Genomic DNA, 55,770 nt, shown 5'->3' with positions numbered 1-55,770 from the left:
TACCCGGGCGCCGACGCGCCCGTGCTGACCGGCATCAGCTTCGCGGCGCAGCCGGGTGAGACGGTCGCGATCGTGGGTTCCACGGGTGCGGGCAAGACCACGCTGGTCTCTCTCATCCCGCGTCTGTTCGACGTCTCGAGCGGCTCGGTGCACGTGGGCGGCACCGACGTGCGCGAGGCCGACGTGGAGGCGCTGTGGGACAGCATCGGTCTGGTTCCGCAGCGTCCGTTCCTCTTCACCGGCACCGTCGCGTCGAACCTGCGCTACGGCCGGGAGGACGCGACCGATGAGGAGCTGTGGCACGCGCTCGAGATCGCCCAGGGGCGTGACTTCGTGGAGGAGATGCCCGACGGGCTCGAGTCCCGCATCGCCCAGGGCGGCACGAACGTGTCGGGCGGCCAGCGCCAGCGCCTCGCGATCGCGCGGGCCATCGTGCACCAGCCGAAGGTGCTCGTGTTCGACGACTCCTTCTCGGCGCTCGACCTGACCACGGACGCGCGACTGCGGCAGGCGCTGTGGCGCGAGCTGCCGCACGTCACGAAGATCGTGGTCGCCCAGCGTGTCTCCACCATCACCGACGCCGATCGCATCGTGGTGCTCGAGGGCGGCACGATGGTGGGCGTCGGCACGCACGAGGAGCTGCTGGAGACCAGCGGCACCTATCGAGAGATCGTCGAGTCGCAGCTGGGGGTGGACGCATGAGCGCGCAGGACGACAAGCGCAGCGCCGCACCGAAGCGCGGGCGGGGAAAGGGCCCGGCGCAGACCGAGGAGCGCGAGCTCACGGCGGAAGAGCAGTACGAGGCCGAGCTCGCGGAGCAGGCACGGCAGAACGGCGGCGGCTGGGACAGCGTCGCGCCGGGCAAGGCCGACAACTTCGGGCCGAGCTTCGCCCGCATGATCGGACTGCTCAAGCCCTCGGCCGTGTGGTTCGTGTTCGTGTCGATCCTCGGGGCCCTGGGCGTCGTGCTGACGGTCGCAGCTCCCAAGGTCCTGGCCGAGGCGACCAACATCGTCTACCGCGGCTTCATCTCCATCCAGCTCGGCCAGCCGAACGGCGACTTCCCCGGCTTCCCCGCCGGAACGTCGCAGGACGTGGTGGTCGATGCGCTGCGCGGAGCGGGGCAGGACGACTTCGCCAACCAGGTCGGCGCCCTCGGCGACTTCCGGGTCGGCGACGGCATCGACTTCGATGCTCTGCGCTGGGTCATCGCCGCCGTCCTCGCGATCTACGTGGTGGCCGCGTTCCTGAGCTGGCTGCAGGGATACGTGATCAACGTCATCATGGTGCGCACCATGTGGCGTCTCCGCGAGGCCGTCGAGGCGAAGATCAACCGGCTGCCGCTGTCGTACTTCGACAGGGTGCAGCGCGGCGAGCTGATCTCCCGCGTCACGAACGACATCGACAACATCACCCAGACGATGCAGCAGTCCCTCTCCGGGGCCCTGACCGCCGTGCTCACCGTGGTCGGCGTGCTGGTGATGATGTTCTCGATCTCGTGGCAGCTGGCACTGGTGGCCCTGGTCGCGCTGCCGCTCATGGGCGTGATCTTCGGCGTCATCGGCCCGCGCTCGCAGAAGGCCTTCGGCACCCAGTGGCGCAAGGTCGGCCGCCTCAACGCCCGCGTCGAGGAGGCTTTCTCCGGGCACGCGCTCGTGAAGGTGTTCGGTCGGGAGCAGGACGCGCTCGACAAGTTCAAGGCCGAGAACGAGGAGCTGTTCCAGGCGAGCTTCAAGGCGCAGTTCCTGTCGGGCATCATCATGCCCGCCATGACCTTCGTCGGCAGCCTCACCTACGTCGGCATCGCGGTGCTCGGCGGCCTCATGGTCGCGAACGGTCAGCTGCGCCTCGGCGACGTGCAGGCGTTCATCCAGTACTCGCAGCAGTTCACGCAGCCGCTGTCGGAGCTGGGCGGCATGGCAGCGGTCGTGCAGTCCGGCACGGCGTCGGCCGAGCGGGTGTTCGACCTGCTCGACGCCGACGAGCAGGAGCCCGACGAGGCCGACGCCCCGCGGCTCGGCGACGGCAAGGGCGTGATCGAGTTCGAGAACGTGTCCTTCTCCTACACGCCGGAGCGACCGCTGATCACCGACCTGTCGTTCCGGGTGGAGCCGGGCCAGACGGTCGCGATCGTCGGGCCGACCGGCGCGGGCAAGACCACGCTGGTCAACCTGATCATGCGGTTCTACGAGCTCAGCGGCGGGCGCATCACGCTCGACGGTCAGGACATCTCGCAGATCACGCGCGACGACCTGCGCTCGCGCACCGGCATGGTGCTGCAGGACCCGTGGCTGTTCGCCGGGAGCATCCGCGAGAACATCCGCTACGGTCGCTCCACCGCGACCGACGAGGAAGTGCTCACCGCCGCCAAGGCCACGTACGTCGACCGGTTCGTGCACGCCCTCCCCGAGGGCTACGACACCGTGCTCGACGAGGATGCGTCCAACGTGTCGGCCGGTGAGCGGCAGCTGATCACGATCGCGCGCGCGTTCGTCGCCCAGCCGTCGATCCTCATCCTGGATGAGGCCACCTCGGCCGTCGACACCCGCACCGAGCTGCTGCTGCAGCACGCGATGGCCGCGCTCCGCCAGGGGCGCACGTCGTTCGTGATCGCGCACCGCCTGTCCACCATCCGCGACGCCGACCTCATCCTCGTGATGGAGCACGGCGACATCGTGGAGAAGGGCACGCACGACGAGCTCATCGCCGCGCAGGGCGCCTACTGGCGGCTGTACCAGTCACAGTTCGAGCAGGCCGCGACCGACCTCGACGCGGAGGAGGCCCTCACGGGCTCCACGCCCGTGGTCGTCACGGGGGAGGCCGCCGACGAGACGGCACGGGAGCAGGCCGACGACGCGATCGCCGGAGCCTCGGTCGGAGCGAACGTCCCGGCCGCGGAGGCCGCGGCCGCACGAGCGCTGCTCGATGACGGCGCCGAGGGCGCGGACCCCCGCGCCTGACACCTCGGCGGTCCCGCACCAACGACACGACGCCCCGCTCCGGATCCTCGGAGCGGGGCGTCGTCGTCTGCGCGGCCGGTGAACGGCGGCGCCTGGCTCAGTCGGTGTGGACGGTGATGCCCAGCAGATCGAGCGGGTGCGTCAGGCGCCACCAGGGACTGGGGCCCTCCACGTCTTCGCGCAGCACGAGGGCCGTGTCCTCCGTGTCGAGTGGCCCGGTGGTGGTCAGCGTGCCCACGCGGTCGTCGGCCTCTCGTCGCTCGCCCAGGTCGAACGCGGCGGTCGCGGTCGCGGCGGCACCGTTCCACAGCACGACGTCCGCGTCCTCCGCGGTGACCACTTCCACCTCCTCGCCCCACATCGTGGTGACGCGACCGACCACCGTGCCCGCGGCGACGGCCGGTTCCTCCGTCTGCAGCTCCGCCTCCGCCTGACTGAACAGCGCGCGGGTGGCCGCGAGCCGCGACTCGTCGTCGGCCTGATCCAGCACTGCCGCGAACAGCCGCACGGTCGTGTCGCCCACCTCCACATCCTTCGCGGTGAGGAGGTTCCACCCGACCAGGGTCCCGGTCTTGATGCCGACGACGCCCGGATCGGCCAGCATGCCGTTGGTGTTCACGACCGTCCCCGCGCCCGGAAGCTCGACCGAGGCGGTGCCGACGATCTCCGCGAACACCGGGTTGCGCATGGCCAGCTCGCCCAGCGCGATCAGCGCCTCCGGCGTCGCGACGTTGCGCTCATCGAAACCCGACGGCGTCACCACCGTGATCCCGGTCAGACCACGCTCGCTCAGCCACTCCTCGGCCGCCCTGGCGAACTCGGAGTTCGACCCCCAGATCTCCGAGGCCAGCCGATCGATGTAGTTGTTCGCCGAGCCGAGCAGCGTGCCCTGCAACAGCTGATACTCCGTGAGCACACCGTTGACCGGGACGTCGAGCGCCGACTGATCCTGGCGTCGATAGTCCCAGTAGCGCACGCTGTCGCCGCGGGTGAAACGGAACTCCGGTCCCTGCTCACCCGGCGCGAGCGGCATCCGATCCAGCACCATCAGGCTGCTGACGACCTTCGTGATGCTCGCGATGCTCACCGCATCCGGGATCGACGCCGACGTGGTCATGCCGGCGACCCCCACGGCCGCGCTGCCCTCCGCAGGCCACGTGAGCTCGGCGGCCGTGGCGGGCGTCGTCTCGAACTGCACCGCCTCCACCGCCGGGGGCACCTCGTGCAGCGGCCACAGCAGCGTCGTGCCCGAATAGGCCAGGACGAGCCCGGCCAGCACGCCCAACGGCACGAGCAGGCCGGGGCGCGCGATGGCCGGACGCAGCCGGGCCCCGCGGAACAGGCCCGCGGCGGTCTCTTCCTCGGGCTCGGCATCGAGCGAGACGGCGGGAGCGTGCGCCGCGACATCGGCGGGATCCACCCAGGTCAGCGCGGTCGCCGGGGTCGCGTCATCGGCCCAGTGCGCGGCCGCACCGGACAGGAGGGCGACCGCGGCATCGTCGTCTTCGGCCGGGGGAGCCGGCTCCGACACCCTCGCGCGGAACGGCGGCTTGGTCAGCGGCGGCGTCGCTGCCGTGATCGTAGAGGAGGCGGCGTCCGCGGCGGGCGGGGCCGACGCGACGGACGCGATCGCGGGATCAGCGGAGGGGGAGGCGTCGGCCGCGGGGCGGTCGGTGCTCCCGTCCGCGTCGCCTGCGTCGGCGGCGGCGTCGGTCGAGGAGGCGGAGTCCGCGGCGGGCGGGGCCGACGCGACGGACGCGATCGCGGGATCAGAGGAGGGGGAGGCGTCGGCCGCGGGGCGGTCCGTACTCACGTCCGCGTCGCCTCCGGTCGCGGCGCCGTTCGCGGAGGCATCGGTCGCGGTCGCGGTGCGCGCACGGTCGCCGAACAGCGCGCCGAGACCGGAGGTCGACACGGCGGAGGCGGCGGGAACCCGCGCCGGGGGTCGCGCGTCGTCGTCGCCCGCGTCGTCGCTCCCGGTCGGTGGGGTGGTGGTCGCCCGCGCCCGCGAGCGCAGCGCGGACGTGGGGGCGTCGTCGGAGGGGGCAGCAGTCGGAGCGGGGCCGTTGCCGCCGATGCCCGTCGCCTCGCCGGCGGGATCGGATGCGGTCACCCGCTTACGGTACCGAATCCGGCCGGGAATCGGCCGCGCCGGGGCGGCGACGCGCCAACCGGCGGACCGGGTAGGATCGTCAGCACAACCACGGGAGTCCGGCGAGCCGGGCTGAGAGGGAGCGAATCGCGCTTCGACCGTCGAACCTGATCTGGGTCATGCCAGCGCAGGGAGGAGTTCCTATGAGTACGTCCACGTCCACGTCCGCATCCGCGAAGACCTCGACGGCGGCCGCGCCGCGCAACTACCTGCGCTGGCGCATCGTCGACATCGTCGTCGCCAGTGTCCTCGGTGTCGCCGCCGGCCTGATCTTCCTCGCCTGGAACGTCGGCTACCTCGGCCCCAAGGCCCTCCTCGAACCGCTGCTCCCCGGGCTGCAGGGCCTGCTCGACGGCCCCTGGCTGTTCGCGGGCGTGCTCGGCGGACTCATCATCCGCAAGGCCGGAGCCGCGATCTACGTCGAACTGCTCGCCGCCGTCGTCTCGGCGCTCATCGGCAACCAGTGGGGCGGCTTCCTCACCCTGGAGGCCGGGCTCGTGCAGGGGCTCGGCGCCGAGCTCGTCTTCCTGCTGTTCTTCTACCGTCGCTGGTCGCTGCCCGTCGCGATCCTCGCCGGTGCGGGCGCCGCACTCGCGGGCGGCATCAACAACCTCGTGCTCTGGTACGCCGGATCCGGCCCGGCGTTCACGACGATCTACCTGCTCAGCACCGTCGTCTCCGGCGCGGTGATCGCGGGGGCGCTGTCGTGGGTTCTGGCCAGGGGCATCGCGGCGACCGGCGCGCTCGACCGGTTCGGCTCCGGCCGCGAGGCGCGCGTCCGCGTCTGATGGGGGCCGAGCAGGCCACCCCCGCCGCCGTCGAGGCTCGAGGGTGGGGGTGGCGTCACGCGAGTCGCCTCGCCTGGGCCCTGCGCGACGTGTCGTTCCGCATCGAGCCGGGCGAGCGCGTGCTCGTGCTCGGCGCATCCGGCGCGGGCAAGTCGACGCTGCTCCACGGGCTCGCCGGCGTCCTCGGCGGCGAGGAGGAGGGCGAGAGCGAGGGCCGGCTGCTCGTCGACGGCGCCGCGGCGACCGCCACCCGGGGTCGCGCGGGACTGGTGCTGCAAGACCCCGACTCGCAGGTGATCCTGGCACGCGTGGGCGACGACGTCGCCTTCGGCTGCGAGAACCTGGGCATCCCGCGCGCCGAGATCTGGCCGCGCGTCACCGCGGCCCTGGAGGCCGTGGGGCTCGACGTGCCGCTCGACCACCCCACCAAGGCGCTGTCGGGCGGCCAGAAGCAGCGCCTCGCGCTCGCGGGACTCCTCGCCATGCGCCCCGGACTGCTGCTGCTCGACGAGCCCACCGCGAACCTCGACCCGCACGGGGTGGCGGAGGTGCGCGACGCGGTGTCGCGCCTGCTCGACACCCACCCCGCCACGCTCGTGGTCGTGGAGCACCGGCTCGACGTGTGGCTGCCCCTCATGACCCGCGTGATCGTGATCGGCGAGGGCGGCGTGGTCGCCGACGGCCCTCCGCACGAGGTGCTCGGGGCGCAGGGGCAGCGGCTCGCCGACGACGGGGTGTGGGTCCCCGGGCATCCGCCCGCGTTCCCGCCGCCGCCGCGCACGGCCCCCCGCGAGGTGCTGCTCTCGGCGCGCGGGCTCGCGGTCGCCCGGGTGAAGGGTCGCCCGGTCGCCACGGGCATCGACCTCGACGTGCACGCGGGAGAGGCCGTCGCGGTCACCGGGCCCAACGGCGCCGGCAAGTCGACGCTCGGCCTCACGCTCGCGGGACTCCTTCCGCCCGCGGGGGGAGCAGTGGTCGCCGCGCCCGAGCTCGCGGACGGCGCCGACCCCGCGCCCATCCGGTGGAGCTCGCGCGACCTGCTCACCCGCGTCGGCATGGTGTTCCAGGAGCCGGAGCATCAGCTGCTCGCCACGACCGTGCGCGACGAGCTCGCCGTCGGCCCCCGCGCGCTCGGCCTCCCCGAGGACGAGATCGCCGCGCGCACCGACGAGCTCCTCTCCCGCCTGCGCCTCGACCGTCTCGCGGCCGCGAACCCGTACACGCTGTCCGGCGGGGAGAAGCGGCGCCTCACGGTCGCGGCCGCGATCGCCACACGCCCCCGGGTGCTCGTGCTGGACGAGCCCACGTTCGGGCAGGACGCGCGTACGTGGGCGGAGCTGGTCGCGCTGCTCGCGGCCTTGCGCGACGAGGGGTCGGCCGTGGTCGCGATCACGCACGACCTCGACGTGGCCAGAGCCCTCCACGCCACCCGGTTCGACCTGGGCGGCATGCCGTGACCCTGCTCGACGCGAAGGCCCGCACCGGCGCGGTGGCCCGCATCAACCCGGTCGCCAAGCTCGGCGTGAGCGCGCTGATCGCCGTGCCGCTCATCCTCACGCTCGACCCGGTCTCGGCCGCGGTAGCCCTGGCGCTCGAGTTCGTGCTGTTCCTGTTTGCGGGCATCGGCTGGCGGGAGTTCTGGGTGCGCACGTGGCCGGTGTGGCTCGCGGCGCCGCTCACCGGGCTCACGATCGCGCTGTACGGCGAGACCTCCGGCACCGTGTACGTGGACTGGTTCGTGCTGCGCATCAGCGAGGGCTCGCTCGCCCTCGCCGTGGCGACGATGCTGCGCGTGCTCGCGATCGCCCTGCCGTCCGTGGTGCTGTTCGTGACCGTCGACCCCACCGACCTCGCCGACGGGCTCGGGCAGATCCTCCGCCTCCCCGCCCGGTTCGTGCTGGGTGCGCTCGCGGGCCTGCGCATGGTCGGGCTGTTCCTCGACGACTGGCGGGCGCTCGAGCTGGCGCGGCGCGCACGCGGGGTGGCCGACCGCGGGCGCCTGCGCCGTTTCTTCGGGATGGCGTTCGCGCTGCTGGTGCTGTCGATCCGCCGCGGCGCCAAGCTCGCCACGGCCATGGAAGCGCGAGGGTTCGGAGCGCCGGGGCGCCGCACGTGGGCGCGCGAGTCGCGGTTCGGGGCGGCGGAGTGGCTGCTGCTCGCGGTCGGCGCGGCCATCTCCGGCATCGCGGTCGCGGCGGCCGTGCTCACCGGAGCCTGGAACTTCATCCTCGGTCCCGGCGCCTGAGCCTCACCCCGTTTACGCGAGGGGCGGGAGATACGTCAACGCGCCGTGGCTAGCGTGACGAACGGAGTGAGAAGCCGACTCAGCCGAAAGGACTCCGCACATGAGCACTGCACCCACCGACGGTCAGCCGATCTTCACCCGGCCGGGGGAGGCCACGGTCGCACCGCGACACGTGATCCCCGACGCCGAGTCGCTCCCGTCGACCGCGAAACAGATCGTCGAGGACGAGACCATCCTCGACGGCAACGCCCGTCTGAACCTCGCGACGTTCGTGAGCACCTGGATGGACGACGAGGCCAAGCAGGTGTACATGGCCTCGTTCGACAAGAACATGATCGACAAGGACGAGTACCCGCAGACCGCCGCGATCGAGGACAACTGCTGGCACATGCTCGCGAACCTCTGGCATGCGCCGGATGCCGCCCGCAGCATCGGCACGTCCACCATCGGCTCGTCCGAGGCGTGCATGCTCGGCGGGCTCGCGTTCAAGCGCCGGTGGCAGCAGGCGCGTCGCGCCGCGGGGAAGGACGCCTCCTCGCCGAACCTCGTGATGTCGAGCGCCGTGCAGGTGTGCTGGGAGAAGTTCTGCAACTACTTCGACGTGGAGCCGCGCTTCGTGCCGATCAGCGAGGAGCACAAGACGCTCGACGGGCACGAGCTGGAGAAGTACGTCGACGAGAACACGATCGGGGTCGTGGCGATCATGGGCGTCACCTACACCGGCATGTACGAGCCGGTCGCGCAGATCGCGGCGGCGCTCGACGAGATCCAGAAGAACACGGGGCTCGACATCCCGATCCACGTGGACGGCGCCTCCGGGGCGATGATCGCCCCGTTCCTGCAGCCCGACCTGGAGTGGGACTTCCGCCTGGAGCGGGTGCACTCCATCAGCACCTCCGGCCACAAGTACGGGCTCGTGTACCCCGGACTCGGGTGGGTCGTGTGGCGCGACGCCCAGTGGCTGCCGGAGGACCTCGTGTTCCAGGTCAGCTACCTCGGCGGGGAGATGCCCACGTTCGCACTGAACTTCTCGCGCCCCGGCGCACAGGTGCTGCTGCAGTACTACCTGTTCCTCCGCCTCGGCTTCGAGGGGTACCGGGCGGTGCAGCAGGCGTCGCAGGACGTGGCGAAGTTCCTGTCGGCGGGCATCGCGAAGCTCGACGCGTTCGAGCTGTGGAACGACGGCAGCGACATCCCCGTGTTCGCGTGGCGGTTGAAGCAGGGGCATACCGACAACTGGACCCTGTACGACCTGCAGGATCGGTTGCGCATGCGCGGCTGGCTCGTGCCCGCCTACCCGATGCCCGCCGACCTGGAGGAGCTCACGGTGCAGCGCATCGTGGTGCGCAACGGCCTCAGCATGGACCTGGCCGCCGAACTGCTCGACGCGATCACCGCCGAGGTCGCGCACCTCGACGCCCTCACCGCGCCGATGCCGGGCGACCACCCCGACTCGGCGTTCCACCACTGAGGCGCGGGTCATGTCTGCACACGGTGCCGAACACGCCCCCCGTCCCGCCGTCACCTCGTCGACCCGCGTCTCCCGGCCCGCGGTGGCCGTGCTGGGGGTGGGGCAGCTCGCCCTGCTGACGCTCGTCGTGGTGGCGAGCCTGCGCTCCCTGCCGGCGATGGCGGTCTACGGCCTCGGGAGCATCATGCTCTACCTCATCCCGGCGATCCTGTTCCTGGTGCCCACGGCGCTGGTGGCGGCCGAGCTCGCGACCGGGTGGAAGGGCGGCGTCTACGTCTGGGTGCGCGAAGCCCTCGGCAACCGCTGGGGGTTCACCGCGGTGTGGCTCCAGTGGATCCAGAACGTGGTGTGGTTCCCCACCCAGCTCGCCTTCGTGGCGGGCGCGCTGGCGTTCGTCTTCCTGGATCCGTCGCTGTCGAGCTCGGGCTTCTTCACCGCGGTCGTGATCATCGTCTGCTACTGGGGTGCGACGCTGGTCACCCTCCGCGGCGGCGACCTGTTCGCCAAGCTCGGCTCATGGGGCGGCATCCTCGGCACGCTGCTGCCCGCCGTGCTGCTGATCGTGTTCGGCGCGGTCTGGGTGTTCAGCGGCGAGAAGAGCCAGGTCCCCCTCGAGGCGTCGGCGATGATCCCGCCGTTCACCGGGCTCGCCTCGATCGTGCTGATCGTGTCGAACGTGCTGGCCTACGCCGGTATGGAGGTGAACGCGGTGCACGTGAACCAGATGAAGGACCCCGGCCGCGGCTACCCCCGCTCGGTGTTCCTCGCGGCGGCGCTCATCCTGCTCGTGTTCATCCTGCCGACCCTCGCGATCGCGGTCGCGGTGCCGCCGAAGGAGCTCGGTCTCACGAACGGCATCATGCTCGCGTTCGGGGAGTACTTCGACCACTGGAGCATGGGCTGGGCCACCGCGGTGGTGTCGGCCCTGATCGCCGCGGGCGCCCTCGCCTCGGTCGTGACCTGGGTCGCCGGCCCGTCGAAGGGCGTGCTGGCCGCGGCGGAGACGGGGCTGCTGCCGCCGCTGCTGCAGAAGAGGAACAAGGCGGGCGTGCAGTCGGGCATCCTGATGCTGCAGGGCACGATCGTGACGGTGCTCGCGGCGATCTTCATCATCGTGCCGAACGTGAGCGCGGCCTTCGTCGCGCTGATCGACATGGCCGCCGCGCTGTACCTCGTCATGTACATGCTGATGTTCGCCTCGGCCCTCGTGCTGCGGCGGAAGGCGCCGGACGTGAAGCGCGCGTACCGGGTGAAGGGGCTGCCGCTGGTCGCCGGGGTGGGCTTCGTCGCCTGCCTGGCCGCGTTCCTCCTCGCGTTCATCCCGCCGGACGGCTTCACCGCGTTCCCGCCCGCGGCCTACCCGTGGATCGTGGGGGCGGTGATCGTGGTGCTGGGTGCTCCACCCCTGGTGTTCTACGCGGTGCGCCGTCCGTCGTGGGACCGCCGGCCGGCGGACGGCAGCCTGCCCAGCGACGCCCACCCGGAGGCCTGAGCGCCCGGAACCGACGCCGACCCGCCGCCCGTCACAGGGGTAGCGGGTCGGCGCCGTCTTCGCGGGAGCCGTACCCCCAGCGGAGCGCGATCAGCCCCGGCGCGAACCCCGAGCGCACGGTGGTGGCCGTGCGGTTCGCGGGAGGCAGCGGCACGATCTCCTCCTCGCCGCCGACCATCGTGACCTCTTCGATCCAGGTGGGCGACGGCGACCGCGCGAGGTCCACGTGCAGGAGCAGCTCGGGCGTGCGGTACATGCTCGCGTAGGTCACGAGCCGGTCGCGCGGGTAGGGGAGCGGGTAGTGCAGGGTGAACTCGATGAGCGCGGACTGCCGCTGCTCGGGCGGATCGTCGACGGCGAGGAGCATGCCGAACGCCATGCGCGAGGAGTGCGCGTGGCGCTGCACCACGCGGCACCCGGTCACCGCGGTCAGCTCGGGCCACACGTCGGTCGGCACCCCGGGAAGGTCGATGTACGGGATGAGGCCGGCTCGTCCGCTGGGGGGCCGGAGGATCGCGCGGTAGTGGATGGTGTCGACGAGGCCGTGCGCGTCGGTGGTGCAGACCGCGTGGACGGAGTGGGTGTTGAACGACGCCGCGGGGTCGATGCCGAGCGCGCGGAACGTGTCGAGGATCGGCCCCTCCCTCGTCCAGTCCTCGCAGGGTGCCCGCGGCTTGGGTGGACGTCCGGCGCGGCGGCTGTGTCCGATGCGTCGCTGCAGGGTGCCGCTGTCGAGCAGGAGCAGCGTCTCGAGCTCCTCGACCGCAGCGAGCGAGCAGACCCCCTCGGGTTGCCGCGTGCCGTTCTGCCAGCAGCTGAGGGTGGCGATCGAGACGGGGTTCCCGTGTCGTCGGAGCCGATCGCTCAGCTGCGCGAGGGACGTGCCGCGGGCCGCGATGGCCTCCCGCAGTGTCTCGGCGAACCCGGCGACGGGAGCGGGTGGCGACGGATCGAGGTGCATGAGGCCTCCTGATCGGGGGGTCGTCCCACCCATGACACCAGATCAGACATCAGATGTCGAGAGTTCGTTGCCGCATCCCGACCTGCGCGCCGCCGGCCGGGAGGGTCAGGTGGCGTTCCAGAGGTCGCGGTAGTACGCCATCCGCTCCCGGTCGGGTTCGAGGCCGTACGCCTCGACGAGGGCGTCTTCCCACCCCGGGCCGTAGTTCCACCCGGTGCTCATGGCGGCCACGGCGATGTCGGCCCAGCGGTCGGCGACGCCCAGCTGCGCGAGGTCCACGTGCGCGAGCCACCGGCCGTCCGTGCCGATCAGGGTGTTCGGGCAGCAGGCGTCGCCGTGGCTCACCACCGCGCGGTCGATCGGCGGCGGAGTGCGCAGCGACTCCGGCACCACGATGCCCCGGCGCTCCGCGTTCGCGATGCGCGACGGCACGCTCCACTCCCACGGGCACTCGGCCACGGGCAGCGCGTCGTGCAGCGCCCGCAGCGCCTCACCCACCGCGCGCACGGCGGTCGCGGGCTCGGTCGTCCACCGGGGATCCACGGCGCTCAGGCCGTCGAGGGCCGCCGTCACCAGCCACTCGTGCGTCTCGTCCTCGCCGCTGTCCAGCACGGTCGGCGCGCTGATCCACCGCGCGGCCCAGCGCATTCGCTCGGCCTCGTCGCGCAGCGTGGACTCGAGGTTGCGCGGACCCCACTTGATGTAGAACGGCTCGCCGACGCCGGTCGCGCGGAACGTGAGACCGCCGTCGTCGTTCCGCCAGACGCAGACGAGGTCTGCTCCGCGGGACAGCTCGCGCACCCGGTCGGGGACGACGACGGACTCGGCGGGGATCGTCATGCTCCCATCCTGCCGGACGCGCGGACGCTCAGGGCCGGCCGGTCGCGCGAGGAGCGGACGCCGTCTCCGGACGGGCGGTGTCGTAGGCTCGCCTCGACGCCGTCCCCTCACGCCCGGTCGCACCGGCACCACCGCGGCCCGGGTTCGTCCTGGAACCAGGAACCACCTAGGCTGGGACTGCGTTTCAGGCATGTCGCACGACGTTCGAAGGAGAACCTCACATGCAGATCAGCGGACAGGGCGCCCTCGTCACCGGAGGGGCGTCGGGCCTCGGGCTCGCCACCGCGCGTCGCCTCGCGGCGGCCGGAGCCCACGTCACGATCATCGACCTCCCCTCCTCGGCGGGTGCCGAGATCGCGGAAGAACTGGGCGGGATCTTCGTGCCCGCCGACGTCACGAGCGTCGACGAGGTCGCGGCCGCGGTCGCCGCCGCACAGGCCGCCGCCCCGCTGCGCGTGGTGATCAACTGCGCCGGTATCGCCCCGCCCGCCAAGGTGCTCGATCGCGAGGGCAACCCCGCGGTGCTCGCCGACTTCGAGCGGATCGTGCGCATCAACCTCGTCGGCACCTTCAACGTCATCTCGCAGGCCGCGGCCGTGATCGCGAAGAACGAACTGCACGACGAGGAGCGCGGCGTCATCGTCAACACCGCCAGCGTCGCGGCGTTCGACGGTCAGATCGGGCAGCCCGCGTACTCCGCGTCGAAGGGCGGCGTGCACGCCATGACCCTCCCGATCGCTCGCGAACTCGCCCGACACGGCATCCGCGTGTGCACCATCGCCCCCGGCATCATGGAGACCCCGATGCTGATGGGGCTGCCGCAGGAGGCGCAGGACTCGCTCGGCCAGCAGGTGCCGTTCCCCGCCCGCCTCGGCCGACCGGACGAGTACGCCGCCCTCGCGCAGCAGATCGTCGAGAACGGCTACCTCAACGGCGAGACCATCCGCCTCGACGGCGCCATCCGCATGGCACCGCGCTGACCACCCGCCCCGAAGGAGAACCCATGTCACTCGCCGGCAAGACCATCCTCATGTCGGGCGGCAGCCGCGGCATCGGCCTCGCGATCGCGCTGCGCGCCGCCGCCGACGGCGCCAACATCGCCATGCTCGCCAAGACCGACACCCCGCATCCGAAGCTCGAGGGCACCGTGCACACCGCGGCCGAGCAGATCCGCGCGGCCGGCGGCCAGGCGCTGCCGATCGTCGGCGACGTGCGCGAGGACGACGACATCACCGAAGCGGTCATGAAGACGCAGGGCGAGTTCGGCGGCATCGACATCGTGATCAACAACGCCAGCGTGATCGACCTGTCGCGCTCGCTCGACCTCTCGGCGAAGAAGTACGACCTGATGCAGGACGTCAACGTGCGCGGGACGTTCATGCTGTCGCGGGCGGCCGTGCCGATCCTGAAGGACGCCGAGAACCCGCACATCCTGTCGCTCTCGCCGCCGCTGAACCCCAGCCCGAAGTGGCTCGGGGCGCACACGGGCTACACGCTCGCGAAGTTCGGCATGACCATGGTCACGCTCGGGCTCGCGGCCGAGTTCGCGCGCGACGGCATCGCCGCCAACACGCTGTGGCCCCGCACGACCATCGCGACCGCCGCCGTGCAGAACCTCCTCGGGGGCGACAGGGTGATGGCCGCGAGCCGCACGGCCGACATCTACGCCGACGCCGCCTACGCGGTGCTGTGCCGGCCGGCCGCGACCACCACGGGGCAGTCGCTCATCGTGGAGGACGTGCTGGAGGCCGAGGGCGTGACCGACTTCTCGCGCTACGCCGCCGTGCCCGGCACCCCTGACAGCGCCCTGTTCCCGGACATCTTCCTCGACTGACCCGGTCCGCGCGGGATCAGAAGAGCAGGTAGAGCGCGCCGAGGATCGTGAGCGCGATCACGATGCGGTCGAACACCCGTTGATCGAGCCGTCGTGCCACGCGCAGTCCGAGGAGGGCGCCGAGCACCACCAGCGGCGCGAGCAGCGCGTCCGTCAGCAGCACCGGCGCGGTGAACAGTCCGATGCCGGCGAGGAACGGCACCTTGATCACGTTGATGATCGCGAAGAACCAGGCCGAGGTGCCCAGGAACACCTGGACCGGGGTGCGCGTCGCCAGGAAGTACATCGACATCACGGGTCCGCCGGCGTTGGCGACCATCGTCGTGAAGCCGCCCAGGGTGCCGTAGGCGCCGGCGAGCACGAGTCCGCCGCGGGGCGTGACCGTCGTCTCGACGCGCGACTGCCGCCATCGTCGCCACAGGGTGACGGCGATCATCAGCAGCAGGATCACGCCGATCGCGCGCCGCACCACGTCGTCGCCCGTCAGGGCGAGGAAGGCGAAGCCGAGCAGCAGTCCGGCGATGACGGCGGGGGCGAGTCGCAGCAGTGTCGGCCAGTGGGCGTGCCGACGGTAGGCGAGGAGCGCGAACACGTCGCCCACCATGAGCAGCAGCAGCGTGGCCGCGGTCGAGGTGCGGGCGGGCAGCACCGCGGCGAACAGCGCGATCGCGAGGATGCTGCCGCCGGGCAGTGCGGTCTTGGAGATGCCGATCACGACCGCGGCCAGGCCGAGCGCCGCCCAGGCCCACGCGTCGAGCGCCATCACCGGCGCAGCTCGTCCGCGATGTCTTCGAAGCCGCGGGCGGTCGCGAGGTCGAGCGGGAGCACGCCGTCGCCGTCGCGGATGGTCGGGTCGGCGCCGCCGTCGAGCAGGGCGCGCACCACGGCGACGTAGCGCCCCGAGCCGTCACCGAGCACGATCGCCTCGTGCAGCGCCGTCCACCCCAGGTTGTTCACGTGGTCGGGGTCGACGCCCGCATCGAGCAGGATCTGCACGGTGTCGAGCAGTCCGCGCTCTGACGCGGGGATGAGGGCGGTGCCGCCGAAGCGGTTGGTGCTGGTGAGGTCGGCGCCGTTGTCGAGGGTGAGGCGCAGGATCTCGTCGTGACCGCGGGCACCCGCGTACAGATAGGCCGAGTCCTGGATGTCGTCCTTCGCGTTCACGTCGGCACCCGCGGAGATCAGCGCGCGGGCGGCCTCGACGTGGTTCGCCTTGGTGGCCGCGACCAGTGCGGTCATGCCGCCCTCGCCGCGGGCCTCGATGTCGGCACCGGCGTCGAGCGCAACCCGGACGGCGGCGGCGTCACCGCGGGCGGCGGCGTCGAGCAGGGCGGACGTGGCGTCGCGCGGGGCGGGCGTGGTGTCGGTCATCGGGGCCTCCGTGGTGGGTGCGGCCGGGTGCGTGGCGGTGGTCGCCGTGCACGCCGAGGTGAGCAGGGCGACCCCCGCGAGGGCCGCCCAGAGCACGCCCCGCCGCATCCGCATACCTCTGGTATACCAAACGGCCCGGAGGCGGGGGAGCGTCAGCTCCGCACGGAGGCGAGCGCGGCGGCGAACCGGGCGGCGCGCTGCTCCAGGTCGGCCCAGTCGGACGCCGCGATCGAGGCGCCGTTGGCGAGGTCGCCGCCGGCGCCCACCGCGACCGCGCCCGCGGCGTACCAGTCGGCGAGGTTGTCGGGCTTGACGCCGCCGGTGGGCATGAGCGGGGCGTCGGGGAACGGGCCGCGGAGAGCGCCGAGGTAGGCCGCGCCGCCGAGCGAGGCGGGGAAGATCTTCACGACGTCGACACCGAGCTCGAGCGCGCCCATGACCTCGGTGGGCGTGAGGGCGCCGGTCATCACGACGCGGCCGGTGTCGAGCATCGCGCGGGTGAGGGCCGGGAGCGTGCCGGGGCTCACCAGGAACTCGGCCCCGGCGTCGGCGGCCTGCGCGGCCTGCGCGGGGGTCGTCACGGTTCCGGCGCCGATGTAGGCGGCGTCACCGTGGCGGGCGATCAGCTCGCGGATCACGGCCGGGGCGTCGGGCGTGGAGTAGGTGACCTCGATGCCGGTCACTCCACCCCGGATGATCGCCTCCGAGGCCTCCAGGGCGAGTTCGGGCGAGGGGGCGCGGAGGACGGCGAGGACGCCGGTGGTGCGGGCGCGGGCGAGACGGTCGGACATGGCGCTCCTTGATCGAGGGATGCGTCCATTCTTCCGCACCACAACTTGTCATTACAAGTTGTGCTACTTGGCGACGAGCGTCGTCTCGAAGCTGTAGAGGTCGGGGCGGTAGCAGTGGTGGCCGAACTCGATCGCGGCGCCGGACTGGTCGAACGAGATGCGCTCCATTGTGAGCACGGGGCCGCCCGCCTCGATCTCCAGCAGCTCCGGCTCGTCGTCTTCCGCGCGGCGGGCGCCGATCTTCTGCTTCGCGATGCGGATCGCGACGCCCCGGGCGCGGAGCACCTGATAGAGGCCGCGCGACTCCAGCTGCTCGGTCGAGATGTCGGCCAGCTCGCGAGGGAGGTAGTTCTCGAGCACCGCGACCGCGACGCCGTCGGTGCTTCGTCTGCGGCGCAGATGCAGCACCTCGGTGCCCGGCTCGAGCCCGAGCGCGAGGGCCACCTCGTCGGTCGCGGGGATGATCTCGTGGGTCAGCACCTGCGTGCCCGGCTCGTGGTTCGCGCTCTGCAGGTCTTCGTACAGGCTGGTCAGCTCGACCTGCCGCGTGACCGAGCCCTGCACCACCTGGGTGCCGATGCCGCGGCGGCGCACGAGCAGGCCCTTGTCGACGAGCTCCTGGATGGCGCGGCGGATCGTGGGGCGGGAGAGTCCGAGCTGCTCCGCGATCGAGACCTCGTTCTCCAGGCGGGCGCCCGCGGGGATCGCGCCGGACTGGATCGCGCTCTGGAGTCGTGTGGACACCTGGAAGTAGAGCGGGACGGGCCCCGTGCGGTCGATGTCCGCGAAGAGCTCGTGGGGCCAGGGGGTGACGACATCGGCCATGGATGCTCCGCTCTGGGTTGGGGAGTCACATTGTAGCGACAATCATACGAGCGACTCCAGACGGCGTCGAGGCGCAGTATTCCGCGGATCCCGGCCGCGCCCGCGCACGACGGCGCCGCGGGTGAGCTCCGAGATGCTTAAAGTGCTATTGTGCTGACATGACGGGAGCAGCGTGAGCTTCGGGTGGGATCCCCACCTGCTCGTCGAGCTCGGGCTCCTCGGGCTGGCGTTCGTGCTCTCGCTGGCCGTGGGCGTCGAGCGCTCCCGCAAGCAGAAGAACGCCGGGCTGCGCACGCACGTGCTGGTGGGCCTGGGCTCGGCCATCTTCACCCTCATCTCGGCCTACGGCTTCGAGGGCGTGCTCGGGCCGGAGGTGGCCGTCGATCCCTCGCGCATCGCGGCGCAGGTGGTGTCGGGGATCGGGTTCCTCGGCGCCGGCGTGATCTTCGTGCGCAACAACGCCGTGTCCGGGCTCACCTCGGCCGCGACCATCTGGGTGGTCGCGGCGATCGGCATGGCCTGCGGGGCGAACATGCCCCTGCTCGCGATCGCGGGCACGGGTCTTCATCTCCTCACGGTCGGCCCGCTGTCGCGGCTGCGCGACCGCGTGCGCCCCGAGCCCGAGCGCCTGCGCGTGACCCTGCAGTACGAGGCCGACCGCGGCGCGCTGCGCGAGGTGCTGGCGGCGGCCGAGCGGCGGGGGCTGCCAGCCACACTGCTCGGTGCTGCGCGCATCCACGGTGAGGCGGACATGCGGGCGACGCTCGAGTTCGCGGAGGCCGAGCCGGGGTCGCGCTCCGAGCTGATCGACGCGATCGCCCGCCTCGACGGGGTGCGCTCGGTCGTGGTGCAGGGCTTCTCCGAGGACGATTGATGCATATGTCATGACCTGCTAACATTCGAGACGAACCCAGGGTTCGACCATTCAATGGAGAAAGGACAACGCGTGATCCGCATCGCGAACGCGCCGGTGAGCTACGGAGTCTTCGAACTCGCTCGACCGGACCTCGTGGCCCTCCCCGACGGGGAGCAGCTCGCCCGCTGGATCAGCGAAGCCGGATACCAGGGCATCGACCTGGGCCCCGTCGGTCTCCTCGGCCAGGGCGCCGAGCTCGACGAGCGCCTCTCCCGCCACGGCCTCGACCTCGCCGGCGGCTGGGTCGACCTGCCGTTCGCGGGCGAGGACGAGGAGTTCGCCGCCGCGCTGGCCGGCCTCGACCGCACGCTCGACGTGTTCGTCACCGCCGCCGACCGCGGCCAGGACCTCGCACCGCTGCCCACCCTCGCCGACTCCGGCAGCCCCGCCCGCAAGGCCCGCCCGGGCGGCGCCCCCGAGCTCACGCTCCGCGGTGCCGCGTGGGACCGGTTCGCCGACCGGGTGAACCGCGCCGCCGCGCGCGTGCGCGACCGGGGCCTCGAGCCCACCTTCCACCACCACGCGTGCACGCACGTCGAGACGCCGGAGGAGATCGACGCGCTGCTCGCCTCCACCGACGTCGACCTCACGTTCGACTCCGGTCACCTGCTGATCGGCGGCGGCGACCCCCTGCCCGACTACCGGCGCTGGCGCGAGCGGATCAACCACCTGCACCTGAAGGACGCCCGCACCGCCCTGCTGCACGACGCCCTGGCCGCCGACGACCCCATGCGCTCGGTGTGGGAGAAGCGCGTGTTCGTACCCCTCGGGGAGGGCGACCTCGCCGTCGACGCCCTGCTCGACGAGATCGTCGCGAGCGGGTACTCCGGATGGCTGATCGTCGAGCAGGACGTGGTGCCGCGCTCGACCGCCGACGTGGAGCGCGCCGTGGCCGAGCAGGCCGCCAACCGCGAGGCCCTGCGGCGGTGGTTCGCATGAGCGCCGCCGTCACCCGCGTCGCCGTGATCGGACTCGGCGCGATCAGCCAGAGCGTGCACCTGCCGCTGCTGCGCCGCAACGCCGAGGCCTTCGCGATCGCCGCGCTCGTCGACCTGTCCGCCGCGCGCACCGCCGACATGGGCGCCCGCTACGGCGTGCCGTCCGCCCGGCGGTTCACCTCGGTCGACGAGCTCGTGGCCGCGACGGCCGCCGGCGACCTCGACGTGGACGCCGCCATCCTCGCCACCACCGGCTCGCACGCGGGAGACACCCTGCGGCTCGTGCGGGCGGGCATCCGGGTGCTCGCCGAGAAGCCGCTCGCCTACTCGCTCGCCGAGCTGGACGAGCTCACGGCGTACGGGCGCGAGGCCGGCCTCGACCTGCGCGACTGGGTGCGCGTCGGCTACATGAAGGAGTACGACACCGCGTCGCTGCGCGCGAAGGAACTGCTCGCCGACGTGACCCTGCGCGCGATCGACGTGCAGGTCATGCACCCGCTCGACGGCTCGCAGCTCGCCTACGCGCGGCTCGCCGCTCCCACGGGCGACGTGCCCCGCGACACCATCGAGCCCCTGCTCGCCGCCACAGCCGCCATCGTCGACGGTGCCGTCGGGTCAGACCTCCCCGTCGACCTCCGCACGCTGTACACCAACGTCGTGCTCGGCTCGATCGTGCACGACGTGGGGCTGCTCCGGTCGCTCGTCGGTGGTCTCGGCGAGGTCGCGTTCGCGCAGCACTGGGGCCCGAAGATGCCGGGCTCCGTGCACGTGCGCGGCACCCTCGCCCGCGACGAGACGCCGTGGACCGTCGACTGGCACTACATCGACGGCTACCCCGACTACCAGGAGACCGTCGCGTTCCACCACGAGGCCGGATCGATCGAGCTCGTGTTCGGCGTGCCCTACGTGACGAACCTCCCCACCATCCTCCGCGTGACCGAGAGTCACCCGGAGCTCGGCATCCGCGTGAGCGAATCGCGGTGGATGCAACAGGAAGCATTCGAGAACGAGCTGTACGCGCTCGCGGCCCTGGTCCGCGGCGAACGCCCCGACGGGGCGAGCGTCGAGGAGTCGGTCGCCGACGTGCGCGTCGGGCAGCGGATCATCCGCGCGCTCGCGGTCTCGAAGGGCCACGCGCTCGACCCGAGCGCCGAAGCCGCGCAGTAGCCATCCCGCAACACCCGAATCCGAGCGCCACCGCTCGGCGATCAACGACAAGAAAGGTCGGAAATGGTCACGCAAGGAAAGCGCCGCCTGCTCGCGGCGTTCGCCCTCACCACCGTCGGTGCGGTCGTGCTGGCCGGCTGCTCCGGAGGATCGGAGCCCGAGGCCGAGGAGTCGACGGGGCCCGTCACCCTGACGCTCACCACCAACTCCATCACGGGAGGCAAGAACGCCGCCGAGGCCGACTGGATCGCGGACTGGGTCGTCCCCGAGTTCGAGAAGGCCATGGAGGAGGACGGCAAGGACGTCACCGTCGAGTTCCAGCCGCAGGGCGTCGACGACGAGGACTACAAGACGAAGATCGCCCTCGACCTGCAGTCCGGCAAGGGCGCCGACATCATCGGCATGGACGGCATCTGGGTCGGCGAGTTCGCCGAGGCCGGCTACATCAAGCCGCTCGCCGAGGTCGGCGGCGACGCCGTGGACGACTGGGACGGCTGGGGACAGATCCCCGACGCCGTGCAGAGCGCGCTGTCGTTCGACGGCGACCGCTACGGGGTGCCCCAGGGCGCGGACGGCCGGGTGCTCTACTACAACAAGGACCTGTTCGCGCAGGCCGGCCTCGACGAGGACTGGGCGCCGGAGAGCTGGGACGACATCCTCGATGCCGCGAAGGACCTCAAGAAGATCGACGGCGTGACCCCGATCCAGCTCAACGCCGGTACCGCGATGGGCGAGGCCACGACCATGCAGGGCCTGCTCCCGATGCTCGTCGGCACCGGCGAGCAGGTGTACGAGGACGGCAAGTGGATCGGCGCCACCGACGGCATGCAGGAGGTGCTCGACCTCTACAAGACGATCTACGTCGATGAGGGCCTGGGCGACCCCGTGCTGCAGCAGGAGGCCTCCGGCCGCGACACGTCGTTCCAGCTGTTCGCCGAGGGCAAGATCGGCATCCTCCTGGAGGGCGACTACTTCTGGCGCTCCGTGATCAACCCCGCGGAGGGTGTGGGCACCGCGCCCATGGCCAACCGCGACGAGGTCGTCGGCTACGCCAAGATCCCCGCGGTCGAGCCCGGCGAGGGCATCAAGGGCCAGGACTTCGTGTCGATGTCGGGCGGCACCGGCCGCGTGCTCAACCCGAACTCGAAGCACGCCGAGCTGGCGTGGGAGCTGCTCGCGTTCATGAACTCGCCCGAGGCGTACGAGGCCCGTGCCGCCGGCACGCTCGCGATCTCGCCGCGTGACGACGTGAACGAGAAGCTGCTGTCGTCCGACCCGATGCTGACGTTCGTGAGCCAGGAGGTGCTGCCGATCACGGCGTACCGCCCCGGTCTCGCCGCGTACCCGCAGGTGTCGGTGCTGCTGCAGCAGGCCACGCTCGACGTCGCCACCGGAACCTCGGTCGACGATGCGCTGAAGACCTACGTCCGTGGTCTCGAAGGCGTCGTGGGACCGGACGCGATCTCCGAGTGACCATGACGAATGCAACGATGCCGGCGGGGAGCGTCCGCGCTCCCCGCCGGCGCCGCGCGGAGGACGTCGCCGGTCTGGGGCGCGCCAGGGCGACGCTGTTCGCGGCCCCCGGGCTCCTCCTGATCGGCCTGTTCCTCCTCTTCCCCGCGATCTGGACCGTCTACCTGGGGATGACGAACTACCGGCTCACCGGCTTCGCGGCCGCCAACCCGCAGTTCGTCGGCCTGGACAACTTCTCCACCGCGCTGAACGACCCGCGGTTCTGGAACTCCCTGTGGCTCACGCTCGTGTTCGTGCTCGTCTCGGGCATCATCGGGCAGACCGTGCTCGGATTCGCGCTGGCGTGGATGCTGCGCAACGTCCGTCCCGGCGTCAAGACCTTCATCGAGACGCTCGTGCTCGCGGCCTGGGTCATCCCGGCCTCGGTCGCCTCGTTCCTGTGGCTCGCCCTGCTCGACCGCCGCACCGGCACGCTCAACGCCCTGCTCGGCACCGAGGGTGCCGCCTGGCTGATCGAGCATCCGATGGAGTGCATCATCATCTTCAACATCTGGGTCGGGACCGCGTTCTCGATGCAGCTGTTCTCGTCCGCCATCAGCGCCGTGCCGCCGTCGCAGCTGGAGAGCGCCCGCATGGTCGGCGCCAACACGTGGCAGCAGCTGCGCGACGTGATCCTGCCCAACATCAAGGGGCACCTGCTCACCAACACGCTGCTGATCACGCTGTGGACGTTCAACACGTTCACGCCGTACCTGCTGACCGCGGGCGGCCCCAACGGGCAGACCGACATCCTCTCGGTGTACATCTACCAGACCGCGATCCCGGGCGGACAGCTCGGCCTCGGTGCGGCGATCTCGCTCATCATGCTCCTGATCAACCTCGTGATCGCGCTGATGTACACGCGCGTCTCCCGGGGTGCGAATCCGAAGAAGAAGAAGGTGCGCTCATGATGTCGACCATCAAGACCGTCGCGCGCGACCGGTCCGTGACCCACTTCGTCTCGCGGATCCTGTTCACGCTCGTGCTCGTGATCGTGTCGCTGTTCTTCGCGCTGCCGATGGTCTGGCTGATCCTCGCACCGTTCGACGCGACCCCGTCGCTGACGGTGTCATGGCCGGACTGGACGCTCGACAACTTCGCGCGCCTGGCGGAGAACCCCTACGCGCTGAAGTCGATCCTGAACTCGCTGATCCTCGGCGTGGGCACGATGGCGCTGGTGATCGTGCTGGGCGCGCTGGCCTCGTACGCCATGAGCCGCATCAACATCCCCGGCCGCGACGGCATCCTCTACGGGCTGCTGCTGCTGTCGTCGATCGTGACAGGGACCGCGGCCATGGTGCCCACGTTCCAGCTCATCAACCAGCTGCAGCTCATCAACACGCACGTCGGGGTGATCCTCGTGCTCGCCGGCGGCATTCTGCCCACCGTGATCTTCATCCTCAAGGACTTCATGGACTCGATCCCGAAGTCGTACGAGGAATCGGCGCGACTGTACGGCGCAGGGCCCTTCCGCATCTTGAAGGACGTGGTCGTGCCGATCGCCCGGCCCGGGCTCGCGTTCATCGCGATCTGGACCATCGTGCAGGTGTGGGGCAACTTCCTCGTCCCGTTCCTGCTGCTGCGCACGCCCGACATGCAGCCGGCCGCCGTGCTCATGTACACGTTCTACACCGAGAGCGGCCAGGCCGACCTGCGGCTCATCTCCGCGTTCTCGCTGGTCTTCTCGGTGCCCGTCCTCCTCATCTACTTCTTTGTCAACCGCCGCTACGGCTTCCGCTTCCACGGAGGGATCAAGTCCTGATGGCCGCCATCACTGCAACCCAACTCGTCAAGGAGTACCCCGGCGGGGTGCGCGGCGTCGACAGCGTCGACGTCGAGATCGCCGACGGCGAGTTCTTCGCCCTCCTCGGTCCCTCCGGCTGCGGCAAGACCACGCTGCTCCGCTCGATCGCCGGCCTGGAGAGCATCACGTCCGGCCGCCTCACGATCGGCGACAAGGACGTCACGAACGCCGAGCCGGGTGAGCGCGGCGTGGCCATGGTGTTCCAGGACTACGCGCTGTTCCCGCACATGGACGTGGCCGACAACATCGCCTACCCGCTGCGCATCCGCCGCGTCGCGAAGAACGAGCGCCGCACCACGGCCGAGTCGGTCGCGAACGGCCTGTCGCTGAACGGCCTCATCGAGCGTCGCCCCGGCCAGCTCTCGGGCGGGCAGCAGCAGCGCGTGGCCCTCGCCCGAGCGGTCGCCACGCGGCCCGACGTGCTGCTCCTGGACGAGCCGCTGTCGAACCTCGACGCCCGGCTGCGGCTCGAGGCGCGCACGTTCCTCAAGGAGCTGCAGCGCGACCTCGGCGTGACCACCGTGTTCGTCACGCACGACCAGGCCGAGGCGCTCGCGCTCGCCGACCGGATCGCGGTCATGAAGGCCGGGAAGCTGCAGCAGATCGGCTCGCCGCGGGAGATCTTCCACCGCCCCAACAACACGTTCGTCGCGGGGTTCATCGGCTCCGTGCCCATGAACCTGCTGGAGACCACGGTCACCGGCGGCCACGTGCGCATCGGCGACACCGACGTGCCCGTGCCCGCCGAGGCTGCCGCGGACGTGCGCGACGGGCAGGCCGTGAGCTGGGGCATCCGCCCGGAGTACGTGCGCTGGTCGACCGAGCCCGTCGCCGACGGCATCGCCGCAGAGGTCGTGGTGACCGAGACCCTCGGTGCGACCAGCCTCGTGCTGGTGAGCTCCGGCGACCACAAGCTGCAGGTCGTCGTGCCCGAGGAGCTCGAGCCGCAGCCGGGCGACCGCGGCTGGATCGTGCCGCAGCGCAACCGCGCCCTGCTGTTCGACACCGAGACCACGGAGCGGATCGGCTGATGGCCGCGATCCGCACCACCCTGCGCCTCACGCACGAGATCCAGAACGCGGACCGCTACGTGCGCGTGCCGTTCGAGGTGCCGCCCGGCACGGACTCGCTCGAGGTGCGCCTGTCGTACGACACCGAGGCGGCCGTGATCGACCTCGGCTGCGAGGGTGCGGCGGGGTGGCGCGGATGGTCGGGCGGCTCGCGGCAGGACTTCGTGATCCGCACCGACGACGCCACGCCCGGCTACCTCCCCGGTCGCCCGGAGGAGGGGGAGTGGCACGTGATCCTCGGCGTGCACCGGCTCCCCGCGGGCGGGACCGACGCGACCGTCGAGGTGCTGCTCCCCGCGGAGTCGGGCATCGACCACGGCCCGGTGCCCGCGCGGATCGACGGGGTGCCCCGGGGGAGCAGCCGCGAGCTGCCCGCGGACGCCGGACTGCGGTGGTACGCGGGTGACTTCCACGCGCACACCCTGCACTCCGACGGGCACGAGAGCATCGCGGGGCTCGCGTCGCTCGGGGTGCGGGCGGGCCTGGACTTCCTGTCCGTGACCGACCACAACACCACCAGCCACCACGCGCACCTCCCGGTCGTGGGTGCGCAGCAGGGCATCACGCTTCTGCCCGGCCAGGAGGTCACGACCCACCGCGGTCACGCGAACGCGTTCGGCGACATCGGCTGGATCGACTTCCGCCGTCCGGCCCAGGAGTGGGTCGACGAGGTCGAGCGCCGGGGCGGTGTCCTCAGCGTGAACCACCCGATCTCGGGCGACTGCTCGTGGCTGCACCCGCTGGAGCGCACGCCCCGGGCGATCGAGCTGTGGCACTCCACCTGGTACCGCGAGCTGATCGCCACCTCGCCCCTCGCGTTCCACGAGCGCTGGGACAAGGGGGCCGTGCTGCTGGGAGGCGCCGACTTCCACATGCGGAGTCAGGGTGTCGGCCCGGGCACGCCCACCACGTGGGTCGCGGCGGAGGACGACTCGGCCGAGGCGATCCTCGCCGGGGTCGCCGCCGGCCGCACCGCGATCATGGGCGGCGTCGCCGTGCGCGACGGCCTCACCGTGCCCGAGCTGTTCACCGCGCCCGTGCTGCTGCGCGTGGACGGCGACCTGCTCGCGATCGACGCCGACGGGCTCATCCTCGTCGACGGCGCGGGCGAGCGTCGTGCCGTGCACGGCGACCGCGCCTCCTTCTCCGGCGATCCCGCCGCCGGCCCGTACTACCTGCTGCACCCCGACCGCAGCATCGCCGCCCTGTGCGCCTGAGCGCCGCCCGAACCCCCCGAGATACAGGAGTCCCCGCCCGTGAGCAGTGAGATCGTCGTCGTCCCCCACACCCACTGGGACCGCGAGTGGTACGAGCCGCACGACGTGTTCCGCCTGCGGCTCGTGCACATGCTCGACCGCCTGATCGGCATCCTCGAGGCGGAGCCGTCGTACCGGTTCACGCTCGACGGGCAGGCCGCGGCCATCGAGGACTACCTGGAGATGCGCCCGGACATGCGCGACCGCGTGGTGGCACTCGTCGAGAGCGGGCAGCTGAGCATCGGCCCCTTCCTGATCCTGCTCGACGAGTTCGGCTGCGACGGCGAGACCATCGTGCGCAACCTGGAGCTGGGCCGCGCCGCGAGCGCCCGCCTCGGCCGCACCATGCCCGTCGGCTACCTGCCCGACATGTTCGGCCACGCGGCGCAGATGCCGCAGATCCTGGCGGGCTTCGGCATCCGGCACAGCGCCCTGTGGCGCGGCGTGCCCGGTGACGTGCAGGAGCACGCGTTCTCCTGGGTCGCGCCCAACGGCGACGCGGTGCGCTGCGAGTACCTGTTCGACGGCTACGGCAACGGCCTCGACATGTTCGCCCTGCCCGGTCAGCTCCCCGCGCTCGCCCCCGACTACGCCGCCCGCACCGCGTCGTGGTACGGCGACGACCCCGTGCTGGCGATGCTCGGCACCGACCACTCCGCGCCCCCGGAGGACCTGGCCGAGGTGATCCGCGACTACGACGCGATAGGCGGTGAGCCCCGCCTGTCGATCGCGACGCTCGACGAGCACCTCGCGCGCTACGCGACCGATGCGGACGCGCTCGCCGCGCTGCCCCAGGTGCGCGGGGAGATGCGCTCGCACGCCCGCGGCAACCTGCTGCCCGGCGTCTTCTCGATCCGCACGAACCTCAAGCGCGAGATGGCCCGCTCGGAGCAGGCGCTCGCCGCGGCCGAACGGCTCGACCTGCTGTACGGCACGCGCGACCACCGCTCGTTCTTCGACACGGCGTGGTACCGCCTCGTGGAGAGCACCGCGCACGACTCGGTCACCGGCTGCGGCGTCGACAGCACCGCGGAGCAGGTGGGCACCCGCATCCACACGGCCGGGCACATCGCCCGCGGCGTGATCGACAGCGTGCTGCGCGACCTCGCGGTGTCGGTGAGCCCCGCGCAGCACCTGGTGTTCAACCCGTCCGGCTTCGCCCGGCGCGCGCAGGTGGAGGTCACGCTGCACGGTGTGGATCCCGCCGCCCTCGCCCCCGGGGTGCAGGTGCTCGACCCGCTGCCCACGGTGCTGGGCGACGAGCAGTTGCGCACGGCCGACCTGCCCAAGCTCCTGCGCCGCATCCACGGGCGCGAGCTGTTCGGGCAGCAGATCAACGGCTACGCGTGGGGCGAGCGGTCGCTGCGTTTCGAGGTGGCCGAAAGCCCCCGCGGGGTGTGGGATCTGGCCGCGTTCACGGTCGAGCTGGAGGAGCGCGTGGCCGCCGATGCCGCGGGCGACGACCTGTGGCACGTGGAGACCATCGCGGATCCGCGGCACCGGGCGCTGCTCGCGGTCGACCTCGACGGTGTCGCGCTCGCGGCCGTGTCGGAGACCTCGGCCCCCGCGCCCCTCGACCCCGTGCGGGTGACCGCGACCTCGCTGTCGAACGCGGCGCTGACCGCGACCGTGAACCCCGACGGCACGGTGCGCATCGACGGCGCGGACGGCTCCGCGATCGACGGCGCCCTGGCCCTGGTCGACGAGGGCGACTGCGGTGACTCGTACAATTACGGGCCGGTCGACCCCGCCTCCGCCGTGACCGCCCCGGCATCGGTCGAGGTGACGGTGGTCGAGGAGGGGCCGCTGCGCGGGCGACTGCGCATCCGCCGCGTGTACGACCTGCCGGAGCGCCTGGACGCCGACCGTCGTCGCGGCGCCGCGACCGTGCCGCTGGTGACCGAGACCACGGTCGAGCTGCGCGAGGGCGAGGGCTTCCTCCGGGTGGGCATCGACTACGTCAACACCGCGTCCGACCACCGGCTGCGGGTGCTCGTGCCCACCGGGGCCGCGGGGCTGGAGTCGTCGCGCAGCGCTGGTCAGTACGGGCTCACGGTGCGCGGGCGCGAGGCCGAGGGCGGCTGGGGCGAGTTCCCGCTGCCGACCTACCCCGCGTACCGGTTCGCCGCGGCGGGCTCGACGGCGGTGCTGGTGCAGAAGCTGTCGGAGTACGAGCTCGTCTCGACCGCGGGGGAGCAGGACGCCCTCGCGGTGACGCTGTCGCGCTCGGTGGGCATGATGAGCGTGAACCTGCACCCGCTGCGCGATGAGCCGGCCGGCTCCGAGATCCCGGTGCCGGGCGCGCAGTACCTCGGGGTGCCGGTGCACACCGAGCTGGCGATCCTGGTCGGTGCCGACGATGCGACGGCGGTGCGGGCGTCCGACCTGTTCCGGCACGAGCCGCTCGTGGTGCGGGGCACCGGAGAGACGGACGGGCCGCTGCCGGAGCCCGCGTTCCGTGCGGAGCTGTCGGGTGACGTGGTGCTCGAGTCGGCGCGACGCGTGGACGACGAGGCCGAGCTGCGCTTCGTGAACTACCTCGACGGCGAGCGCGACCTGGCGTTCGCGGCCGAGGGTGCGTGGGCGCGTACCGATCTGCGCGGTGAGGTGCAGGAGGACGCGCTGGACACCCGCGGTGCGCGAGTGGCGGGCGGCGGCGTGGTCAGCCTGCGGCGCGCGATCCGGTGACGGCCGCACGGGTGGGAGCGCAATAGTGCTAATGTTAGGACAAATGCAGCGAGAGGAGGCGGGGCGATGAGCGAGCGACCACGGGCGACCGAGATCCTCAGCATCGGACGCCTCGGCGTCGACCTGTACCCGCTGCAGGACGGCGTGGGGCTCAGCGAGGTCACGAGCTTCGGCAAGTACCTCGGCGGCAGCGCCGCCAACGTCGCGGTCGCCGCCGCCCGGTACGGCCACGACACCGCGCTGTTCTCCCGCGTGGGCGACGACCCGTTCGGGCAGTACCTGCGCGACGAGCTGGAGCGCCTCGGGGTGTCGAGCCGGTTCGTCGCCACCGACCCCGACTACAAGACCCCGATCACGTTCTGCGAGATCTTCCCGCCCGACGACTTCCCACTCTACTTCTACCGCGAGCCGTCGGCGCCCGACCTCCAGCTCCGGCCGGACGACGTCGACGCCGACACCGTGCGCGACACGGCCCTGGTGTGGTTCACCGCGACCGGCCTCAGCGAGGACCCCAGCCGCACGACCCACCTGGAGCTGCTGGAACAGCGCGGCCGCCGGGCGCACACCGTGTTCGACCTCGACTACCGCCCGATGTTCTGGGAGTCGGCCGAGGCCGCACGCCCGTGGGTCCAGCGGGCGCTGGGCTTCGCCACGGTCGCCGTCGGCAACCGCGAGGAGTGCGAGGTCGCGGTCGGCGAGACCGATCCCGAGCGTGCCGCCGACGCCCTGCTCGACCGCGGCGTGGAGCTCGCGATCGTGAAGCAGGGCCCCCGCGGCGTGCTCGCCAAGACCGCCACGGAGCGCGTCGAGATCCCGGCGCGACAGGTCGCCGTGGTGAACGGCCTCGGGGCGGGCGACGCGTTCGGCGGTGCGCTGTGCCACGGGCTGCTCGCCGGATGGCCGCTGGAGAAGACCCTGACGTGGGCCAACGTGGCGGGCGGCATCGTCGCCGGCCGCCGCGAGTGCTCCACGGCGATGCCGACCGAGCGCGAGATCGCGGAGGTCGTGAACGGAGATGCGTGACATGACAGCACTGACGCAAGAGGACTTCGAGCGACTGCGCACCGTGCGGGCCGAGTCCCCCCGGGCGATCCGCGAGCTGCTGGCCGCGCGCCGCCGCCGCGACATCATCCGCGGCGACGGACGGCTGTTCATCATCGCGGCCGACCATCCCGCACGCGGAGCCCTCGCGGTGGGCGCGGAGCCCTACGCCATGGCCGACCGCTACGAGCTGCTCGACCGCCTCGCGATCGCGCTGCGCCACCCGGGCGTCGACGGGGTGCTCGGCACGCCCGACATCATCGACGACCTGGCCGTGCTCGGCCTGCTCGACGACAAGATCGTGGTCGGCTCGATGAACCGCGGCGGGCTGCGGGGTGCGAGCTTCGAGATGGACGACCGCTACACCGGGTACGACGTGCCGGCGATGGTGGACTCGGGCATCGACTTCGCCAAGGCGCTGCTGCGCGTGAACCTCGACGACGACGGCACGGCGCCGACCCTGGCCTCCACGGCCGACGCGGTGACCGCGGCGGCCCGCGCCGACCTGCCGATCATGCTCGAGCCGTTCCTCAGCCGCCGCGTCGACGGCCGTATCGTCAACGACCTCAGCCCCGACGCCGTGATGCTGTCCATCGCGATCGCGAGCGGCCTGGGCGCCAGCAGCGCGAGCACGTGGCTCAAGCTGCCCGTGGTCGACGACATGGAGCGCGTGCTCGCCGCGACCACCCTGCCCGTGCTGCTGCTCGGCGGCGACGCGGGTGCCGACCCCGACGACACGTTCTCCTCGTGGGAGGACGCCCTGTCGCTCCCCGGCGTGCGCGGCCTCACGGTCGGCCGCACGTTGCTGTACTCCGCCGACATCGACGTGGCCGCGGCCATCGACGTCGCCGCCTCCCTCGTCCACCCCGGCCTATCGGCCTGATCCCGAAGGACCCGCATGAGCTCCGACACCCCCGTCATCGGCCACTGGATCGACGGTGCCCCGCACGCCTCGACCAGCGGGCGGACCGCCCCCGTGTTCAACCCCGCCACGGGCGCCGAGACCGCCAGGGTCGCGCTCGCCGACGAGGCCGAGATCGCCGCGGCCCTCGCGTCCGCGGAGCGCGGTTTCGCGGAGTGGAGCACGTGGTCGATCGCGAAGCGGCAGGGCGTGCTGTTCGCGTTCCGGGAGCTGCTGAACGCCCGCAGGGGCGAGCTCGCCGCGATCATCACCGCCGAGCACGGCAAGGTGCTCTCCGACGCGATGGGCGAGATCCTGCGCGGCCAGGAGGTCGTGGAGCTGGCGACCGGGTTCCCGCACCTGATCAAGGGCGCCTACTCGGAGAACGCCTCGACCGGGATCGACGTGTACTCGCTCAAGCAGCCGCTGGGTGTCGTGGGCATCATCTCGCCGTTCAACTTCCCGGCGATGGTGCCGATGTGGTTCTTCCCCGTGGCGATCGCGGCGGGCAACGCGGTGGTCCTCAAGCCGAGCGAGAAGGACCCGTCCGCCGCGCTGTGGCTGGCCGAGCTGTGGGCCGAGGCGGGGCTGCCCGCCGGGGTGTTCACGGTCCTGCAGGGCGACAAGCAGGCGGTCGACGGGCTGCTGCACAGCGACATCGTGCAGTCGATCTCGTTCGTGGGATCGACGCCCATCGCGCAGTACATCTACGAGACGGCGTCGCGCACCGGCAAGCGCGTGCAGGCCCTCGGCGGTGCGAAGAACCACATGCTGGTGCTGCCGGACGCCGACCTCGACCTGGTCGCGGATCAGGCCGTGAACGCGGGCTTCGGTGCCGCGGGCGAGCGCTGCATGGCCGTGTCGGTCGTGCTGGCGGTGGAGCCCGTCGCGGACGAGCTCATCGCGAAGATCACCGAGCGGATCGCGACGCTGCGGGTGGGCGACGGCGCGGGCGACGGCACCGGCGAGCCCGACATGGGCCCGCTGATCAGCGCGGAGCACCGGGCGAAGGTCTCCGGTTACGTCGACATCGCGGAGGCCGACGGCGCCCGCATCGTGGTGGACGGCCGTGGCCTGACGGTGGACGGACGCGAGGACGGCTTCTTCTTCGGCCCCACCCTGATCGACGACATCCCCACCGACTCCCGCGCCTACACGGAGGAGATCTTCGGCCCGGTGCTCTCGGTCGTGCGGGTCGAGACGTTCCAGGAGGGCGTCGACCTGATCAACTCCGGGCGCTTCGGCAACGGCACCGCGATCTTCACGAACGACGGGGGAGCGGCCCGCCGCTTCCAGCACGAGGTGCAGGTGGGCATGATCGGCATCAACGTGCCCATCCCGGTACCCGTCGCCTACCACTCGTTCGGCGGGTGGAAGGCGTCGCTGTTCGGCGACGCCAAGGCGTACGGTGTGCACGGGTTCGACTTCTTCACCCGCGAGAAGGCCGTCACCAGCCGCTGGCTCGACCCCGCCACCCACGGCGGCATCGACCTCGGCTTCCCGCAGAACCGCTGACGACACCGACCATCCGATCGACACCGACAGGAGGCGCCATGACCGCGAACGATCCGTGGTTCCACCCGCGCGGTGCCCTCGGCCGCGACGGCTGGGAGAGCGTGGTCGACGAGGCGCTGCCGGGGTGGGCGCACACGGGCCTGCGCGTGGGCGTGCTCGCGGACGGGGAGAGCCTCGCGCTCGCCGAGTCCGGGGTCGAGCGCATCGTCGTCCCGCTCGCGGGCTCCTTCACGGTGACGCACACCGAGGGCGGCGCGACGACGGAGACGACCCTCGCCGGACGGACCTCCGTGTTCCAGGGTCCCACCGACGTGCTGTACCTCTCGTGCGCCGCGACCGCGGTGATCCGCGGGACCGGACGGGTCGCGGTGGCCTCCGCCCCGACGACGGTCGTGCATCCCACCCGGCACCTCCGCGCCGATGAGACCCCGGTCGAGCTGCGCGGGGCGGGGCGGTCGAGCCGGCAGGTGCACAACTTCGGCACCCCGGCGACCCTCGACGCGGAGCGCCTGATCGTGTGCGAGGTGCTCACTCCCGCGGAGAACTGGTCGTCGTACCCGCCGCACAAGCACGACGCCCACGTGCCGGGGCGGGAGTCGCGCCTGGAGGAGATCTACTACTTCGAGGCCGCGCCCACGCGTGACGGCGGGCGGGCGGCGTCGGCCGACGCGGCGTTCGGGATGTTCGCCACCTACTCCTCGGACGCGGGCGACATCGACGTCTCGGCGATGGTGCGCACGGGCGATGTCGCGCTCGTGCCCTACGGCTATCACGGGCCAGCGGTCGCCGCCCCCGGCTACGACCTCTACTACCTGAACGTGATGGCGGGCCCCGACCCGGAGCGCTCGTGGCTCATCACCGACGACCCCGCGCACGCGTGGGTGCGCGACAGCTGGAGCGGGCAGGACATCGACCCGCGGCTTCCCTATCGAGCAGAAGGAGCGCAGTGATGCGGACGAGGCGGATGACGGTCGGCCAGGCGCTGGTGGAGTTCCTGGCGCAGCAGTGGACGGTCGACGGCGAGCACCGCGAGCGCACGATCCCCGGCATGTTCGGCATCTTCGGGCACGGCAACGTCGCCGGTCTCGGGCAGGCGCTGCAGCAGTACCACCTCGAGCAGCCGGAGCTGATGCCGTACCACCAGGCGCGCAACGAGCAGGCGATGGTGCACCAGGCCGTCGGGTTCGCACGGATGCACCGCCGCCGCGCGACGTTCGCCAGCACGGCCTCGGTGGGCCCCGGCGCCACGAACATGCTCACCGGTGCGGCCCTGGCGACCACCAACCGCCTGCCCGCGCTGCTGCTCCCCAGCGACACCTTCGCCACGCGCGTCGCCGACCCGGTGCTGCAGCAGCTGGAGCGACCGCACGACATCGGGCTCACCGTCAACGACGCCTTCCGCCCGGTGTCGGTGTTCTTCGACAGGGTGCAGCGGCCGGAGCAGCTGTTCTCCGTGGCGCTCGCCGCGCTGCGGGTGCTCACGGATCCGGCCGAGACCGGGGCCGTGACGATCGCGCTGCCGGAAGACGTGCAGGCCGAGGCGCTGGACGTGCCGGTCGAGTTCCTGCAGGAGCGGGAGTGGCACGTGCGCCGGCCGCTCCCCGAGCGCGGACCCCTGGCCAGGGCGGTCGCCGCGATCCGCGGGGCCCGGCGACCGTTCCTCATCGCGGGCGGCGGTGTGCTGTACTCCGAGGCGGAGGGCGCGCTGCGCGACTTCGTCGAGGCGACCGGCATCCCCGTCGGCACGACCCAGGCGGGCGGCGGCGTGCTGCCGTGGGATCACCCGCAGTACCTGGGCGGGGTCGGCGCCACCGGCTCCACGGCCGCGAACCGGCTCGCGGCCCAGGCCGACGTGATCATCGGCGTCGGAACGCGGTACAGCGACTTCACGACGGCGTCGAGGTCGGCCTTCCAGCACCCCGACGCGGTGTTCGTGAACGTGAACGTCGCCCCGTTCGACGCCTACAAGCACGGCACGCAGCTGCCGGTGATCGCCGACGCCCGGGAGGCGCTGGAGGCGCTGACCGCCGAGCTGCGCGGCACCCGCGTGCGCACGGAGCTCGCCGACGAGGCCGCCGCGCAGAAGCGGGAGTGGGACGCGACGGTCGACGCCGCCCTCGCCCCGACCGGCCGCGACCTGCCGGGGCAGCCCGAGATCATCGGGGCGGTGCGGGCCGAGGTCGCGGACCGTGACGTGATCGTGCAGGCCGCGGGTTCGCTGCCCGGCGACCTGCACAAGCTGTGGCGCGTCAGCGACCCGCTCGGCTACCACGTGGAGTACGCCTTCTCCACGATGGGCTACGAGATCGCGGGCGGGCTGGGCGTCAAGCGCGGGCTGGAGGCGGCGGGCGACGACCGGGACGTGGTGGTGATGGTCGGCGACGGCTCCTACCTCATGCTCAGCTCCGAGCTCGCGACGGCGGTGGCGGAGGGCATCAAGCTCATCGTGGTGCTCATCCAGAACCAGGGCTTCGCGTCGATCGGGCACCTGTCCGAGACGGTCGGGTCGGAGCGCTTCGGCACGAAATACCGCCGGTACGACGCGCAGGCCCGCAGCTTCCAGCACGGCGACGTGCTGCCGGTCGACCTCGCCATGAACGCGCGCAGCTACGGCGTCGACGTGATCGAGGTCGCCCCCGGTCCCTCCGCGATCGAGGACCTGCGGGCGGCGGTGCGCGCGGCGAAGGCGGCGGAGCGCACCACCGTGATCCACGTGGAGAGCGACCCCACGGTCTACGCGCCGGACGGCGAGGGCTGGTGGGACGTGCCGGTCGCCGAGGTCGCGTCGACCGACAGCGCCCGGCGGGCCCGCGCGGAGTACGAGCAGCAGCGCACGGCGCAGCGCCCGCTGCTCGGCTGATCCGGCCCAGCCGCCTCCCACCCGGCCCCCGGTATCCTGGAAGGATGACTGAGAACCCCCGCACGCGCGAGACGCGCCCCCAGGCAGCGCCCGCGTCGTCCCGCTCGGGGGCGATCCGTGAGACCCGTGCCCCCCAGGTGCGCCCGGCGACCGAGGGCTGGACGCAGAAGAAAGACGCCGAGGGTCGTCCGCTGCTGCAGTTCGCGAGCCCCAAGCGCGGCAAGCCGCCGGTGCACCTGGCCGACCTCACCCCGGCCGAGCGCATCTCGAAGGTGAAGGAGCTCGGGCTGCCCGGCTTCCGCGCCAAGCAGCTCGCCACCCACTACTTCCGCCACTACACGTCCGACCCGGCCGAGATGACCGACCTCCCCGCCGGGATCCGCGACGAGCTGGTCGCGGGCATGCTCCCGCCGTTGATGACCGAGGTGCGCCGGCTGGAGACCGACCGTGGCGACACGATCAAGTTCCTGTGGCGCCTGCACGACGGCGCGCTCGTCGAGTCGGTGCTCATGCGCTACCCCGGCCGCATCACCCTGTGCGTGTCGAGCCAGGCCGGCTGCGGCATGAACTGCCCGTTCTGCGCGACCGGCCAGGCCGGGCTGACCCGCAACATGTCGACCGCCGAGATCATCGAGCAGATCGTGCGGGCCAACCGGGCGATCGCGAACGGCGAGCTGGGCGGCAAGAAGCGCGACGACCACTCGATGGAGCGCGTGTCGAACATCGTCTTCATGGGCATGGGCGAGCCTCTCGCGAACTACAAGCGCGTGATGGATGCGGTGCGCATCATGGTCGCGCCGCAGCCCGACGGCCTGGGCATGAGCGCCCGCGGCATCACGGTCTCCACGGTCGGCCTCGTGCCCGCGATCAGGAAGCTCGCCGACGAGAACATCCCGGTCACCTTCGCGCTGTCGCTGCACGCGCCCGACGACCACCTGCGCGATGAGCTCATCCCGGTGAACTCGCGGTGGAAGGTCGACGAGGCCCTCGACGCCGCCTACGACTACTACGCCAAGACCGGCCGTCGCGTGTCGATCGAGTACGCGCTCATCAAGGACATGAACGACCACGCCTGGCGTGCCGACCTGCTGGCCGAGAAGCTCAACCAGCGCGGTCGCGGCTGGGTGCACGTCAACCCGATCCCGCTGAACCCGACGCCCGGGTCGATCTGGACCTCGTCCGAGCGTGACGTGACCGACGAGTTCGTGCGCCGCCTCAACGACGCCGGCATCCCGACCACCCTCCGCGACACCCGCGGCAAGGAGATCGACGGGGCGTGCGGTCAGCTCGTCGCCACCACCGAGGACGAGGCCGCCGCCGCCGCGATGGCCTGATCAGGGCTTTCCTGAGAGCGACTCCAAGGCGGGCTTCGTACCCTGTCCGGATGCCCTATTCCGCCCATCGCCCGGGTCGCTTCGACTCGCAGGGTCGGATCATCCTCGACGGCGACCCGAACGCCGAGACGGATGACCTCGACTTCCTGCGCGAGTTCGAGCCGACGGGACCCGACCCCGACCCCTTCGTCGACGCTCCGGAGCGTGCCGAGTCCGCGCGGACGACGGAGGACGCCGACGCCGATGCCGCAACCGAGGAGCAGCCGGCCCGCGCGCGTCGCGTCCGCCCGCCCCGTCGTCGCCGCACGGCCGCCGAGCGACTCCGCGCCCTCGCGATCCTCGGCGGCGCGGAGGGCGAGATCCTCGACCGCGTGCCCGGCGAGACGCCCCGCTTCGTGCAGATGTTCTTCGTGCTCGCCGGCACCGCACTGGTGTCCGCGATCTCGATGCTGTTCGCGCTGACCACGGGTGTGCAGGCCGCGATCTGGCTCGCGGTGCCGCTCGCGGTGGTGTGGGCGCTCATCATCTTCAACCTCGACCGGTTCCTCACCTCGACCATGACGTCGACCAGGAACGTGTGGAAGCTCATCGGGCTGGCGATCCCGCGGGTGATCATGGCGGCCATCATCGGCTTCGTCGTGGCGGAGCCGCTCGTGCTGCAGATCTTCCACAACGACATCTCTCGCGAGGTCGCCGCGACCAACATCGTCCAGGCGCAGTCCGATCAGGAGGCGCTCGAATCGGGCCCGGAGCGCAAGGCCCTCGATGCCGCCTCCGAGCGGGTCTCGGAGCTGGAGAACCAGGCGGCGACCGGGATCGTCGCGGGCACCGACTCGTCGTCCGCCAGCGAGTCGGCCGCGCAGGCCACGGTCGACGACCTCACCGCGAAGATGACCGCGCAGCAGGCCGTGATCGACCAGGCGCGCGTGCTCTACCAGTGCGAGCTGACGGGCGAGGGCGCTGGCACCGTCCCCGGGTGCACCGGGGTGAACGGCGAGGGCGCGAGCTCGCAGGCCGCGCAGGCCCAGCTCGCCGAGGCGCAGCAGACCTACGACGCGCTGGCCGCCCAGCTGCGCACGGCCAACGACGAGCTCGCGGCCGCCGGCACCGCCGCCAAGGAGAACACCTCGACCTCCGAGACGCAGAACCGCCAGCAGGCGAAGGACGAGCTTCCGGCCGCGCGCGAGACGTATGACCAGGCGCTCGCCGCGTACAACGCCCGCGCGGATGCGGTCGCGCAGGGCAACGCGGGTGCGGTGGGGCTGCTCAGCCAGATCAGCGGACTCAACCGGCTCAGCGAGAAGGAGCCGGCCATCCTGTGGGCGCACATCCTGATCGCCGCGCTGTTCTTCATGATCGAGCTGCTGCCGGTGCTGGTGAAGGTGCTCACGAGCTACGGCGACCCGAGCCTGTACGAGAAGGCCGTCGCGATCCGCAAGCAGGTGGCGCTCGACCGGGTGACGGCCGAGGGCTTCCGCGACCGCGCCGACATCGTCACGACCCCGGGCGCTCAGGCCACCTGACGCTCGCGCCCGCTCGCGCGCCCCGCGGTGGCTGAGGGATCCGCGTCCCGCACGGGGGTCCGTGCGCCGGCGGGGGAGCCCGGTGCCGTGAACGGCCCCGCGGTGCCCGGGTCCGCGGCAGCGGCGGGGCGATGCGCAGGGGCGTCGTGCGGGGCCCGGGCGTCGCGCGGCACCCCGGCACCCCGCGCGCGGGCGGACGTGAGCACGTCGTGCAGGGTCCGCGCGCGGAGGGCCGGCGTCGCGGCGACGGCGAGGACCAGGGAGCGGACGAGCACGATCGCGGCGAGCGGCCGCCCGCCGTCGCTCCCCGTGATCGCGGCGTCGAGGCGGCGCAGGGGGCCGACCAGCGCGGGGTCGTCGAGCGCACGGTCGTCGGCGAGGTGAGCGAGCAACCGGTCGATGGTCCAATCCGCGGGGATTGGCCCCAGATCCGGCGTGAGAGTAGTGGTGGAGGTGTCCATTGGTCCAGAATCGGGTCACATGGACACGGACGACAGGGCCAATGCGGCGCCGATGGACCACGGATCGGCCCGGGATCGCGCGACTCCGCTGGTGCGAGCGGGCGAGGTGTCGACCGAGGGGCTGGCCGCTCGGCTCGGCCGCTGGACCCACGGCGACGGAACGCTGGCGACCCGGCTCGCGCGCGGCATCTCGGCGCTGATCGCGGGTGGCGAGCTCCGCGCGGGCGACCGGCTGCCGGCCGAGCGCTCCCTGGCGTCCGCGGTGTCGGTGTCGCGCGGCACGGTCGTCTCCGCCTACGCCGTGCTCGCGGAGCAGGAGCTCGTGGAGCGGCGGCAGGGGAGCGGCACCCGCGTGGCGGGGACCGGTGCCCCCACCGCCCCTGCGCGTCCCGGTCGCGGCGAGGCCCTGTTCTCCGCGGTGCCGAACACGATCGACCTGCTGCGCACGGTGCCGCAGATCCCGGAGCTCGGCGTGCAGCTGATCCGCGACCATCAGCCGCGTCTCGACCTCGCGCTGCTGCCCGAGACCGACCCCGCAGGGCTCCCGGTGCTGCGCGAGCTGATCGCCGAGATGTACCGCGCGGAGGGCACGCCCACCACGCCCGAGCAGATCCTGGTGACGCACGGCGCGCAGCAAGCGATCAGCCTCGTGGTGAACGCGCTCGTCGAGCCGGGCGACATCGTGCTCGCGGAGGAGATCACCTGGCCCGGGGTGACCGACAGCGTGGGGCTGCGCGGCGGCACCGTGCAGGGGGTGCCGATGGGCGCGGACGGCCTCGACGTGGTCGCGCTGGAGCAGGCGATGGCCCGGCTGCGCCCCGTGCTGGTGGCGCTCAACCCCCACCACCAGAACCCCACGGGCACGCGCCTGCCCGCCGCGGCCCGGCACCGCGTGGCCGAGCTCGCCGCGCAGTACGGTGTGCCGGTGATCGAGGACCGCGTCGTCGCGGGGATCTCGTTCGACGGCGTCGTGCCGCCCACGCTCGCCTCGGAGCGACCGGACGCCCCCGTGATGGTCGTCGAGTCGGTGTCGAAGTGGGCGTGGGCGGGGCTGCGGATCGGGTGGCTGCGTGCCGACCCGGTGCTGGTGCGGCGTCTGCGCGGCGCCCGGCAGCTCGCCGACCAGTCCACGAGCGTGCCCGGTCAGCTGCTCGCGCTCGACCTCATCGCGCACGCCGACGAGCTGCGGCGGGCCAACAGCCGCGTGCACCGGGAGCGGCTGCGGCTGCTGGAGCACCTGATGGCCGAGCACCTGCCCGACTGGACGTACGTGGCGCCGCGGGGCGGACTGGCGCTGTGGGCCGCGCTGCCCCGGGGGTCCGCGTCGGCTCTCGCCCGCGTCGCGGCGACCCACGGCGTCTCGATCGCCGGCACCGCCGCCTTCGCCGCGTCCCCCACGGCCCCCGACGACCACGTGCGCCTGCCCTTCACGGCGCCCGATGACGTGCTCACGGAAGGGGTGCGCCGCCTGGGCGCGGCGTGGGGCGAGTATCGGGAATCCCTCGGCCGACCGGCCTGAGCGTCCGCCGCCGGGACTAGCGTTGATCCATGGTCAACTATCGCTATCTCGGCAACAGTGGTCTCAAGGTCTCGGAGATCACCTACGGCAACTGGGTCACGCACGCCTCGCAGGTCGAAGACGACGCGGCCGTCAAGACCGTCCATGCGGCGCTCGACGCCGGCATCACCACGTTCGACACCGCCGACACCTACGCCAACACGGCGGCCGAGGTCGTGCTCGGCAAGGCGCTCGAGGGCCAGCGCCGCGAAGGGCTCGAGATCTTCACGAAGGTCTACTTCCCGACCGGCCCGAAGGGCCCGAACGACACCGGCCTGAGCCGCAAGCACATCATGGAGTCGATCAACGGCTCGCTGAAGCGCCTCGGCACCGACTACGTCGACCTGTACCAGGCGCACCGCTTCGACTACGAGACCCCGCTGGAGGAGACGTTCCAGGCGTTCGCCGACGTCGTGCGGCAGGGCAAGGCGCTCTACATCGGCGTCTCGGAGTGGACGGCCGAGCAGCTGCGCGAGGGTCACGCGCTGGCGACGCAGCTCGGCATCCAGCTCATCTCGAACCAGCCGCAGTACTCGATGCTGTGGCGCGTGATCGAGGGCAAGGTCGTGCCCGCGTCGGAGGAGCTGGGCATCTCGCAGATCGTGTGGTCGCCGATGGCGCAGGGCGTGCTCAGCGGCAAGTACCTGCCCGGGCAGCCGGTGCCGGAGGGCTCGCGCGCGACCGACCAGAACTCCGGGGCCGGGTTCATCCAGAGCTTCCTGCAGGACGACATCCTCACCGCGGTGCAGCGTCTCAAGCCGATCGCCGAGCAGGCGGGGCTCACGATGCCGCAGCTCGCGATCGCGTGGGTGCTGCAGAACCCCAACGTGGCGGCGGCCCTGGTGGGCGCCTCCCGGCCCGAGCAGCTCGCCGACACCGTCAAGGCCTCGGGCGTGACGCTCGACGCCGACACGCTGTCCGCGATCGACGAGGCCCTGGGCGACACGGTGAACCGCGACGCCGAGCACACGTACTCCGTGTCCCCGAAGAGCCGCCTGGTCTGACCGGGGCAGGCGAAGGCCCCCTCCCGCGATCAGCGAGAGGGGGCCTTCGTCCGCGCGCGGGCTACTCCTTCACGGCACCGGCCGTGAGGCCCTGCACGATCCAGCGGCTGGCGAGGGCGAACATCACCATGGTCGGCAGGATCGTCAGCACGGCCGCGGCCGACATGGAGCCCCAGTCGATGTTGAACGTGGAGATGAAGCCGTTCAGCGCCGAGGGCACGGTGCGGTTCGCGTCGGTGTTCATCAGCACGACCGACAGGAACAGCTCGTTCCAGCAGTTGACGAAGTTGAAGATGAACGCCGCGATGATGCCGGGCGTCATGACCGGCACCAGCACCCGGAACAGGGCTCCCAGGCGCGAGCAGCCGTCGATCATCGCCGCCTCCTCCAGCGCGTCGGGCACGTTCTCGAAGAAGCCGCGCAGCATCACGGTGGAGAACGGGATGCAGATCGCGATGTAGACGAGGATGAGTCCGGGCTTGGTGTCGACGAGGCCCAGGTCGGTCATCATCGAGTACAGCGGGCCGAGGGCGATGAACGCGGGGATCATCTGCGTCAGCAGGAACGCGATGAGGATCGCCCCCTTGCCGCGGAACTCGAAGCGCGCGAGCACGTAGGCGCTGAGCAGGGCGATGAGCGTCGCGACGGCTCCGGCCGACACCGCCACGATCGCCGAGTTGGCCAGGAAGACCCCGAACGAGCTCTTCTCGAACAGGCTCGTGAAGTTGTCGAACGAGGGCTCGCTCGGCCAGTACTCGATCGGGAAGCGGTTGATGGTCCCCGGCGACTTGAACGCGGTGAGCGTGATCCAGTACAGCGGGAACAGCGTGATCAGGAGCCACAGGGCCAGCCCGACCACGCGCACGACACCGCCGACGGTCACCCGCGGCCTCGGTCGCGGAGCGGCCTTCGGGTCGGGCACCGTGATCCGACGGGTCTCGGTGATCGAGGAACCGGTCCGGGTGGTCGAGGTGATGGTCATCGCTGCACCCTCCGCATCGCCATCAGATAGAAGGCGCAGAACACCATGAGGAACGCCACGACGATGAGCCCGATGGCGCTCGCGATGCCGTAGTTGCCCTGCTGCGTGTAGTTGATCATCCACGTCGTGATGATGTGGGTCTGGTTGGCCGGGCCGCCGTTCGTCATCGCGTAGATGATGTCGGGGAAGTTGAAGATCCAGATCACGCGCAGCAGGATCGTCAGCAGCAGCGTCATCGAGATGTACGGGATGATGATCGAGAACAGCTGCCGCACCTTGCCGGCGCCGTCGAGGCTCGCCGCCTCCAGCATCTCGTCGGGCACCGACTGGAGTGCCGCGAGGATCATGATCGCGAAGAACGTCACGCCGTACCAGATGTTCGCGACGATGACGGCGAACATCGCCAGCTTCGGGTCGGCCAGCCAGGGCAGCGGGGCGTCGATGAGGCCGGCCTTCATGAGCAGGTCGTTGACCACGCCGAACTCGGCGTTGAACATCCAGCGGAACAGCATGCCGATGAGGAAGCCCGACACCGCCCACGGGAAGAACACCAGCGCCTGGTAGAGCCCGCGGAAGCGGAACCGCTTGCGCAGGGCCAGCGCGATGAGGAAGCCGATGACGAGCTGGGGCACGAGCGAGCCGACCACCCACAGCACGGAGTTCCACGCCACGGTCGGGAACGCCGGGTCGCGGAACACGGCGAAGAAGTTGTCGAAGCCGACGAACGGGGTCGACGTGAGGTCCCACAGGTTCCAGTCGTGGAACGCCATGCGGGCGCCCTGCAGCATGGGCCAGTAGGTGAACCAGCAGACGAACACGATCGCCGGGGCGAGGAACGCCAGCAGCGTCAGGGCGTGACGGCCGCGGAACGGCCGACGCCGTCCGCGTGCCGGGGAGGCCCCGCCGGCAGTGCCGACGGAGCCCCCTTCACGGATGGTGCGGGCCACGGGTCAGCCCTTCTCCGCGGCGTACTTCTCGGTCCAGAACGCATCCCACGAGGCGAGCAGGTCCTTCGTCGACATGGTGCCGAGCAGCACGCTCTGCACGTCCTGGTCGGACTTCTGGATCCACTCGGTCCACCAGCTCACGCCGCGCGGCTGGCGCACGTTGACGTACGTGTCCGGGTCTTCGGTCATGGTGACGTAGCTGGTCCAGGGGCCCGTGGAGTAGAACTCGTCGTCGGCCGCGGCGGCGATGATCGGCACGAGGCTGTTGGCCTGGGCGAACTCGGTCGCGGGCTCGGCCGACGACAGGAACTCGACCAGCTTCACGGCCGCCTCGGTGTGCTCGCTGTTCTTCGCGACACCCCAGCCGGCGACGGCGAGCGGCTGCGCGGCCTTGCCCGAGGGGCCGACGAGCAGCGGAGCGGTGTCCCACTGGTCTTCGGTGAGGGAGGAGTCCTGCACGGTCGCGATCACCTCGGGGTCCTGCAGCAGGAAGGCCGTGGTGCCGTTCGTGAAGCCGGCGACCATCTCGGGGTAGCCCCAGGAGACGGCGGACGGCGGCGACGCCTCCTTGAAGAGGTCGAAGTAGTCGTCGACCGCATCCTGCGCCTCGGGAGCGGCGAAGATCGTCGAGCCGTCCTCCATGAGGAACGCATCTTCCGTGTCGAGCCCGTCGATCGTGTAGGCCTCGATCGCGGCCACCACGTTGCTGTTGGCGTTCTGGCCGCCGCGGAACGCGTAGCCGTAGATGTTGTTCGACGGATCCTGGATCGCGGACGCCTGCTCCAGCAGGTCCTTCCAGCTGTGCGGGGGACCGTCGAAGCCCGCCTCCTCCACGAGGTCGGTGCGGTAGAACAGCGACAGGCCGTAGAAGCCGTACGGGACGAAGTAGCTCTTGCCGTCCTCGGCGACGCCGGCGGACTTGGCGTTGTCGGTCAGCGCGTCCCAGCCGTCCCACTTCTTCAGGTCGGGGCCGAGGTCGTACAGCCAGCCGTTGTTGGCGAACGGACCGACCGTGATGTCGCGCACCTCGAGCACGTCGACGCCCTTGCCGGACTGGAGCATCTGCTGGATCTTCTGATCGGCCTGCTCGGTGGGCGGCGAGACCAGGTTCACCGTGATGTCGGGGTTCTCCTTCTCGAACTCGTCGAGGAGCCCGCGGATGAGCTCGGTGCGCGCCGGGTTCGTCAGGCTCTCGACCATCTGGAGGGTGACGTCTCCGTCGCCGCCGGACGAGCCGGAGCCTCCGGAGCAGCCGGTGAGTGCGAGGACGGCGACGGTGCCGACTCCCGCTGCGGTCGTCAAGATCTTGTTCTTCACGATGTGCCTCTCGGTGGGGGATGGGTGGGTGTGTTTCGGGTGGGTCGGGTCGTGCGGGTGGTCAGGGGAGGATGAGGGCGTCGGCGGGGCGGATGCCGGCGCGGCGCAGGATCGCGGGGATGCAGCGCTCGACGAACGCCTCGACGTCGGAGGCCTCGGTGTAGAGGTGCGCGGAGAGGCGGAAGTAGCCGACCCCGCGGAAGCTCGTGAAGGCGGTCTCCACGCCGACCTCGTCGAGCAGGTCCATGCGCAGCGCGTCGGCCTCCTCGCGCGTCGCGCCGAGCCCGAGCGGCAGGCGGATCAGGCGCATGGACGGCACGGGGGAGGGCAGCGGGGTGAGCGGATCCTCGTCGCCGTACGGGCGCAGCGCCTCGGCGATCAGCTCGGCTCCGGCGTCGGCGCGCTCGGCCATCGCGGCGCGGGCGTGCTCCCACCCGAACTCGGTCTCGATGAACTCGATCGCGGTGGGGGTGGCCAGGTACGTCGTGGCGTCGATCGTGCCCTGGGTGTCGAAGCGCCCGGGGTAGGGCTCGCGGGCGGCCCACGAGTCGATCAGCGGCCACAGCTCGTCGCGGTCGGGTGCTGCCGTGACGAGCAGGGCCGAGCCGCGGGGGGCGCAGGGCCACTTGTGCAGGTTGCCGAACCACCAGTCGCCGCCCGCGACCGCGGCGGCGTCGGCGATCAGGCCGGGGGCGTGGGCGCCGTCGACGAGGGTGCGCACGCCGCGCTCGGCCGCGAGGTCGGCGATGCGGCGCGTGGGCAGCAGGCGGGCGGTGGGCGAGGTGATCTGGTCGACGACGATCAGCCGGGTGCGCGGGGTGAGGGCGTCGGCGAACAGCTGCACGATCTCGTCGTCGGGCGCGAGCAGCGGGAGGGCGACGGTGCGGACGGTCGCCCCGAAGCGGCGGGCGAGGCGTTCCGCCCCCATGGTGATCGCGCCGTAGCCCTGATCCGTCACCAGGATCTCGTCGCCGTGCTCGAGTCGCAGCGCGTTGTACACGACGGTCGCCGCGGCGGAGGCGTTGGGCACGAAGACGCTGTCGTCCGCCCGGGCGCCGACGAACGGGGCGGTGCGCTCCCTGGCGTCCTGCACGCGCTCGGCGATGCGGGGGAACCACTCGACCGGGCTGAGGTCGGCGCGGCGACGCAGGGCGTCCTGGTGCGCGACCACGACCGACGGCACCGCGCCGAACGACCCGTGGTTGAGGTGCACGACCGCGGGGTCGAGAGGCCAGGCGTCGCGCGCTCGCAGGCCGGAGTTCAGCGTGAGCGGAGCGGGGAACAGCGGAGCGGGCATCGGACCTCATCGATGAGTGGGGGCGAGTTGTTGCACAACTTTGCCACAAGGCCCCGATTTTGGCTACGAATCCGCGAAGATGAAACATAGTTGTCATACGAGTTTGTCGCGTGGAGCGGTTCCGACAGACTGCACGAGGGGCGGGGGTGTCAGGGAGGATGACGATGAGCGCACTCGACACGGCGTTGCACGGCCTGCGGGCGCTGATCGCCGACGGTGCGCTGCGCCCCGGCGACCGCCTGCCCAGCGAGGGGGAGCTGTGCGAACGGCTCGGCGTCTCCCGCGGATCGCTGCGCGAGGCCATCCGCACGCTCGCGGCGCTGGGCGTGCTGGAGACGCGCCACGGCTCGGGCAGCTACGTCAGCGAGCTGCGCGCGGCCGACCTCATCGGCAGTCTGTCCCTCACCGTCGGGCTGCTGCCCATGGCGGGAGTGCTGGAGCTGACGGAGCTGCGCCGGGTGCTCGAACCCCATGCCGCCGCACTCGCGGCCGCCCGCATCGACGCAGACACCGTGGCGGCGCTCGCCGCGGTGCTGGACGAGATCGAGGCCACGACCGACTTCGAGGCGCAGTCACGCCTCGACCACGAGTTCCACATGCGCATCTCCGCGGTCGCGGGCAACGAGGCCCTCACGAGCCTGATCGACGTGCTGCGCTCCCGCTCCCGGGCGTACCGCATCTCGGAGCCCGACGACGCCGCGGAGCTCAAGGTGCACTCCGACGCCGGGCACCGCGCGATCCTGCGGGGCCTCGCCGCCGCCGATCCCGTCGCCGCGTCGGCCGCGGCATCCGCGCACGTCGCGTACACCGAGTACTGGGTGCGGCGGTACTCCGGGCTCGACGACGTCCCGACCGCGGAGACGCCGTCCGCCTGAGTGCGCGCCGGCGGGGTCCGCTCAGCCGAGGGTGATGTCGACCTGGATCTCGGTCGCGAGTCGCTCCAGGTCGGCCCGCAGTGCGTCGAGGTCGACCGTCGGCGGCACCTTCGCGATCACCGACGCCTCGAACAGCCGTCCGCCCGCCATCGCCGCATCGCGGGTCTCGGTCGCGAGCTCCTCGATGCTCAGCGCGTGCGCGTTCAGCGCGGCCGACACCTCCCGCACGATCCCGGGATGGTCGTTGCCGAGCACCTGCATCACCAGCAGCCGCTCCTCGTCCTCCTCCGCCACGCCGCGGGTCCCGGTGAGCACCGACAGCGTCAGGAGCCCCTGACCCTGGATCGCCCGGAGTGCGGTCTCCAGGTCGCCCGCGCGGTCGGTCGGCACCGACACCTCGATCACGCCCGCGAACGTTCCCGCGAGCTCGGCCAGCGAGCTGTTCTCCCAGTTGCCGCCGTGGGCGTCGACGACGTCGGCGACCGCCGCGACGAGTCCCGGCCGGTCGGCACCCGCGACAGTGAGGATGAGTGTGGTCATGGCCTCAGCGTAGGGGGCGTTCGGCGTTCGGGACATGCCCCTTGACGCGGGCGTCGTGCGCTCCGCTCAGCTGAAGTCGAGCGTGCCGCGCACGATGGAGTTCCCCGAGTGGGCCGGGTCGCCGTCGACGGGTTCGAACGAGATGTCGACGAGGTCGTACTCGTCGAGGTCGACGTTCGCGGGGATGGCGAATGCGCCGGTCGCGGCGTCGAGCACGCCGAGGCTGATGAGCGCCTTCCCGTCGTTGCGGATGAGCCAGACCTCCCGGTAGTCCTCCGAGCCGACCTCGCCGTCGAGCGACACCGTGAGGGTGCGCGCGCCGTCGCGGTCCTCGTCCACCTCTGCCGTGCCGATCGCATCGGGGTGGTCGGGGAACGGGTCGAGCGTCGCCGTGGCGACCGTGACCGGCCGGAGTGCGGCCGAGATCGCCGTCCACGTGCTCACGCCCACGGTGACGACGAGGACCGTGACGGCGGCGAGCACCCACCAGCGGGCGGCGATTCTGCGCTGCGGGCGTGGGGCGGAGGGCGGCTCGCCCGCTGTCGGTTCCGCCGGGCGGAGAGGGTCGGCCCGGAGCCGCTCCGGCAGGCCCAGCTCGTCGTGCATGCGCGCCCACACGTCGGCGGGCGGCGACTCCAGCTCCGCGTCGGCGACGGTCGACCGCGCGACACCCGCCGCGTGGGCGAGGTCGGCGATCTCGGCGGCGCACGCCCGGCACTGGTCGAGGTGCGCGCGCTCGCGCTCGGAGGCGACCGGCTCGCCGAGCGCGAGCAGGGCGAGCTGCTCGGGGTCAAGGTGCGACACGGTTGACCTCCAATCGGTCGCGCATACGGGAGAGGCTCCGGCGGATGTGGCTCTTCACGGTACCCAGAGGCATGTCCAGCCGTCGGGCGATCTCCTCGTGCGTCAGGTCGTCGAAGAACGCCAGCCGCATGACCTCGCGCGCCTCGGGTCGCAGCTGCCGCATCTCGTTCGCGATCAGGATGGACTGCGACAGGTCGACCGGTGCGCTGACGAGATCGTCGGGAGAGGTGACGCGCATCATCTCCTCCTGCAGCCGCTGGATGCGGGCCCGCGACTCGTGCATGTCGGCGATGCGGCGCCGGGCGATGGTCACCAGCCACGTGCTCAGACGGGCCTTCGACGGGTCGTACCCCGTTCTCGACGTCCAGGCCGACACGAACGTGCGCTGCGTCACGTCGGCGGCGTCGGCGCGATCACCGAGGGAGCGCAACGCGAGCGTGAACACCACCGGCGACCACCGCCGATACAGCTCGGCGAGGGCATCCTCGTCGCCCCGGACGAAGCGCTCGTTGAGCTGCGTCTCGTCGTCGGGGTCGTCCGCGGAGGTCATGCGCGCCTCCCTTCCGTTCGGGGCGTCGGGTGCGGGTGCTCAGGCGGGCCGTGCGATGGCGACGACATTATCGCGGTAGTGACCGGTCGTGCTGTCGAAGGGTCCTCCGCACGTGATGAGGACCAGGCCGGGCGGGCCCTCCCTGGCGAACAGCTCCCCGGTGGGGAGAGCCGCCTTCTCGTAGAAGGCCAGCGACTCCACCGCGTAGGTCCGGGGCACGCCGTTCGCGTCGGTCACCTCGACGGTCGCTCCGGCACCGAGCTCGCGCAACCGGGAGAGCGGGCCGATGGGGTATCCGACGGCGTCCACGTGCGCGGCCAGCACGACGAGTCCGGCCGTGCTGGCGGCATCGGCGCCGTACCGGTACCACCCCGCCACCGCCGGGTCCTCCGGGAGCTGCATCTGCCCTGTCGGCTCCACTCCCACGTCGACCACGGTCATGTCGACGCCGAGGTCGGGGATCCGCAGCCGGGTCGGAGGGGTCGTGGGCTGCGGTGCGGGCAGTTCGGCGGAGTGCGTCTCCGGGCGCAGCGTCGAGGTGGGGGCGGGCGACGTCGAGCGTGGGGGGTCGGAGGGGGGATCCGACGTCATCACCTCGCCCGCCCCCACGGGGGTGCAGGCGATCAGGAGCGCCGCGCACGCGGCACCGCATCCGGCGAGGAGTCCTCGCCGGATGCGGCGGCGCAGCGCCCCCGGTCTCATCGGCGCGCGATCCGCTGACGACGCACGGCGACGGTCGCACCCGCAGCCGCGATCATCGCCAGGCCGATCAGTGCCGTCGCCAGGACGATGACGGTGTCGGCGTCCCGCTGCGCCGCGTAGCCCGCGGTGCCGGAGGGCACGCCGCCGGGGTTGGTGTGCAGTCCCGAGACCGTCTGTGCGGCGATGGCGAGGGTGCCCTCCTCGGCGCTGCCCCACGCGTACAGGATCGTGAGCACGCCGTCCTGCACCGCCACGTCCTGCGGGCCGAGCACGGGGTCGGTGGTGCCGGCGAGGGCGACGGCGGCCGAGACGTTCCCGGCGGGCAGGTTCAGCGTCGCCTCGTTCGGGTTGGTCAGGTCCTCGACCACCGGTGAGCCGCCGGCGAGGATGTCGACGGCGGGCGCGGCCGCGACGTGACGGACCGTGAGCCGCCCCTGGCCGGGTGCGGTGGGGGACGTGTCGTTCGTGAAGAGGTTCAGCCCGGGGTCGCCCGCCTCGGTGAGGTGCGCGACGGCGGTGTAGTTGGCACCGGCCGTGAGGGTCAGCGTCGCCGGGCCGAGCACGGGCGCACTCGCGTCGGCCGCGTCCGGCGCGGTCAGCGCGACCTCGTAGCTGCCGGCGGGGAGTTCCAGCGGACCGGCCAGTGAGCCGGGCTGGAAGTCGTCGATGGTGCGCTCGCCGTTGACGTACACGTCGACCGGGGTGTTCGGGATGGCGTGCAGCACCGAGAGCTGGGCGCTGCCGGTGGTCGCGGCGGTCGCGGGCGTGGCCAGGGCCGCTGCGGCCAGTAGTCCGACGACGAGGCCGGCTGTGGTGATTCTTCGCACGATGCTCCTCCTTGAACAGGGGCGGCGGTCGCCACCCATTGCCCCCTTATTCCGGGCGAGGGCGGTCGGCGGATGCACCCGAACCCGATCTTGTCGGCACTCTCCGGTCCCGGTGGTGCTTTTTTAGACGGTGCCCAGAAACTGATGGACATCGATCGGGACCGCGCGCATAATCGCATCCACACACCCGGACCCGGCAAAGGAGCACGCCATGAGCGACACGAACCACCCCGCCGAACTGTTCTCGTCTTCCACCGGCCCGACCGGCGCCTCCATCACCGACTGGACCGATCTCGGCCGGGAGATGTGGGCGTACCTGACCGGCCGAGGAGCGGCGGTGAACTACACCTTCGAGGACATGACCGTCGAGGTGCCGCGCGACATCGGCCCCGACGCGCCCCGCGCCACCTGGAAGTTCAACGGCACCCTGCGGGTGACCACGAGCGACCGCGCCACCGACGGACCGCACGCCGCCTGAGCGGATACGACCATGATCCGCCTCGACATCGACCTGGAGGTCGAGCACCGCGGGCCGGACGACGACACCCCCACGCGGTTCACCGTGCACGCGGCGGGACGCGAGGTCGTCGTCACGATCGCGGACACGTCCACCCTCGGCGGCATGGGTCGCCGCGACCTCGCGCAGCTCGCCCCCGTCGCGGACGGCCTCGCGCGCCGCGGCATCCGGGTGCGGGTGGAGGGACCGCGCGGCACCCTGGTGGAGTTCGGCGACGTGCGGTCGGGACCCGTGGGTCGCGCGGTCGCGGGATCACCGCACATCCGGCTCGGCCACCTCACCACGTTGCTGACGGAACTGCAGCGCCGCGACCGCGACCGCGGCGGCGGCTCGCTGCTCTCCATCCCGCCCGGCACGCTGTTCCCGCTCGTGCCCACCGTGGTGCGCCACGTCCGCCGCCGCGTGACCACGACGCACTACCTGCCCGGCTCGGGACGCCCGCGCCTGATCTTCTCGGTCGGCTCGGGCGACTGGGACCGCAGCCGTCCGCGCGAGTTCGATCTGCTGCCCGACCGGACCGTGATCGGCTCGAGTCCCGACGCCGATCTGCGGCTCGACGGACTCGAAGCGGTGCACGCCGAGATCCGGCACAACGAGGACGACGAGTACGTGCTGTACCCGCACGCCCCCACCGGCGGCGGGTGGCCGAACCTGCCGCACAGCTCGGACGGCGCGCGCATCCTCCGCACGGGCTCGCGGATCGAGCTGGGCACCTGGCGCCTCGCCTACTACCGGGAGGAGTTCGCCGACCACGGTCGTCCGTTCGGCGGGCGTCAGGGCGGGGAATACGAGTTCCAGAAGCAGCAGCCGGTGCGACCCTACGGCTCCGGCGAGCTCGGCTGACCCGGCACCGCGAGCATCAGTCCGCCCAGACCCCGGTCGCGAGGAAGTGCTCCAGGCGGGCGCGGTGCGGGGCGAGGTCCCACCCCTGCTGCGCGACCCACTCGTCGGAGTAGTAGGTGTTGGCGTAGCGCACGCCGCTGTCGCAGATGAGGGTCACGACGCTGCCGGTCTCACCCGCGGCTCGCATGCGAGCGATGAGCTGGAACGCACCGGAGAGGTTGGTGCCGGTGGAGCCGCCCGCCCAGTGCAGCGTGCGCTCGCGCAGCAGGCGGATCGCGGCGATCGAGCCCGCGTCGGGCACCTGGATCATCTCGTCGATCACGGTCGGGACGAAGGATGCCTCCACGCGGGGGCGGCCGATGCCCTCGATGCGGCTCGGGCGCCCGGCGGGCGGGTCGACGGTCCCGGCCCAGCCGTCGTAGAAGGCGGAGCCCTCGGGGTCGACCACCGCGATCCGGGTGTCGTGCCGGCGGTAGCGCACGTAGCGGCCGAAGGTCGCGCTCGTGCCGCCGGTGCCCGCACCCATGACGATCCACCGCGGGATCGGATGCCGCTCCTGGGCGAGCTGGCTGAACACGCTCTCGGCGATGTTGTTGTTGCCGCGCCAGTCCGTCGCGCGCTCCGCGAACGTGAACTGGTCGAGGTAGTGGCCGCCGCACACCGACGCCAGGCGCTGGGCCTCCGGCGACATGTCCTCCGCGCGGTCCACGAAGTGACAGGTCCCGCCGTAGAACTCGATCAGGTCGATCTTCTCCTGCACGGTCGACCGGGGTACCACGGTGATGAACGGCAGACCGAGCATCCGCGCGAAGTACGCCTCGGACACGGCGGTCGACCCGCTCGACGACTCCACCAGCGTCGTGTCCTCGCGGATGCGCCCGTTCACCAGCCCGTACAGCAGCAGCGACCGCGCCAGCCGGTGCTTGAGCGAGCCCGTCGGGTGCACCGACTCGTCCTTCAGGTACAGGTCGATGCCCCACTCGGCCGGCAGCGGGAACAGGTGCAGGTGCGTGTCGGCGCTGCGATTCGCGTCGGCTTCCAGCAGGGCGATCGCGGTGCTGGTCCAGTCGCTCATGTCTTCGAGCGTAGTGGGGCTGCCCTCAGCCGACGGTACCCGCGGGCGAGGCCCCGCCGTCGCCGTCGACGTGCAGCAGCGACGCCTGCGACTGCTCCTGCTGCAACTGGAACTCGAAGCGCGAACGGTCGCCGCGGTGGTAGGCGATGAAGTACTCGATGGGCGTGCCGTCCTCGCTGCGGCTGACGCTGCGCAGCCGGAGCAGGGCCGAGCCGGCGCTGACGCCCAGGTGCTGCGCCTGCTCGTGCGTGGCGACGGTCGCCTCCGCGGAGCGCACGCCGTGCGTCGCCACGATGCCGTGCATCGCCAGCAGCCGGTACAGCGACCCCTCGGTCAGGTCGGCGCCGAGCGTGACCCCGCCGACGGCCTCGGGCATCCACGTGGTCGACAGCGACCAGGGCTCCCCGTCGACGTGCCGCAGCCGCTCGAGCGCCACCACGGGCGACCCGACCGGCACTTCCAGCGCCAGCGCGACCTCCTCGTCGGCCACGGTCTGCTCGTGCCGCAGCACGTCGCTGTGCACGTGCCCGCCGCGACGCTCCACGTCGTCGTACAGGCCGACGAGGGTGTGCACCAGGCTCTCGCTCGTGCGCGGGCGGGAGACGAACGTGCCCTTGCCCTTCACCCGCTCGACCAGCCCCTCGTGCTCGAGCTGCGCGAGCGCCTGGCGCACGACCGTGCGCGAGATGCCGTAGCGCTCGCACAGGCGGTGCTCGCCGGGCAGCGGGTCGCCGGGCTGCAGGCCGTCGCGGGCGATGCCGTCGATGATCAGCTGCCGCAGCTGGTCGTACATGGGGGCGGCGGAGTGGCGGTCGATCGCGTCCTCGACGGTGGTCATCAGTACGCCACCCCCGCGTGCAGGATCACGTTCGCATACGGGGTGAACTCGCCGGAGCGCACGAACGCCCGTGCCGTGCGGGTGCGCTGCTTGAACTCGACGTGCGGCACCAGCTCGATCTCGAAGCCCATCCCGGCGAAGCGCTCGCGCAGGGCGTCCAGCACCTCGGGGCTCTTCTCCGCGACCTCCGCGGATACCGTGGCGCCCTCCACCACGAGCTCGGCGAGCACGGTGTCGAGCACGTCGAGGAAGGCGGGGGCGCCCGGGCGGTAGGCCAGGTCGATGCGCTCCGACCCCGGGGGGATGGGAAGGCCGGCGTCGGTCACGACGATCGTGTCGGTGTGGCCGGTCTCGCTGATCACCCGGGACAGGGCGGGGTTGATCGTGGTGGACGTCTTGCGCATCGGTGCTCCTGGCTGGTCAGTTCGCGACGGGGGCGGTCTCGCGCTCGGTGAGGAACGCGTCGACCTCGGCGCGGTGCGGAAGGCTCGGCGACGCGCCCTGCTTCGTGACGGCGAGGGCGCCGGCGGCGGTCGCCAGGCGCACGGCGTCGGTGAGGGTGCTGCCGCTCGCGAGGGCGGCACCGAGGTAGCCCGCGTAGGCGTCGCCCGCGGCCGTGGTGTCGACGGCCTCGACGGGGAACGGCGGGACGACCGTCGCGCCCTCCGCGGTGACCACGCACGACCCCTGTCCGGCGAGCGTGACGACCGCGGCGCCCACGCCCTGGGCGAGGAACCAGCGGCCCGCGCGCTCGGCCGACGCCGCGTCGGTCACCTCGATGCCGCTGATGAGCGACGCCTCGGTCTCGTTGGGCGTGACGATGTCGATGCTGCGCCAGAGGGCGGGCGGGAGCTCCGCGGCGGGGGCGGGGTCGAGGATCACGGTCATGCCGTGCTCCCGGCCGCGCGCCGTGATGTGGGCGGTCAGCGCCGACGGCGTCTCCAGCTGGGTCAGCAGGACGGAGGTGGTGGGGGCGAGGGCGGTGAGCGCCTCGTCGATCTGCGGGGTGCTGAGCGCGGCGTTCGCGAGCGGCACCATCACGATGTCGTTCTGCGCCGACGCGTCGACGCGGATGTGCGCGATGCCCGTGGGGCCGGGGACCGTGCGCAGGTGGGTGAGGTCGACGCCGGCGGCCGTGAGCCCGTCCACCACGAGGTCGTGGAACAGGTCGTCTCCCACGCAGCCGACGAAGCTCGTGCGTGCACCGGAGCGTCCGGCCGCGACCGCCTGGTTCGCCCCCTTGCCGCCGAGCATGAGCGTGAACTCGTCGCCCAGGATGGTCTCGCCGCGGGCCGGCAGCCGACCGGAGAAGGTGGTGACGTCGGCCGTGACGCTGCCGACGATGACGACGCCGGTGCGGTCGCCGGGGTGTGCGGGTGTCATCTCGCTCCTGATCCTCCTCGACAGCGCGGGCGCTCCGGTGGCGTTGACTAGGCTCGGAGCTGTCATTACATTAGCCGAAACCGAACCTGTAACGACAGGTTCCCGCGAGGAGACCCCGATGACCCCGATCGCGCCCCGCCTGTACGTCGACAGCGCCGACGTCGACCGCGTCTCCCGGCTGCTCGCCGCGGGCGTGGTCTACGGGGTCACCACCAACCCCACGATCCTCGAACGGGGCGGCCGCACCGCCGCGGAGATCCCCGACCTCTACGCCCGATGGGTCGAGGAGGGTGCCCGCGAGGTGTTCTTCCAGACCTGGGGTGGCGACACCGCCTCCTTCCTGCGCAACGCCGAGGGCATCCGGGCGCTGGGCGACCGGGTCGCGGTGAAGGTCCCCGCCACGCCCGACGGCTTCGCGGCCGCGTCCGCCCTCGTGCGCGACGGGGCGACCGTGCTCGTCACGGCCGTGTACTCCGTGGCGCAGGCCCTCGCGGGCGCCGCGATCGGCGCCCGGTACCTCGCGCCCTACCTCGGCCGGATGCGCGACGCGGGCGTCGACGGCGAGGTCGTGATCGCGCGGATGCAGGAGATGTGCGCGGGGACCGACTCGAACGTGCTCGCCGCGTCGCTGCGGTCGGCGGAGGATCTGGTCGGCCTCCGACGCGCCGGCGTGCCCTACTTCACCGCCGCCCCCGACGTGCTCGACCAGGTGCTGTTCAACCCGGTCAGCGACGCCTCCGCCGCCGAGTTCGACGCGGCCATGGTGCGCCTGGGAGCCTGACCCGCCCCGCTCGCTCCGTCGCGGTGCGGCTCAGGCGGTCGCGGCCTGCCGCAGCCAGCGCTCCACGCCCGCGATGTGGGCCGTGGCGAGTGACGTGGCGAGAGCGGAGTCGCGCTGGGCGATGGCGTCGGCGATCGCGCGGTGCTCCGACAGCGTGCGCTCGACCGCGCCGCCCTCGGTGAGCCCTCGCCACACGCGAGCCCGCACGGTCTGG

General features: G+C 71.9%; 53 protein-coding genes and 1 riboswitch (2 of these 54 only partly in view). Of the genes, 31 read left to right on the top strand and 22 right to left on the bottom strand.

Annotated features, from left to right (window positions below; translation table 11 throughout):
• On the top strand, positions 1-702 hold the final stretch of the coding sequence (locus tag KZC56_RS03365; RefSeq protein WP_136030718.1) for an ABC transporter ATP-binding protein. It extends 1,026 nt beyond the left edge of the window; only the last 702 of its 1,728 coding nucleotides appear in the window; its start codon lies beyond the left edge, outside the window; its stop codon occupies positions 700-702.
• On the top strand, positions 699-2,960 hold the full coding sequence (locus tag KZC56_RS03360) for an ABC transporter ATP-binding protein (RefSeq protein WP_247637866.1): 2,262 nt from the start codon (positions 699-701) through the stop codon (positions 2,958-2,960). The genes KZC56_RS03365 and KZC56_RS03360 overlap by 4 nt, the downstream gene beginning before the upstream one ends.
• A gap of 97 nt (positions 2,961-3,057) precedes the next feature.
• Here the strand turns inward: KZC56_RS03360 and KZC56_RS17765 are convergent, their stop codons facing one another.
• Positions 3,058-5,073, bottom strand: a complete 2,016-nt coding sequence (locus KZC56_RS17765) for a D-alanyl-D-alanine carboxypeptidase family protein (RefSeq protein WP_247637865.1) — start codon at positions 5,071-5,073, stop codon at positions 3,058-3,060.
• An 80-nt stretch (positions 5,074-5,153) separates the two neighbouring features.
• A riboswitch (TPP riboswitch) is annotated at positions 5,154-5,265 on the top strand.
• On the opposite strand from KZC56_RS17765, the gene KZC56_RS03350 reads away from it, so the two are divergent.
• From KZC56_RS03350 to gadC, 5 genes are all read left to right on the top strand, one after another.
• The gene (locus KZC56_RS03350) at positions 5,256-5,900 is read left to right on the top strand and encodes an ECF transporter S component (protein ID WP_247637864.1); all 645 of its coding nucleotides are present in this window, start codon (positions 5,256-5,258) and stop codon (positions 5,898-5,900) included. (Overlaps the previous riboswitch by 10 nt.)
• Positions 5,900-7,357, top strand: a complete 1,458-nt coding sequence (locus tag KZC56_RS03345; RefSeq protein WP_206253498.1) for an ABC transporter ATP-binding protein — start codon at positions 5,900-5,902, stop codon at positions 7,355-7,357. Before KZC56_RS03350 ends, KZC56_RS03345 begins: the two co-directional genes overlap by 1 nt.
• Positions 7,354-8,145 (top strand): energy-coupling factor transporter transmembrane component T family protein, encoded by a 792-nt coding sequence (locus KZC56_RS03340; protein WP_206252502.1) that lies wholly within the window; start codon positions 7,354-7,356, stop codon positions 8,143-8,145. The genes KZC56_RS03345 and KZC56_RS03340 overlap by 4 nt, the downstream gene beginning before the upstream one ends.
• A gap of 100 nt (positions 8,146-8,245) precedes the next feature.
• Positions 8,246-9,616, top strand: coding sequence for a glutamate decarboxylase (gene gad, locus KZC56_RS03335; RefSeq protein ID WP_136033349.1), 1,371 nt, complete (start codon positions 8,246-8,248; stop codon positions 9,614-9,616).
• Between the two features lie 10 nt (positions 9,617-9,626).
• Entirely contained in the window at positions 9,627-11,108 is a 1,482-nt protein-coding gene (gene gadC, locus KZC56_RS03330) for a glutamate/gamma-aminobutyrate antiporter GadC (RefSeq protein ID WP_247637863.1), read from the top strand.
• A 31-nt stretch (positions 11,109-11,139) separates the two neighbouring features.
• On the opposite strand, the gene KZC56_RS03325 is transcribed toward gadC, so the two are convergent.
• Positions 11,140-12,069: a helix-turn-helix domain-containing protein gene (locus tag KZC56_RS03325; protein ID WP_247637862.1), complete on the bottom strand. Its 930-nt coding sequence runs from the start codon at positions 12,067-12,069 to the stop codon at positions 11,140-11,142.
• Positions 12,070-12,174: 105 nt separating this feature from the next.
• Positions 12,175-12,909 carry an aminoglycoside 3'-phosphotransferase gene (locus KZC56_RS03320; RefSeq protein WP_247637861.1) on the bottom strand — a complete coding sequence of 245 codons (735 nt, stop codon included), beginning with the start codon at positions 12,907-12,909 and terminating at the stop codon, positions 12,175-12,177.
• Positions 12,910-13,130: 221 nt separating this feature from the next.
• Between KZC56_RS03320 and KZC56_RS03315 the strand changes: the two genes are divergently transcribed.
• Entirely contained in the window at positions 13,131-13,889 is a 759-nt protein-coding gene (locus KZC56_RS03315) for an SDR family NAD(P)-dependent oxidoreductase (protein WP_136033355.1), read from the top strand.
• Between the two features lie 23 nt (positions 13,890-13,912).
• Positions 13,913-14,743 (top strand): SDR family oxidoreductase, encoded by an 831-nt coding sequence (locus KZC56_RS03310; RefSeq protein WP_136033357.1) that lies wholly within the window; start codon positions 13,913-13,915, stop codon positions 14,741-14,743.
• A gap of 16 nt (positions 14,744-14,759) precedes the next feature.
• Here the strand turns inward: KZC56_RS03310 and KZC56_RS03305 are convergent, their stop codons facing one another.
• The 4 genes from KZC56_RS03305 to KZC56_RS03290 all read right to left on the bottom strand — a co-directional run bounded on the left by KZC56_RS03305 (position 14,760) and on the right by KZC56_RS03290 (position 17,730).
• Positions 14,760-15,509, bottom strand: a complete 750-nt coding sequence (locus KZC56_RS03305; protein WP_372490548.1) for a sulfite exporter TauE/SafE family protein — start codon at positions 15,507-15,509, stop codon at positions 14,760-14,762.
• On the bottom strand, positions 15,506-16,228 hold the full coding sequence (locus KZC56_RS03300) for an ankyrin repeat domain-containing protein (RefSeq protein WP_240744631.1): 723 nt from the start codon (positions 16,226-16,228) through the stop codon (positions 15,506-15,508). The genes KZC56_RS03305 and KZC56_RS03300 overlap by 4 nt, the downstream gene beginning before the upstream one ends.
• A gap of 38 nt (positions 16,229-16,266) precedes the next feature.
• Positions 16,267-16,905 (bottom strand): bifunctional 4-hydroxy-2-oxoglutarate aldolase/2-dehydro-3-deoxy-phosphogluconate aldolase, encoded by a 639-nt coding sequence (locus KZC56_RS03295; RefSeq protein ID WP_247637860.1) that lies wholly within the window; start codon positions 16,903-16,905, stop codon positions 16,267-16,269.
• Between the two features lie 63 nt (positions 16,906-16,968).
• Entirely contained in the window at positions 16,969-17,730 is a 762-nt protein-coding gene (locus KZC56_RS03290; RefSeq protein WP_136033361.1) for a GntR family transcriptional regulator, read from the bottom strand.
• Between the two features lie 172 nt (positions 17,731-17,902).
• Here KZC56_RS03290 and KZC56_RS03285 point away from each other — a divergent pair, with 172 nt between their 5' ends.
• The 16 genes from KZC56_RS03285 (at position 17,903) to KZC56_RS03210 (ending at position 38,255) form a co-directional block, all read left to right on the top strand.
• Positions 17,903-18,604: an MgtC/SapB family protein gene (locus tag KZC56_RS03285; RefSeq protein ID WP_136033363.1), complete on the top strand. Its 702-nt coding sequence runs from the start codon at positions 17,903-17,905 to the stop codon at positions 18,602-18,604.
• Between the two features lie 72 nt (positions 18,605-18,676).
• Positions 18,677-19,585 (top strand): sugar phosphate isomerase/epimerase family protein, encoded by a 909-nt coding sequence (locus KZC56_RS03280; protein ID WP_247637859.1) that lies wholly within the window; start codon positions 18,677-18,679, stop codon positions 19,583-19,585.
• Complete coding sequence (locus KZC56_RS03275) at positions 19,582-20,751, top strand: Gfo/Idh/MocA family protein (RefSeq protein ID WP_247637858.1); 1,170 nt, start codon at positions 19,582-19,584, stop codon at positions 20,749-20,751. The genes KZC56_RS03280 and KZC56_RS03275 overlap by 4 nt, the downstream gene beginning before the upstream one ends.
• A 63-nt stretch (positions 20,752-20,814) precedes the next feature.
• Positions 20,815-22,224, top strand: a complete 1,410-nt coding sequence (locus KZC56_RS03270; protein ID WP_136036190.1) for an extracellular solute-binding protein — start codon at positions 20,815-20,817, stop codon at positions 22,222-22,224.
• Positions 22,225-22,226: 2 nt separating this feature from the next.
• Complete coding sequence (locus tag KZC56_RS03265) at positions 22,227-23,174, top strand: carbohydrate ABC transporter permease (protein ID WP_240744632.1); 948 nt, start codon at positions 22,227-22,229, stop codon at positions 23,172-23,174.
• Positions 23,171-24,025 carry a carbohydrate ABC transporter permease gene (locus KZC56_RS03260; protein ID WP_205812745.1) on the top strand — a complete coding sequence of 285 codons (855 nt, stop codon included), beginning with the start codon at positions 23,171-23,173 and terminating at the stop codon, positions 24,023-24,025. The genes KZC56_RS03265 and KZC56_RS03260 overlap by 4 nt, the downstream gene beginning before the upstream one ends.
• Positions 24,025-25,098 carry an ABC transporter ATP-binding protein gene (locus KZC56_RS03255; RefSeq protein WP_136033373.1) on the top strand — a complete coding sequence of 358 codons (1,074 nt, stop codon included), beginning with the start codon at positions 24,025-24,027 and terminating at the stop codon, positions 25,096-25,098. The genes KZC56_RS03260 and KZC56_RS03255 overlap by 1 nt, the downstream gene beginning before the upstream one ends.
• Positions 25,098-26,354, top strand: a complete 1,257-nt coding sequence (locus KZC56_RS03250) for a CehA/McbA family metallohydrolase (RefSeq protein WP_247637857.1) — start codon at positions 25,098-25,100, stop codon at positions 26,352-26,354. Before KZC56_RS03255 ends, KZC56_RS03250 begins: the two co-directional genes overlap by 1 nt.
• Before the next feature lie 39 nt (positions 26,355-26,393).
• On the top strand, positions 26,394-29,081 hold the full coding sequence (locus tag KZC56_RS03245; RefSeq protein WP_247637856.1) for a glycoside hydrolase family 38 N-terminal domain-containing protein: 2,688 nt from the start codon (positions 26,394-26,396) through the stop codon (positions 29,079-29,081).
• Between the two features lie 66 nt (positions 29,082-29,147).
• Entirely contained in the window at positions 29,148-30,104 is a 957-nt protein-coding gene (gene iolC, locus KZC56_RS03240) for a 5-dehydro-2-deoxygluconokinase (RefSeq protein ID WP_247637855.1), read from the top strand.
• Between the two features lies 1 nt (position 30,105).
• The gene (locus KZC56_RS03235) at positions 30,106-31,005 is read left to right on the top strand and encodes a Cgl0159 family (beta/alpha)8-fold protein (protein WP_206252520.1); all 900 of its coding nucleotides are present in this window, start codon (positions 30,106-30,108) and stop codon (positions 31,003-31,005) included.
• Positions 31,006-31,020: 15 nt separating this feature from the next.
• A complete protein-coding gene (locus KZC56_RS03230; protein WP_247637854.1) occupies positions 31,021-32,538 on the top strand; it encodes a CoA-acylating methylmalonate-semialdehyde dehydrogenase in 1,518 nt (505 codons plus the stop codon).
• Between the two features lie 38 nt (positions 32,539-32,576).
• Entirely contained in the window at positions 32,577-33,488 is a 912-nt protein-coding gene (gene iolB, locus KZC56_RS03225) for a 5-deoxy-glucuronate isomerase (protein WP_247637853.1), read from the top strand.
• On the top strand, positions 33,488-35,398 hold the full coding sequence (gene iolD / locus KZC56_RS03220; protein WP_247637852.1) for a 3D-(3,5/4)-trihydroxycyclohexane-1,2-dione acylhydrolase (decyclizing): 1,911 nt from the start codon (positions 33,488-33,490) through the stop codon (positions 35,396-35,398). Before iolB ends, iolD begins: the two co-directional genes overlap by 1 nt.
• Before the next feature lie 44 nt (positions 35,399-35,442).
• Positions 35,443-36,732 carry a dual-specificity RNA methyltransferase RlmN gene (rlmN, locus tag KZC56_RS03215; RefSeq protein WP_205828305.1) on the top strand — a complete coding sequence of 430 codons (1,290 nt, stop codon included), beginning with the start codon at positions 35,443-35,445 and terminating at the stop codon, positions 36,730-36,732.
• Positions 36,733-36,782: 50 nt separating this feature from the next.
• Positions 36,783-38,255, top strand: coding sequence for a DUF4407 domain-containing protein (locus tag KZC56_RS03210; protein WP_247637851.1), 1,473 nt, complete (start codon positions 36,783-36,785; stop codon positions 38,253-38,255).
• Here the strand turns inward: KZC56_RS03210 and KZC56_RS03205 are convergent.
• Positions 38,243-38,716 carry a hypothetical protein gene (locus tag KZC56_RS03205; protein WP_247637850.1) on the bottom strand — a complete coding sequence of 158 codons (474 nt, stop codon included), beginning with the start codon at positions 38,714-38,716 and terminating at the stop codon, positions 38,243-38,245. The two genes, KZC56_RS03210 and KZC56_RS03205, sit on opposite strands and share 13 nt — an antisense overlap.
• A 19-nt stretch (positions 38,717-38,735) precedes the next feature.
• On the opposite strand from KZC56_RS03205, the gene KZC56_RS03200 reads away from it, so the two are divergent.
• Positions 38,736-40,235 carry an aminotransferase-like domain-containing protein gene (locus KZC56_RS03200; protein ID WP_247637849.1) on the top strand — a complete coding sequence of 500 codons (1,500 nt, stop codon included), beginning with the start codon at positions 38,736-38,738 and terminating at the stop codon, positions 40,233-40,235.
• A gap of 29 nt (positions 40,236-40,264) precedes the next feature.
• Positions 40,265-41,278 (top strand): aldo/keto reductase family protein, encoded by a 1,014-nt coding sequence (locus KZC56_RS03195; RefSeq protein ID WP_136036085.1) that lies wholly within the window; start codon positions 40,265-40,267, stop codon positions 41,276-41,278.
• A 61-nt stretch (positions 41,279-41,339) separates the two neighbouring features.
• Here the strand turns inward: KZC56_RS03195 and KZC56_RS03190 are convergent, their stop codons facing one another.
• The 4 genes from KZC56_RS03190 to KZC56_RS03175 all read right to left on the bottom strand — a co-directional run bounded on the left by KZC56_RS03190 (position 41,340) and on the right by KZC56_RS03175 (position 45,821).
• On the bottom strand, positions 41,340-42,260 hold the full coding sequence (locus KZC56_RS03190; RefSeq protein ID WP_205812679.1) for a carbohydrate ABC transporter permease: 921 nt from the start codon (positions 42,258-42,260) through the stop codon (positions 41,340-41,342).
• The gene (locus KZC56_RS03185; protein ID WP_247637848.1) at positions 42,257-43,207 is read right to left on the bottom strand and encodes a carbohydrate ABC transporter permease; all 951 of its coding nucleotides are present in this window, start codon (positions 43,205-43,207) and stop codon (positions 42,257-42,259) included. Before KZC56_RS03185 ends, KZC56_RS03190 begins: the two co-directional genes overlap by 4 nt.
• 3 nt (positions 43,208-43,210) lie before the next feature.
• On the bottom strand, positions 43,211-44,524 hold the full coding sequence (locus KZC56_RS03180) for an ABC transporter substrate-binding protein (RefSeq protein ID WP_136036084.1): 1,314 nt from the start codon (positions 44,522-44,524) through the stop codon (positions 43,211-43,213).
• A 61-nt stretch (positions 44,525-44,585) separates the two neighbouring features.
• Complete coding sequence (locus tag KZC56_RS03175) at positions 44,586-45,821, bottom strand: aminotransferase class V-fold PLP-dependent enzyme (protein WP_247637847.1); 1,236 nt, start codon at positions 45,819-45,821, stop codon at positions 44,586-44,588.
• Positions 45,822-45,985: 164 nt separating this feature from the next.
• Here KZC56_RS03175 and KZC56_RS03170 point away from each other — a divergent pair, with 164 nt between their 5' ends.
• The gene (locus KZC56_RS03170; RefSeq protein ID WP_136029435.1) at positions 45,986-46,696 is read left to right on the top strand and encodes a FadR/GntR family transcriptional regulator; all 711 of its coding nucleotides are present in this window, start codon (positions 45,986-45,988) and stop codon (positions 46,694-46,696) included.
• Between the two features lie 21 nt (positions 46,697-46,717).
• On the opposite strand, the gene KZC56_RS03165 is transcribed toward KZC56_RS03170, so the two are convergent.
• The 5 genes from KZC56_RS03165 to KZC56_RS03145 form a co-directional block, all read right to left on the bottom strand.
• Positions 46,718-47,236 carry a glycine cleavage system transcriptional repressor gene (locus KZC56_RS03165; protein ID WP_247637846.1) on the bottom strand — a complete coding sequence of 173 codons (519 nt, stop codon included), beginning with the start codon at positions 47,234-47,236 and terminating at the stop codon, positions 46,718-46,720.
• Positions 47,237-47,302: 66 nt separating this feature from the next.
• Positions 47,303-48,040 carry an anti-sigma factor gene (locus KZC56_RS03160; RefSeq protein ID WP_247637845.1) on the bottom strand — a complete coding sequence of 246 codons (738 nt, stop codon included), beginning with the start codon at positions 48,038-48,040 and terminating at the stop codon, positions 47,303-47,305.
• Positions 48,027-48,590, bottom strand: coding sequence for an RNA polymerase sigma factor (locus KZC56_RS03155; RefSeq protein ID WP_136036703.1), 564 nt, complete (start codon positions 48,588-48,590; stop codon positions 48,027-48,029). Before KZC56_RS03155 ends, KZC56_RS03160 begins: the two co-directional genes overlap by 14 nt.
• Before the next feature lie 39 nt (positions 48,591-48,629).
• Positions 48,630-49,292, bottom strand: coding sequence for a class F sortase (locus KZC56_RS03150; protein ID WP_247637844.1), 663 nt, complete (start codon positions 49,290-49,292; stop codon positions 48,630-48,632).
• On the bottom strand, positions 49,289-50,119 hold the full coding sequence (locus tag KZC56_RS03145; RefSeq protein ID WP_206252528.1) for a DUF4397 domain-containing protein: 831 nt from the start codon (positions 50,117-50,119) through the stop codon (positions 49,289-49,291). The genes KZC56_RS03150 and KZC56_RS03145 overlap by 4 nt, the downstream gene beginning before the upstream one ends.
• A gap of 211 nt (positions 50,120-50,330) precedes the next feature.
• Here KZC56_RS03145 and KZC56_RS03140 point away from each other — a divergent pair, with 211 nt between their 5' ends.
• Both KZC56_RS03140 and KZC56_RS03135 read left to right on the top strand, forming a co-directional pair.
• Positions 50,331-50,597, top strand: a complete 267-nt coding sequence (locus KZC56_RS03140; protein ID WP_136029443.1) for a hypothetical protein — start codon at positions 50,331-50,333, stop codon at positions 50,595-50,597.
• Between the two features lie 12 nt (positions 50,598-50,609).
• A complete protein-coding gene (locus tag KZC56_RS03135; RefSeq protein ID WP_136029446.1) occupies positions 50,610-51,479 on the top strand; it encodes an FHA domain-containing protein in 870 nt (289 codons plus the stop codon).
• Between the two features lie 16 nt (positions 51,480-51,495).
• Here the strand turns inward: KZC56_RS03135 and KZC56_RS03130 are convergent, their stop codons facing one another.
• The 4 genes from KZC56_RS03130 to KZC56_RS03115 are packed head-to-tail and all read right to left on the bottom strand — an operon-like array spanning position 51,496 to position 54,775.
• Positions 51,496-52,554, bottom strand: a complete 1,059-nt coding sequence (locus tag KZC56_RS03130) for a PLP-dependent cysteine synthase family protein (protein ID WP_136029448.1) — start codon at positions 52,552-52,554, stop codon at positions 51,496-51,498.
• 25 nt (positions 52,555-52,579) lie between these two features.
• Positions 52,580-53,392 (bottom strand): GntR family transcriptional regulator, encoded by an 813-nt coding sequence (locus KZC56_RS03125; RefSeq protein WP_136029450.1) that lies wholly within the window; start codon positions 53,390-53,392, stop codon positions 52,580-52,582.
• Positions 53,392-53,796, bottom strand: coding sequence for a D-ribose pyranase (rbsD, locus tag KZC56_RS03120; protein WP_136029452.1), 405 nt, complete (start codon positions 53,794-53,796; stop codon positions 53,392-53,394). The genes KZC56_RS03125 and rbsD overlap by 1 nt, the downstream gene beginning before the upstream one ends.
• Before the next feature lie 16 nt (positions 53,797-53,812).
• Entirely contained in the window at positions 53,813-54,775 is a 963-nt protein-coding gene (locus KZC56_RS03115; RefSeq protein ID WP_247637843.1) for a ribokinase, read from the bottom strand.
• 118 nt (positions 54,776-54,893) lie between these two features.
• Here KZC56_RS03115 and KZC56_RS03110 point away from each other — a divergent pair, with 118 nt between their 5' ends.
• Positions 54,894-55,556, top strand: coding sequence for a transaldolase family protein (locus tag KZC56_RS03110; protein WP_247637842.1), 663 nt, complete (start codon positions 54,894-54,896; stop codon positions 55,554-55,556).
• Between the two features lie 30 nt (positions 55,557-55,586).
• On the opposite strand, the gene KZC56_RS03105 is transcribed toward KZC56_RS03110, so the two are convergent.
• On the bottom strand, positions 55,587-55,770 hold the final stretch of the coding sequence (locus KZC56_RS03105; RefSeq protein WP_136029458.1) for a FadR/GntR family transcriptional regulator. The gene runs 494 nt beyond the window's last position; 184 of the gene's 678 nt are visible here — the last part of the coding sequence; its start codon lies beyond the right edge, outside the window — the gene reads right to left on this strand; the stop codon is at positions 55,587-55,589.

The sequence above is a fragment of the Microbacterium sufflavum genome (assembly GCF_023091155.1).
GTDB classification, from domain to species: Bacteria; Actinomycetota; Actinomycetes; order Actinomycetales; family Microbacteriaceae; genus Microbacterium; species Microbacterium sufflavum.
Note: the sequence above shows the minus strand (reverse complement) of the source record. Positions and strands in the feature narration are given on the sequence as shown.

What these genes read in the sequence shown, in the direction of transcription:
- KZC56_RS03210 (WP_247637851.1), top strand. Translation starts at nt 36,783, where the DNA reads ATGCCCTATTCCGCCCATCGCCCGGGTCGCTTCGACTCGCAGGGTCGG.
- KZC56_RS03290 (WP_136033361.1), bottom strand. Translation starts at nt 17,730, where the DNA reads ATGGCCGATGTCGTCACCCCCTGGCCCCACGAGCTCTTCGCGGACATC.
- iolC (WP_247637855.1), top strand. Translation starts at nt 29,148, where the DNA reads ATGAGCGAGCGACCACGGGCGACCGAGATCCTCAGCATCGGACGCCTC.
- KZC56_RS03265 (WP_240744632.1), top strand. Translation starts at nt 22,227, where the DNA reads ATGACGAATGCAACGATGCCGGCGGGGAGCGTCCGCGCTCCCCGCCGG.
- gadC (WP_247637863.1), top strand. Translation starts at nt 9,627, where the DNA reads ATGTCTGCACACGGTGCCGAACACGCCCCCCGTCCCGCCGTCACCTCG.
- KZC56_RS03295 (WP_247637860.1), bottom strand. Translation starts at nt 16,905, where the DNA reads ATGTCCGACCGTCTCGCCCGCGCCCGCACCACCGGCGTCCTCGCCGTC.
- KZC56_RS03140 (WP_136029443.1), top strand. Translation starts at nt 50,331, where the DNA reads ATGAGCGACACGAACCACCCCGCCGAACTGTTCTCGTCTTCCACCGGC.
- KZC56_RS03200 (WP_247637849.1), top strand. Translation starts at nt 38,736, where the DNA reads ATGGACACGGACGACAGGGCCAATGCGGCGCCGATGGACCACGGATCG.
- rlmN (WP_205828305.1), top strand. Translation starts at nt 35,443, where the DNA reads ATGACTGAGAACCCCCGCACGCGCGAGACGCGCCCCCAGGCAGCGCCC.
- KZC56_RS03235 (WP_206252520.1), top strand. Translation starts at nt 30,106, where the DNA reads ATGACAGCACTGACGCAAGAGGACTTCGAGCGACTGCGCACCGTGCGG.
- KZC56_RS03255 (WP_136033373.1), top strand. Translation starts at nt 24,025, where the DNA reads ATGGCCGCCATCACTGCAACCCAACTCGTCAAGGAGTACCCCGGCGGG.
- KZC56_RS03155 (WP_136036703.1), bottom strand. Translation starts at nt 48,590, where the DNA reads ATGACCTCCGCGGACGACCCCGACGACGAGACGCAGCTCAACGAGCGC.
- KZC56_RS03250 (WP_247637857.1), top strand. Translation starts at nt 25,098, where the DNA reads ATGGCCGCGATCCGCACCACCCTGCGCCTCACGCACGAGATCCAGAAC.
- KZC56_RS03135 (WP_136029446.1), top strand. Translation starts at nt 50,610, where the DNA reads ATGATCCGCCTCGACATCGACCTGGAGGTCGAGCACCGCGGGCCGGAC.
- KZC56_RS03310 (WP_136033357.1), top strand. Translation starts at nt 13,913, where the DNA reads ATGTCACTCGCCGGCAAGACCATCCTCATGTCGGGCGGCAGCCGCGGC.
- KZC56_RS03170 (WP_136029435.1), top strand. Translation starts at nt 45,986, where the DNA reads ATGAGCGCACTCGACACGGCGTTGCACGGCCTGCGGGCGCTGATCGCC.
- iolD (WP_247637852.1), top strand. Translation starts at nt 33,488, where the DNA reads ATGCGGACGAGGCGGATGACGGTCGGCCAGGCGCTGGTGGAGTTCCTG.
- KZC56_RS03110 (WP_247637842.1), top strand. Translation starts at nt 54,894, where the DNA reads ATGACCCCGATCGCGCCCCGCCTGTACGTCGACAGCGCCGACGTCGAC.
- KZC56_RS03315 (WP_136033355.1), top strand. Translation starts at nt 13,131, where the DNA reads ATGCAGATCAGCGGACAGGGCGCCCTCGTCACCGGAGGGGCGTCGGGC.
- gad (WP_136033349.1), top strand. Translation starts at nt 8,246, where the DNA reads ATGAGCACTGCACCCACCGACGGTCAGCCGATCTTCACCCGGCCGGGG.
- KZC56_RS03195 (WP_136036085.1), top strand. Translation starts at nt 40,265, where the DNA reads ATGGTCAACTATCGCTATCTCGGCAACAGTGGTCTCAAGGTCTCGGAG.
- KZC56_RS03270 (WP_136036190.1), top strand. Translation starts at nt 20,815, where the DNA reads ATGGTCACGCAAGGAAAGCGCCGCCTGCTCGCGGCGTTCGCCCTCACC.
- KZC56_RS03190 (WP_205812679.1), bottom strand. Translation starts at nt 42,260, where the DNA reads ATGACCATCACCTCGACCACCCGGACCGGTTCCTCGATCACCGAGACC.
- KZC56_RS03150 (WP_247637844.1), bottom strand. Translation starts at nt 49,292, where the DNA reads ATGAGACCGGGGGCGCTGCGCCGCCGCATCCGGCGAGGACTCCTCGCC.
- KZC56_RS03125 (WP_136029450.1), bottom strand. Translation starts at nt 53,392, where the DNA reads ATGACCACCGTCGAGGACGCGATCGACCGCCACTCCGCCGCCCCCATG.
- KZC56_RS03300 (WP_240744631.1), bottom strand. Translation starts at nt 16,228, where the DNA reads ATGCGGATGCGGCGGGGCGTGCTCTGGGCGGCCCTCGCGGGGGTCGCC.
- iolB (WP_247637853.1), top strand. Translation starts at nt 32,577, where the DNA reads ATGACCGCGAACGATCCGTGGTTCCACCCGCGCGGTGCCCTCGGCCGC.
- KZC56_RS03360 (WP_247637866.1), top strand. Translation starts at nt 699, where the DNA reads ATGAGCGCGCAGGACGACAAGCGCAGCGCCGCACCGAAGCGCGGGCGG.
- KZC56_RS03130 (WP_136029448.1), bottom strand. Translation starts at nt 52,554, where the DNA reads ATGAGCGACTGGACCAGCACCGCGATCGCCCTGCTGGAAGCCGACGCG.
- KZC56_RS03345 (WP_206253498.1), top strand. Translation starts at nt 5,900, where the DNA reads ATGGGGGCCGAGCAGGCCACCCCCGCCGCCGTCGAGGCTCGAGGGTGG.
- KZC56_RS03320 (WP_247637861.1), bottom strand. Translation starts at nt 12,909, where the DNA reads ATGACGATCCCCGCCGAGTCCGTCGTCGTCCCCGACCGGGTGCGCGAG.
- KZC56_RS03115 (WP_247637843.1), bottom strand. Translation starts at nt 54,775, where the DNA reads ATGACACCCGCACACCCCGGCGACCGCACCGGCGTCGTCATCGTCGGC.
- KZC56_RS03165 (WP_247637846.1), bottom strand. Translation starts at nt 47,236, where the DNA reads ATGACCACACTCATCCTCACTGTCGCGGGTGCCGACCGGCCGGGACTC.
- KZC56_RS03205 (WP_247637850.1), bottom strand. Translation starts at nt 38,716, where the DNA reads ATGGACACCTCCACCACTACTCTCACGCCGGATCTGGGGCCAATCCCC.
- KZC56_RS03350 (WP_247637864.1), top strand. Translation starts at nt 5,256, where the DNA reads ATGAGTACGTCCACGTCCACGTCCGCATCCGCGAAGACCTCGACGGCG.
- KZC56_RS03260 (WP_205812745.1), top strand. Translation starts at nt 23,171, where the DNA reads ATGATGTCGACCATCAAGACCGTCGCGCGCGACCGGTCCGTGACCCAC.
- rbsD (WP_136029452.1), bottom strand. Translation starts at nt 53,796, where the DNA reads ATGCGCAAGACGTCCACCACGATCAACCCCGCCCTGTCCCGGGTGATC.
- KZC56_RS03325 (WP_247637862.1), bottom strand. Translation starts at nt 12,069, where the DNA reads ATGCACCTCGATCCGTCGCCACCCGCTCCCGTCGCCGGGTTCGCCGAG.
- KZC56_RS03230 (WP_247637854.1), top strand. Translation starts at nt 31,021, where the DNA reads ATGAGCTCCGACACCCCCGTCATCGGCCACTGGATCGACGGTGCCCCG.
- KZC56_RS03275 (WP_247637858.1), top strand. Translation starts at nt 19,582, where the DNA reads ATGAGCGCCGCCGTCACCCGCGTCGCCGTGATCGGACTCGGCGCGATC.
- KZC56_RS03175 (WP_247637847.1), bottom strand. Translation starts at nt 45,821, where the DNA reads ATGCCCGCTCCGCTGTTCCCCGCTCCGCTCACGCTGAACTCCGGCCTG.